General features: G+C 42.5%; 50 protein-coding genes and 2 pseudogenes (1 of these 52 running past the window's edge). 43 read left to right on the forward strand and 9 right to left on the reverse strand.

Features of this window, described 5'->3' with window-relative positions:
- Positions 1-3: 3 nt before the first annotated feature.
- Both O3626_RS06015 and O3626_RS06020 read right to left on the reverse strand, forming a co-directional pair.
- Positions 4-693 (reverse strand): ABC transporter ATP-binding protein, encoded by a 690-nt coding sequence (locus O3626_RS06015; RefSeq protein ID WP_347089832.1) that lies wholly within the window; start codon positions 691-693, stop codon positions 4-6.
- A 1-nt stretch (position 694) separates the two neighbouring features.
- Positions 695-1,798 carry an ABC transporter permease gene (locus O3626_RS06020; protein ID WP_201088180.1) on the reverse strand — a complete coding sequence of 368 codons (1,104 nt, stop codon included), beginning with the start codon at positions 1,796-1,798 and terminating at the stop codon, positions 695-697.
- Between the two features lie 527 nt (positions 1,799-2,325).
- Here O3626_RS06020 and O3626_RS06025 point away from each other — a divergent pair.
- From O3626_RS06025 to O3626_RS06035, 3 genes are all read left to right on the forward strand, one after another.
- Positions 2,326-3,264, forward strand: a complete 939-nt coding sequence (locus tag O3626_RS06025) for an N-acetylmuramoyl-L-alanine amidase family protein (protein ID WP_129824116.1) — start codon at positions 2,326-2,328, stop codon at positions 3,262-3,264.
- 384 nt (positions 3,265-3,648) lie between these two features.
- Complete coding sequence (locus O3626_RS06030) at positions 3,649-4,584, forward strand: N-acetylmuramoyl-L-alanine amidase family protein (protein ID WP_070594989.1); 936 nt, start codon at positions 3,649-3,651, stop codon at positions 4,582-4,584.
- Between the two features lie 141 nt (positions 4,585-4,725).
- Positions 4,726-5,238, forward strand: a complete 513-nt coding sequence (locus O3626_RS06035; protein WP_070594988.1) for a hypothetical protein — start codon at positions 4,726-4,728, stop codon at positions 5,236-5,238.
- A gap of 112 nt (positions 5,239-5,350) precedes the next feature.
- On the opposite strand, the gene birA is transcribed toward O3626_RS06035, so the two are convergent.
- The 3 genes from birA to O3626_RS06050 form a co-directional block, all read right to left on the reverse strand.
- On the reverse strand, positions 5,351-6,286 hold the full coding sequence (birA, locus tag O3626_RS06040; RefSeq protein ID WP_371495852.1) for a bifunctional biotin--[acetyl-CoA-carboxylase] ligase/biotin operon repressor BirA: 936 nt from the start codon (positions 6,284-6,286) through the stop codon (positions 5,351-5,353).
- Between the two features lie 14 nt (positions 6,287-6,300).
- Positions 6,301-7,308 (reverse strand): LacI family DNA-binding transcriptional regulator, encoded by a 1,008-nt coding sequence (locus tag O3626_RS06045; RefSeq protein WP_371495854.1) that lies wholly within the window; start codon positions 7,306-7,308, stop codon positions 6,301-6,303.
- Positions 7,309-7,375: 67 nt separating this feature from the next.
- Positions 7,376-8,209, reverse strand: a complete 834-nt coding sequence (locus O3626_RS06050) for an AraC family ligand binding domain-containing protein (protein WP_371495856.1) — start codon at positions 8,207-8,209, stop codon at positions 7,376-7,378.
- 160 nt (positions 8,210-8,369) lie between these two features.
- Here O3626_RS06050 and O3626_RS06055 point away from each other — a divergent pair, with 160 nt between their 5' ends.
- From O3626_RS06055 to O3626_RS06120, 14 genes and pseudogenes are all read left to right on the forward strand, one after another.
- Complete coding sequence (locus O3626_RS06055) at positions 8,370-10,532, forward strand: alpha-galactosidase (protein ID WP_371495858.1); 2,163 nt, start codon at positions 8,370-8,372, stop codon at positions 10,530-10,532.
- Positions 10,533-10,546: 14 nt separating this feature from the next.
- Positions 10,547-11,806 carry an extracellular solute-binding protein gene (locus O3626_RS06060; RefSeq protein WP_371495860.1) on the forward strand — a complete coding sequence of 420 codons (1,260 nt, stop codon included), beginning with the start codon at positions 10,547-10,549 and terminating at the stop codon, positions 11,804-11,806.
- A gap of 13 nt (positions 11,807-11,819) precedes the next feature.
- Complete coding sequence (locus O3626_RS06065; RefSeq protein ID WP_371495862.1) at positions 11,820-12,686, forward strand: carbohydrate ABC transporter permease; 867 nt, start codon at positions 11,820-11,822, stop codon at positions 12,684-12,686.
- 13 nt (positions 12,687-12,699) lie between these two features.
- Positions 12,700-13,533 (forward strand): carbohydrate ABC transporter permease, encoded by an 834-nt coding sequence (locus O3626_RS06070; RefSeq protein ID WP_371495864.1) that lies wholly within the window; start codon positions 12,700-12,702, stop codon positions 13,531-13,533.
- 291 nt (positions 13,534-13,824) lie between these two features.
- Positions 13,825-15,267 carry a sucrose phosphorylase gene (gene gtfA / locus O3626_RS06075; protein ID WP_371495866.1) on the forward strand — a complete coding sequence of 481 codons (1,443 nt, stop codon included), beginning with the start codon at positions 13,825-13,827 and terminating at the stop codon, positions 15,265-15,267.
- A 125-nt stretch (positions 15,268-15,392) separates the two neighbouring features.
- Positions 15,393-17,825 (forward strand): glycoside hydrolase family 3 N-terminal domain-containing protein, encoded by a 2,433-nt coding sequence (locus tag O3626_RS06080; protein WP_371495868.1) that lies wholly within the window; start codon positions 15,393-15,395, stop codon positions 17,823-17,825.
- A 240-nt stretch (positions 17,826-18,065) separates the two neighbouring features.
- Positions 18,066-19,244 (forward strand): galactokinase, encoded by a 1,179-nt coding sequence (locus tag O3626_RS06085; RefSeq protein ID WP_371495870.1) that lies wholly within the window; start codon positions 18,066-18,068, stop codon positions 19,242-19,244.
- 12 nt (positions 19,245-19,256) lie between these two features.
- Positions 19,257-20,729: a UDP-glucose--hexose-1-phosphate uridylyltransferase gene (gene galT / locus O3626_RS06090; protein ID WP_371495872.1), complete on the forward strand. Its 1,473-nt coding sequence runs from the start codon at positions 19,257-19,259 to the stop codon at positions 20,727-20,729.
- 63 nt (positions 20,730-20,792) lie between these two features.
- Entirely contained in the window at positions 20,793-21,791 is a 999-nt protein-coding gene (galE, locus tag O3626_RS06095; RefSeq protein WP_371495874.1) for a UDP-glucose 4-epimerase GalE, read from the forward strand.
- Between the two features lie 129 nt (positions 21,792-21,920).
- Positions 21,921-22,505 carry a DUF1307 domain-containing protein gene (locus O3626_RS06100; RefSeq protein WP_371495876.1) on the forward strand — a complete coding sequence of 195 codons (585 nt, stop codon included), beginning with the start codon at positions 21,921-21,923 and terminating at the stop codon, positions 22,503-22,505.
- Between the two features lie 154 nt (positions 22,506-22,659).
- Positions 22,660-22,968, forward strand: a complete 309-nt coding sequence (locus O3626_RS06105) for an ABC transporter (protein WP_371495878.1) — start codon at positions 22,660-22,662, stop codon at positions 22,966-22,968.
- 104 nt (positions 22,969-23,072) lie between these two features.
- Complete coding sequence (locus tag O3626_RS06110; protein ID WP_061604355.1) at positions 23,073-23,504, forward strand: hypothetical protein; 432 nt, start codon at positions 23,073-23,075, stop codon at positions 23,502-23,504.
- Between the two features lie 161 nt (positions 23,505-23,665).
- The gene (locus O3626_RS06115; RefSeq protein WP_371495928.1) at positions 23,666-23,875 is read left to right on the forward strand and encodes a hypothetical protein; all 210 of its coding nucleotides are present in this window, start codon (positions 23,666-23,668) and stop codon (positions 23,873-23,875) included.
- A gap of 6 nt (positions 23,876-23,881) precedes the next feature.
- A pseudogene (locus tag O3626_RS06120) lies at positions 23,882-24,265 on the forward strand (transposase); the annotation flags it as partial.
- 120 nt (positions 24,266-24,385) lie between these two features.
- On the opposite strand, the gene gshAB reads toward O3626_RS06120, so the two are convergent.
- Positions 24,386-26,650, reverse strand: coding sequence for a bifunctional glutamate--cysteine ligase GshA/glutathione synthetase GshB (gene gshAB, locus O3626_RS06125; protein WP_371495880.1), 2,265 nt, complete (start codon positions 26,648-26,650; stop codon positions 24,386-24,388).
- Between the two features lie 334 nt (positions 26,651-26,984).
- On the opposite strand from gshAB, the pseudogene O3626_RS06130 reads away from it, so the two are divergent.
- The 5 genes and pseudogenes from O3626_RS06130 to trxA all read left to right on the forward strand — a co-directional run.
- Positions 26,985-27,239 (forward strand): annotated as a pseudogene (locus tag O3626_RS06130) (IS3 family transposase); the annotation flags it as partial.
- A 550-nt stretch (positions 27,240-27,789) separates the two neighbouring features.
- A complete protein-coding gene (locus O3626_RS06135; protein ID WP_061590735.1) occupies positions 27,790-28,827 on the forward strand; it encodes a M42 family metallopeptidase in 1,038 nt (345 codons plus the stop codon).
- Between the two features lie 122 nt (positions 28,828-28,949).
- Positions 28,950-30,935: a peptide ABC transporter substrate-binding protein gene (locus tag O3626_RS06140; protein ID WP_371495882.1), complete on the forward strand. Its 1,986-nt coding sequence runs from the start codon at positions 28,950-28,952 to the stop codon at positions 30,933-30,935.
- 118 nt (positions 30,936-31,053) lie between these two features.
- Positions 31,054-34,083 (forward strand): CocE/NonD family hydrolase, encoded by a 3,030-nt coding sequence (locus O3626_RS06145; protein ID WP_371495884.1) that lies wholly within the window; start codon positions 31,054-31,056, stop codon positions 34,081-34,083.
- Positions 34,084-34,181: 98 nt separating this feature from the next.
- Complete coding sequence (trxA, locus tag O3626_RS06150; protein WP_045759586.1) at positions 34,182-34,496, forward strand: thioredoxin; 315 nt, start codon at positions 34,182-34,184, stop codon at positions 34,494-34,496.
- Positions 34,497-34,899: 403 nt separating this feature from the next.
- Here the strand turns inward: trxA and O3626_RS06155 are convergent, their stop codons facing one another.
- Positions 34,900-36,381 carry an alpha-amylase gene (locus O3626_RS06155; RefSeq protein WP_371495886.1) on the reverse strand — a complete coding sequence of 494 codons (1,482 nt, stop codon included), beginning with the start codon at positions 36,379-36,381 and terminating at the stop codon, positions 34,900-34,902.
- 220 nt (positions 36,382-36,601) lie between these two features.
- On the opposite strand from O3626_RS06155, the gene O3626_RS06160 reads away from it, so the two are divergent.
- The 3 genes from O3626_RS06160 to O3626_RS06170 are packed head-to-tail and all read left to right on the forward strand — an operon-like array spanning position 36,602 to position 40,651.
- Positions 36,602-38,233 (forward strand): M20/M25/M40 family metallo-hydrolase, encoded by a 1,632-nt coding sequence (locus tag O3626_RS06160; protein ID WP_371495888.1) that lies wholly within the window; start codon positions 36,602-36,604, stop codon positions 38,231-38,233.
- Between the two features lie 38 nt (positions 38,234-38,271).
- Complete coding sequence (locus O3626_RS06165; protein ID WP_371495890.1) at positions 38,272-39,015, forward strand: ABC transporter ATP-binding protein; 744 nt, start codon at positions 38,272-38,274, stop codon at positions 39,013-39,015.
- A complete protein-coding gene (locus tag O3626_RS06170; protein ID WP_371495892.1) occupies positions 39,005-40,651 on the forward strand; it encodes a hypothetical protein in 1,647 nt (548 codons plus the stop codon). The genes O3626_RS06165 and O3626_RS06170 overlap by 11 nt, the downstream gene beginning before the upstream one ends.
- 194 nt (positions 40,652-40,845) lie before the next feature.
- Here O3626_RS06170 and O3626_RS06175 read toward each other — a convergent pair whose 3' ends face one another.
- A complete protein-coding gene (locus tag O3626_RS06175; protein ID WP_371495894.1) occupies positions 40,846-41,688 on the reverse strand; it encodes a DegV family protein in 843 nt (280 codons plus the stop codon).
- A 129-nt stretch (positions 41,689-41,817) separates the two neighbouring features.
- Here O3626_RS06175 and O3626_RS06180 point away from each other — a divergent pair, with 129 nt between their 5' ends.
- The 6 genes from O3626_RS06180 to O3626_RS06205 all read left to right on the forward strand — a co-directional run bounded on the left by O3626_RS06180 (position 41,818) and on the right by O3626_RS06205 (position 46,427).
- On the forward strand, positions 41,818-42,387 hold the full coding sequence (locus O3626_RS06180) for a TetR/AcrR family transcriptional regulator (protein ID WP_037599347.1): 570 nt from the start codon (positions 41,818-41,820) through the stop codon (positions 42,385-42,387).
- A gap of 114 nt (positions 42,388-42,501) precedes the next feature.
- On the forward strand, positions 42,502-43,464 hold the full coding sequence (locus O3626_RS06185) for a hypothetical protein (protein ID WP_049472565.1): 963 nt from the start codon (positions 42,502-42,504) through the stop codon (positions 43,462-43,464).
- A 69-nt stretch (positions 43,465-43,533) separates the two neighbouring features.
- Positions 43,534-44,190, forward strand: a complete 657-nt coding sequence (locus O3626_RS06190; RefSeq protein ID WP_080976945.1) for a DUF443 family protein — start codon at positions 43,534-43,536, stop codon at positions 44,188-44,190.
- Between the two features lie 72 nt (positions 44,191-44,262).
- Entirely contained in the window at positions 44,263-44,952 is a 690-nt protein-coding gene (locus O3626_RS06195) for a tandem five-TM protein (RefSeq protein WP_049472564.1), read from the forward strand.
- 8 nt (positions 44,953-44,960) lie between these two features.
- Positions 44,961-45,830, forward strand: coding sequence for a DUF443 family protein (locus tag O3626_RS06200; protein ID WP_049472563.1), 870 nt, complete (start codon positions 44,961-44,963; stop codon positions 45,828-45,830).
- 27 nt (positions 45,831-45,857) lie between these two features.
- Complete coding sequence (locus O3626_RS06205; RefSeq protein WP_049472562.1) at positions 45,858-46,427, forward strand: HD domain-containing protein; 570 nt, start codon at positions 45,858-45,860, stop codon at positions 46,425-46,427.
- Between the two features lie 42 nt (positions 46,428-46,469).
- On the opposite strand, the gene O3626_RS06210 is transcribed toward O3626_RS06205, so the two are convergent.
- On the reverse strand, positions 46,470-47,348 hold the full coding sequence (locus tag O3626_RS06210) for a polysaccharide deacetylase family protein (RefSeq protein WP_049472561.1): 879 nt from the start codon (positions 47,346-47,348) through the stop codon (positions 46,470-46,472).
- Between the two features lie 175 nt (positions 47,349-47,523).
- Here O3626_RS06210 and O3626_RS06215 point away from each other — a divergent pair, with 175 nt between their 5' ends.
- The 12 genes from O3626_RS06215 to O3626_RS06270 form a co-directional block, all read left to right on the forward strand.
- Positions 47,524-48,810, forward strand: a complete 1,287-nt coding sequence (locus O3626_RS06215; protein ID WP_371495897.1) for a homoserine dehydrogenase — start codon at positions 47,524-47,526, stop codon at positions 48,808-48,810.
- Positions 48,811-48,812: 2 nt separating this feature from the next.
- The gene (thrB, locus tag O3626_RS06220) at positions 48,813-49,679 is read left to right on the forward strand and encodes a homoserine kinase (protein ID WP_371495899.1); all 867 of its coding nucleotides are present in this window, start codon (positions 48,813-48,815) and stop codon (positions 49,677-49,679) included.
- A gap of 83 nt (positions 49,680-49,762) precedes the next feature.
- Positions 49,763-50,743 (forward strand): hypothetical protein, encoded by a 981-nt coding sequence (locus O3626_RS06225; RefSeq protein WP_371495901.1) that lies wholly within the window; start codon positions 49,763-49,765, stop codon positions 50,741-50,743.
- Positions 50,744-50,862: 119 nt separating this feature from the next.
- Positions 50,863-51,759 carry a UDP-N-acetylmuramate dehydrogenase gene (gene murB, locus O3626_RS06230; protein ID WP_371495903.1) on the forward strand — a complete coding sequence of 299 codons (897 nt, stop codon included), beginning with the start codon at positions 50,863-50,865 and terminating at the stop codon, positions 51,757-51,759.
- Between the two features lie 208 nt (positions 51,760-51,967).
- On the forward strand, positions 51,968-53,125 hold the full coding sequence (locus O3626_RS06235) for an ABC transporter ATP-binding protein (RefSeq protein ID WP_371495905.1): 1,158 nt from the start codon (positions 51,968-51,970) through the stop codon (positions 53,123-53,125).
- Positions 53,106-53,912, forward strand: coding sequence for an ABC transporter permease (locus O3626_RS06240; protein ID WP_223346177.1), 807 nt, complete (start codon positions 53,106-53,108; stop codon positions 53,910-53,912). The genes O3626_RS06235 and O3626_RS06240 overlap by 20 nt, the downstream gene beginning before the upstream one ends.
- Positions 53,909-54,682 carry an ABC transporter permease gene (locus O3626_RS06245; RefSeq protein WP_003002847.1) on the forward strand — a complete coding sequence of 258 codons (774 nt, stop codon included), beginning with the start codon at positions 53,909-53,911 and terminating at the stop codon, positions 54,680-54,682. Before O3626_RS06240 ends, O3626_RS06245 begins: the two co-directional genes overlap by 4 nt.
- The gene (locus tag O3626_RS06250) at positions 54,679-55,749 is read left to right on the forward strand and encodes a PotD/PotF family extracellular solute-binding protein (RefSeq protein ID WP_371495907.1); all 1,071 of its coding nucleotides are present in this window, start codon (positions 54,679-54,681) and stop codon (positions 55,747-55,749) included. The genes O3626_RS06245 and O3626_RS06250 overlap by 4 nt, the downstream gene beginning before the upstream one ends.
- A gap of 423 nt (positions 55,750-56,172) precedes the next feature.
- Positions 56,173-56,616, forward strand: a complete 444-nt coding sequence (locus O3626_RS06255; RefSeq protein ID WP_371495909.1) for a hypothetical protein — start codon at positions 56,173-56,175, stop codon at positions 56,614-56,616.
- 37 nt (positions 56,617-56,653) lie between these two features.
- Positions 56,654-57,091 carry a hypothetical protein gene (locus O3626_RS06260; protein ID WP_201037534.1) on the forward strand — a complete coding sequence of 146 codons (438 nt, stop codon included), beginning with the start codon at positions 56,654-56,656 and terminating at the stop codon, positions 57,089-57,091.
- Between the two features lie 57 nt (positions 57,092-57,148).
- Positions 57,149-57,610 (forward strand): hypothetical protein, encoded by a 462-nt coding sequence (locus O3626_RS06265; RefSeq protein ID WP_371495911.1) that lies wholly within the window; start codon positions 57,149-57,151, stop codon positions 57,608-57,610.
- A gap of 31 nt (positions 57,611-57,641) precedes the next feature.
- Positions 57,642-57,671 carry the 5' end (the start) of a lipoprotein BUG3 gene (locus O3626_RS06270; RefSeq protein ID WP_371495913.1) on the forward strand. Its footprint extends 408 nt past the window's final position, so 30 of the gene's 438 nt are visible here — the first part of the coding sequence; it begins with the start codon at positions 57,642-57,644; the stop codon falls past the right edge of the window.

Below are 57,671 nucleotides of genomic sequence, written 5' to 3' on the forward strand. Positions count from 1 at the left end.
TATTTAATCAACCTTTTCTACCTTTAGCAATTGGCCATGTTTTAATTCATAAATGGTATCAACATAGGTCAGGATGGAGCGGTCATGGGTTACCATGATGGCGCTCTTGTTTTTGGATTTAACTTCTTTTTGGATCAATTGGGCGATTTCTTGCCCTCGATCTGGGTCTAGGCTAGCTGTTGGTTCATCGGCTAAGATGACCTGCGGATTTCCGATGAAGGCGCGAGCGATGGCTGCCCGTTGTTTTTGCCCACCGGACATCTGATTCGGGTATTGGTGGTAACAAGCTTCGATGCCAAGATCTGCCAACAAGGCTTTGACTTCCTCTTGGCGTTTTTTCTTGTCCTTTTCCCCTTTTAATTTGGCCACCAGTTCTAACTGATCACCGATTTTCATATAGGAGAGGAGCTGGTGGTCTTGGAAGATAAAGCCGAGTAATTCCAGCCGTTTTTGCGTCCATTGGCCTTGGTTGAGACCAGTCAAGTCTTGGCCTGCGATGCGAATCCGCCCCTCATCCGCTGATAAAAGCAAGCCAGCGATGGCCAAAAGCGTGGATTTACCAGATCCTGAAGGGCCCAAGATGGCGACGAATTCGTTGGGTTCGACGCTTAAATTCAGCTGGTTGAGGACATGGTGCATCTGGCTACCATCGGCGTAGGATTTTCTGATATTTTCTAATGCAATAATGGCCATCTTATTCTCCATTTCCACCAATGACTTCGATTGGATCTACTTTTTTGATTTTGACAAGGGACAAGGCACCACACAAAATAGAGGTCAGGATAAAGCTAACCGAGATGGTGAGATTGTCCTTCAGGGTCATAAAGGAAGGGACGCTATTGGGTAAAAATGGCGCCATTATGGTTGCCAAGCCAAGTCCCAGCAGCACTCCGATAAGGGAGATAATGGTGAGCTGGGATAGTTGGACATAGGTAATCTGGCTCATGGACATGCCAATGGCCTTCAAGACGCCGAACTGTTTCAACTTCTGCAAGGTAAGGATATAGAAGAAAACCCCAAGGATAGCAGAAGAAGCGAGTAAGAGCACCCACGTGATCATCCGTAGCGTCAGATTTTGAGCCTTGTAGCCAGGGATTTTATCGATCACCTGCTTCTTATCCGCCACCATCAAGTTGCTGGCTAGATCACTAGAAGGGATGCTTTTCTTGGTCACAAGGGTTTGGGCTTGCCATTGATAGCTTGGATCTGTTTTTTGTCGCATGCCTGTGTAGGTATCCGAGCTGATAAAACCAATCTCGCTATAGCCGTATTTGGCATTTTTCGCGAAGGCCACGACCTTGAGTTTTTGCTTAGAGGTTTTATCGATCACGTGATCGCCGACTTGGATCCCTTCATCCTCTTTGAAAGAACTGTCCAAAATGATCTCGTTTTTCTTTAAGTCGGAGATCTTGAGGTCTGTATCTTCTATGATTGGGTTGAGGATTTCTTCTTCATTGTGATCGGTCGCGAAGTAGGTGATATCCAGAGTATTGGAATCCTCTGTTTTTGAGACGGTCGCCCGCTGGATGGACAAGCCCGAATAGTCCATCCCCTCTATCTTTTGGACCTCATCTAAATCCTTCACCTTAATAGTTGAAAAGGGGATAATCCCTTCTGAATCCGTCGAAAGGATGTAGTGCAGCGACCCATAGTTATCGATTTGGGCTGATACCGACCGGCCCAGTCCATTTGTCAGACCGGACAAGAATACCACCATAAACATAAGGATGGTAATGAGGAGTTCAATCAGGATAAACTTCTTGGGTTGGTATTTAATTTCATTCCATGCGATTTTCATATTCGTTCTCCTTTTAGCACGGAGGTGCTCGAGCAGGGTTGACGGCACCTAAACATACTCTACCATCATACCACAAGTGGGGGGATAATAGGGGGATGGTGTTTGGGGAGTATGAAGGAATCAAAAATTATTGAATGATAAATAATGAAATTATATTTTTCTAAAAAAAGAAACGTTTTCCGGAAAGTTGAGAGTTTGCTATGATGAATATTCAAGACTCAATTTAAGATTTTTAAAATTTTGTTATTTTTCAAATTACTGCTTTTAGGGGATTTCGCAATCGATAAATAAACAATTGATGGATAAGTCACATTGTATTTGACATTAAATGGACATTGGCAATATTTTGGAAGAAAATAAGTAGAGTAGTAAGTGCCTCTTTTATTATAAGCAAATTGTGCAAATTTTTTTGTTTACCCTTGAATACATTGATAATAGCCTCCTTATATTCACACATTATTTGATTTAGAGTAATAAACATGGTACAATGAAAGCGTATACAAAGATCGTGCAAGGAGGGAAAGAAAATGAAAAAAAATAAGCTATTGCTTGCTAGTGCGATTGTGATATCGCTTTTAACTCCAATGTCTCAAGTAAAGGCTGATTGGAAACGGGATAATGTTGGTTGGTGGTATTCACTGAACAATGGTTCTTATTATAAAAACACAGGAGCTTATATTGACGGGAAGTGGTATAGATTTGATGACAGAGGTTATATGATGACCGGCTGGCAGCCGATAGCGGAGCGTAATGCTACTAGTCTGAAAAAAATAAACTGGTCTTATTTTGATCCAGTAAATGGTGATCAAAAAATTGGCTGGCAAAATATAGATGGAAAGTGGTATTACCTTACTAGAAGTGGAGCACTTATTGGTGAGCAATTGATAGATGGGAAAAATTATTATTTTGACCCAGTTAATGGTGATATGCAAACAGGATGGGTATCTGAACAATTCCATTATGGGACAGAAAATATGTATTTCGACCCTGTAAGCGGAGAAAAAGTTAAAGGTTGGAGAAATATAGATGGGAAATGGTATTACTTTATATTTGGTGCCTTAAAAGGTTCGCAGAATTTAGATGGAGAAAAATATTATTTTGATCCGGTTAACTGCGATATGCAAACGGGTTGGGTAAGCATACAAGAGGCCTCTGGTACAAAAAGATATTATTACGACCCAGAAAGTGGGAAACAGCTATCAGGTTGGCAAGAGATAGATGGGAAAAAGTATTACTTTGGCCTGTATGGGGCATACAGTGGTCATATAAGTGGTTTAGATGGAAAAGATTATTATTTTGATTCAGATACTTGTGAATTGAAAATAGGATGGTTTGAGTCAGGTAAATATAAATATTATGCAGATCCAAATGATGGTGGTGCACTTGCAAGAAGTAAGACTTTAATTATAGACGGTATTTCATACACATTCGATAATGGAGGTACTCTTATAAACAATATACCTTAATTGATCAGCACCTTAAAAGTTAGATTTTTTTCTAACTTTCAAGGTGTTTTTAACTATGATGATAAAGAATTTTATTATATAACCAGAGTGAGTTATTAGGTAGCTAATAAGCTTCATTTATAATCATTGATAAAGTCAGTTGCTAAAATTTTAATAATAGAGCAGGTTATTTCTTTAATTACTTTTTGGTCTACTTTTAGATAATATCTTATATGATTTTATCTAAAAGTGGACACTGATAGCCTTTTAAAGGACAAATAAAAAGAGAGTGACTTTATATTTGAATTCGTTGACAGTGACCTCTTTATATCCACACATTATTTGATTTAGAGAAATAAACATGCTACAATGAAAGCGTATACAAAATATAAGGAGGAAATGCAAATGAAAAAAGCAACTAAGTGTTTGCTAGGTGGTGCATTGCTAATATTACTTTTAACCCCAGTATCACAAGTTAAGGCTGATTGGCATCAAGATAATGTTGGTTGGTGGTATTCACTGAACAATGGTTCTTATTATAAAAACACAGAAGCTAATATTGACGGTAAAAGCTATAAGTTTGATGATAGAGGATATATGATAACTGGCTGGCAATATAATGTGTATAATGGTGGAGATTACTCTGGGTGGTATTATTATGATCCTGTAACCGGTGAGGAAAAAAGAGGCTGGCAATTGATAGATGGGAAATGGTATTACCTTACTCCATTTGGAGCACGTTCTGGTCATGAAAATATAAATGGAAAACTTTATTATTTCGACCCAGTTAATTGTGATATGAAAACTGGTTGGATATCTAATCCAGGATATTCTGGTACGGAATGGAATTATTACGACCCTGTAAGCGGAGAAAAAGCTACCGGTTGGAGAAATATAGATGGGAAATGGTATTACTTTGAAAATAGTGCGTTAAAAGGTTTCCAAAAGATAGGTGATAAAAGATATTATTTCGATCCAGTTAATTCCGATATGAAAACGGGCTGGATATCTAAACAAGGATACCCTGGTCTAGAATGGTATTATTACAACCCAGAAAGTGGAGAAGGATTGTCAGGTTGGCAAACTATAGATGGGAAAACGTATTGCTTTGACGAATTTGGTAAGGCATTTGTAGGTCAGAGGACATTAATAGATGGAAAAAAATATTATTTTGACCCAGTTAATCGTGATTTAAAAACAGGCTGGCTTGATTTAAACGGAACAAGATATTATGCTGATCCTAACGACGGTGGTGCATTTGCAATGAATAAAACTTTAATTATAGACGGTGTTTCTTATACATTCAGTAGTGGTGGTTCTGTTATCAATAATGAGCCTTAATTGATTAACGCCTCAAAAGTTGGATTATTTCTAGCTTTTGAGGTGTTTTTAATTACGATAATAACAGACCACCCTCGCGGTGGTTTGTTCTATACTAGACATACATCGAAGAGGAGCTAGAAAAGAAGTGAGGAAAGGAGGATGTCTGTGCTAAAAAAAGGATTGATCTTTCTATTATTAGGAATTACTGTGTTAGTAGCTTGGCTTCTCTTTGTTCCGAATGAACAACCAGCTCTAAATTTTTCATCTAAAAATAAAATTGAATTGCTGGCAAGAATACTTGATCATCGTAATGCCAATACCATTAGAAAAGCTGGCTATGGGATTCCTTCAGACGCAGAGATCAGACGTGTGGGTGGCATAGACCAACTGGAAATGGATGGGGATTTGAAATGGATGGTACGAGTTCCTAGTCCAGATGACAATAAAATCTTGATTACCTCTTCAACGATCATTGAGGGTGAAAAAATAGATGTAGCCTTTTCATTAGATAAAGAGTGGGGATTACTACATGTTAGTTATTTCCATATTGAGAAAGATGGGACCACAAACCGAGTTGAGGTCAGTGATTCTCAGCAAACAGAGCTCCTAGAAAAAGTGCAAACAGCATTAAATCACTTTGTAAAAAAAATGGAGCAAGAGCTAAAGCCGTAACTAGTTATGGATATCTTAAAAAGAATGAAGTTCCGTAGTCTTTGGGTAGAAGGAGCTTTCAAAATAGATCAAAAAAAACCACCTTCGGGTGGCTTTTTTTCTATACTCGTTTTCACCATTTCGTCAAGGAGATTTCGCCGCTATTGAGCCAGATTTCTTCTTGATTGTCTAATTGGACCAAGAGTTGGCCGGTATCAGAGATATCTTTGGCGAGGCCCTGATAGGTCTGTTGGTTCTGCTCAAAAGTAACGGTTCGGCCTAAGACCAGGGAGCGCTCTTTATAGAGGAAGACCAGTTCATCGACATCCGTTTGGAGAAATTCTTTCCAGATCTCGCTGATCAGGTCATTGCGGGTGATGGGACAAGGCCCTTCAAATAAGGAACCTGCCTTACTTTCTAGCGCTTCTGGAAAAGTAGGGATGGCTAAATTGAGACCGACTCCGATAATGACATCCGTGACGAGACCAGTCTCGATGGACGTGATAGCTTCGGTAAGGATTCCCCCAATTTTTTTATGGCGGTAGTAAATATCGTTGACCCACTTGATATCGATATCGATCAGGGTCAGGTTTTTAATAGCCTTGTAGATGGCTCCAGCGACCATGAGGGTATATGGGGGGAGCTCCGCAGGTGGGAGTTGGGGCTTGAGATGAAGAGACATATAGATGCCGCCTTGATCGGGAGAGTAGTAGTCGCGACCAAAGCGGCCCTTTCCAGCAGATTGGGATTTGGCCAGGTAGAGTGCCCTGCCCTCTTTATGGGCTTCCATGCCTAATTTTGCGTCCAATTGGGTAGAATGACATTCTTCATTCAAAGTAACGGTCAACTGGGTATTGCTTGCGATGACCTCAGGAAGCAGAATATCGCCTGAAACCAGTCTATAGCCCTTCTTTTTTAGGGATTCGATGACGACCCCATCTTTTTCCAGGCGCTGAATAGCCTTCCAGATGGAGGTGCGGGAAACGCCTAATTCTTTTGCCAACTGTTCCCCGTTGACATAATCATCTGCCTGAGAAAGGGTTTGAAAGAGGATTTCGTGTGTTTTCATAAGACTAAGACCTCCTAGCGACTGCTGTCTCGAATCGTCAGTTTGGTGGCTAATTTGACCATGCAGGGAACACTTGGTTGACTCCCTTGAAAGGCTTGCCGCAACATCTGAATGGCTTGCTTGCCCATTTCTTCTGTGTAGACGGTCACTGTAGAGAGGGCAGGAAAGACATACTTAGCAATCGAGGTATCATTGAAGGAAATGAGACTGACGCGATCAGGCACAGCGATTTGGTGCTCCTGAAGGGACCGAAGGGCCCCAACAGCTATGGCATCACTGGCCATGAAAAAGGCAGTTGGTAAGTCGTCGCCCAGTGCTTGAATCAGCTGCTCCATCATCTGATAGCCTGACTCAGTTGAGAACTGACCGACAGCGACAAAGCGCTCCTCATAAAGCCCTTTTTCCGTGAGAAACTGTTGAAAGACTCGTTGACGAGGATCCATCTGAAGCGGTGTCGCATCTGCGGTCTCTTCTTGCCCAACCAAGAGTCCGATCTCCTTGTGGCCATGCTCAAGAAAATGCTCGAGAGCGGTGATAACAGAATCTTCTAAATCTGTCGTCACGCAAGAATGCCCCAGATAGAGGGTATTGCTATCGACAAAGATCAGGGGTTTGCCGTAGCTTTCTAGATCTTGAATGGTCTTGGGACTGAATTTTCCAAGAGCAATAATGCCGTCTGCCTCCTGAATCAAAGACCAATCGTCCTTGTTGAAGATACGAAAGATTTCATAGCCTAATTCCTGGGCTTGTTTCTCCAAGCCCATCCGAATGGCATAGTAGTAGAGGTCCTCTAATTCTTCTTCGCGCGTGTACCATTCAAAGATGACGATTTTATGAGAATCTTCGACTGGTTGAGGCGCTGTTTTGCGGCTTTTCTTTTGGTAATGCAGGTCCTCAGCGATGCGAAGAATCCGACTGCGCGTGTCTTCACCAACCGATAAGGTCGCATCCTGGTTGAGGACGCGAGAGACCGTTGCCTGAGAAACGCCTGCTTTTTCTGCAATGTCTTTAATCGTTGCCATGGTTCATCCTTTATTGCTTACTAGTTCCAGTATACTCTAAATACTAGTAAAAAGAAATAAATTTTTACTAAATTTTATGTTTGCTACGATATTGGCTAGGAGTCAGGTGGCTATAGGCCTTAAAGGCCTTTGAAAAATAGAGGGGGTCTGAAAAGCCAACCGAGTAAGCCACGATCTTGATGCTTTCGTCTGTGTTGGTCAGTAACTGCTGGGCACGCTGCATGCGGACCGAGTGCAAGAATTCCTTGGGAGAGATCTGGTGAAACTCCTTAAAAACAGTTGTCAGGTAAGACCGATGGACATTGAGGTCATCAGCGATCTCTTGAATACTCAAGTGTTCTTTATTGTAATGCGTCTCAATCACATGCTTGCAGGTCAGATAGAGCTGATAGGTGGGAGATGGATGGCTCCGATGGATATCGGGAGCCACTTCACTGATAAGAAATAGCAGTTCATAGATCTGCGAGAGAAGGTGGAGTTGGTAGTGCGAAGTCATCTTTGAAGCCTCTGCCTTGTGGACGAGTTGTTCCATAAACTGGCCGATCCGTTCGGTTTCCACCTCTGTTTTCTTTAGAAAGCCTTTTTCATGCAAGGTAGAAAAACGCATGAAATCACTCACCTTGGTGCCACTGATGCCAATCCAGTAGTAGGACCAAGGTTCTTCGGCATCGGCCTTGTAGTAGGTCACTTTATTTTTGGGGAGAAGAAAGAGATCCCCGGCCTCTAGGTGGATTTCTTTTTTATTGAAGTGGAAGACTCCCTTTCCCTTGGTAATAAAATGCAGAACAAAATTGTCCCGAACGCTGGGGCCAAATTCATAGTTCTTCGGGCAATCTTCGTAGCCATAAAAATCAAGGGCTAGGTCAATGGTATCAGTTTGGTATTCAGAAAAGACTAACATAGGTAAACCTCCTACCTAACATTTTACCATATATGTCCAACAAAATTCTATTTTAGTAAACGTTTACATTATGTAAAATAAAGACATGTTAAAAAAGAAAGTTATTGGAACTGAATTTAAAAATACATAGTGATATTTTTCGGGTCCAATGGAGGAAGATATGGCAATTCGTATTGAACAGAATTTGTTCTATGTAGAAAGTAAGGGACTGAGCCTCATCCTTGAAAATCGAGATGGCTACCTGATGCTTAAGCATCTGGGACGTCCGATCCCGTCTTATCATTTTTTCAATACGGTGCATGAGAAGGATCATGCTTTCTCTGGAAATCCAACACCTGACAATCGAACCTTCAGCTTGGATACCCAGCGTCAGATCCTAGGACAGCACGGGCTTGGAGATTTCCGAAAGCCGTCTATTCAAATCCAGCACGGCGCCACAGAGGTGACGGATTTCCTCTATGTCGGAGCCAATATCTACTCTGGCAGTGTCGAGGCAACTGGTCTTCCCAATCCACATACAGTAGATAGTACTGAAACCTTGGCCTTGGTCTTTGAAGATGATCAAGCGGCCCTGCGTTTGACCCTCTATTACACAGCCTACGAGGATCGGGCAACCATCACCAGCTTTTCAAAAATTGAAAACTGTAGTGATGAAACCGTCGTGATCCACAAGGCTCTTAGTGTGTTGGCCGATGTCCCAGCAGGTGACTATGATGTCATCACCCTTCAAGGGGCCTATGCGAGAGAAAAAACAGTCCGCCGTCAACAAGTGGAACAAGGAATCTTCTCCATCAGCTCCAACCGTGGTGCTTCTGGACACGCCCAGACTCCTGCTCTTATCCTAGCAGATCATGAAGTGACAGAAGATGCCGGTTCTGCCCTTGCCTTCCAACTGCTCTACAGTGGGAATTTTGAAGGATTTGTTCAAAAGAATCAACTCAATGAAGTTCGGGTTGGATTGGGAATCAATCCAGAAAACTTCTCTTGGGAGTTAGCGCCAAATCAGAGCTTTGATACGCCGGTAGCCATGATCAGCTACTCACATGAGGGATTGACTGGCCTCAGTCAAGAAAGTCAAGCATTTGTCCAAGACCATATCATTCCTAGCCCCTTTGCCCATAAAGAACGTCCAATTCTTATCAACAACTGGGAAGCGACCTACTTTGATTTCAAGAAAGAAAAATTATTGGAGCTGGCAGATGAGGCTCAAAAAGTGGGAATCGAGCTCTTTGTTCTTGATGATGGCTGGTTTGGCAATCGCTATGATGATAATCGGGCCCTCGGTGACTGGACTGTCAATGAAGAAAAATTAGGAGGAAGCCTTGCAGAACTGATCCAGGGTATCCACGGCAAAGGACTTCAATTTGGCCTTTGGGTGGAGCCAGAAATGATTTCTGTTGATAGCGACCTCTATTGGGCTCATCCGGACTGGGCTATTCAAGTCCCAGGCTATGAACACACCTATTCACGGAATCAACTGGTGCTCGATTTCGCTAATAAAGAAGTAGTGGCTTATATCAAGCAGGTCTTGGATGACTTACTTGGAAACCATGAGATCGACTATATCAAATGGGATATGAACCGCAATATCACCAAACTTGGAAATGGGAAAACCTACCTTGAAACCAAGATGCAATCCCATGCGTATATCTTGGGTCTCTATGAAGTGGTTTCTTACTTAACAGAGAAGTACGAGAACATCCTCTTTGAATCTTGCTCTGGTGGTGGTGGCCGCAATGACCTCGGTATGATGCGTTACTTCCCTCAGGTATGGGCAAGCGACAATACGGATGCCATTGCCAGACTTCCAATCCAGTACGGTTCTAGCTACCTCTATCCTACCATTTCTATGGGGGCTCACGTATCAGCGGTGCCAAATCACCAGATGGGACGGATGACACCACTTGAAACGCGTGGTCATGTAGCCATGATGGGAAATCTGGGCTATGAATTGGATCTAACCAGTCTTCTGCAAGAAGAGTTGGATCGGATCGCAGCTCAAGTCGCTCATTACAAAACGATTCGACCACTTGTTCAGTTCGGAAAACACTACCGCTTGATTAATCCAAGCCAAGGTAGCAATCAAGCAGCCGTCCAGTTCACTTATCAAGACCGCACGGTTGTAACTTATGTACGGGTCTTATCAACGGTTGAGGAGATCGAGCCGACTCTGAAGCTCAAAGGTTTGGAAGAAGATGCGCTCTATAGCTTAGAAGGGACCAACCAAGTCTATTCAGGAGCTGAGCTCATGTATGCCGGCTTAACCGTCGTTCTTCCTCAGGGAGATTTCCTCACTAAACAATATGTTTTTGTCAAAAAATAAAAGGAGACAGCCAAATGAAATGGTATAAAAAAATCGGACTTCTTGCGACAACAGGCTTAGCCTTGTTTGGGCTCGGTGCTTGCTCCAACGATGGAAAATCGGCGGATGGCACAGTGACCATCGAGTATTTCAACCAGAAAAAAGAAATGACTAAAACTTTGGAAGAAATCGCGCGTGATTTTGAAAAGGAAAACCCAAAGGTCAAGGTCAAAGTTGTCAATGTACCGAACGGTGGTGAAGTATTGAAGACACGTGTCCTCGCAGGAGATGTGCCAGATGTGGTTAATATTTACCCACAGTCCATCGAACTGCAAGAATGGGCAAAAGCAGGTGTCTTCGAAGATTTGTCCAATAAAGACTATCTGAAACGCGTGAAAAATGGCTACGCTGAAAAATATGCTGTAAACGGAAAAGTTTACAACGTTCCTTTTACAGCTAATGCTTATGGAATTTACTACAACAAAGATAAATTCGAAGAACTGGGCTTGAAGGTTCCTGAAACCTGGGATGAATTTGAACAGTTAGTCAAAGACATCGTTGCTAAAGGACAAACACCATTTGGAATTGCAGGTGCAGATGCTTGGACGCTCAATGGTTACAATCAATTAGCCTTTGCGACAGCAGCAGGTGGAGGAAAAGAAGCCAATCAATACCTTCGTTATTCTCAACCAAATGCTATTAAATTGACTGATCCGATTATGAAAGATGACATCAAGGTCATGGATATTCTTCGCATTAAAGGTTCGAAGCAAAAGAACTGGGAAGGTGCTGGCTATACAGATGTTATCGGAGCCTTCGCACGTGGGGATGTCCTCATGACACCAAATGGGTCTTGGGCCATCACAGCGATTAATGAACAAAAACCGAACTTTAAGATTGGGACCTTCATGATTCCAGGAAAAGAAAAAGGACAAAGCTTAACCGTTGGTGCAGGTGACTTGGCATGGTCTATCTCAGCTACTACCAAACATCCAAAAGAAGCCAATGCCTTTGTGGAATACATGACCCGTCCAGAAGTCATGCAAAAATACTACGATGTGGACGGATCTCCAACAGCGATCGAAGGGGTCAAACAAGCAGGAGAGGATTCACCGCTTGCTGGGATGACCAAATATGCCTTTACGGATCGTCACTTGGTCTGGTTGCAACAATACTGGACCAGTGAAGCAGACTTCCATACCTTGACCATGAACTATGTCTTGACAGGTGATAAACAAGGAATGGTCAATGATTTGAATGCCTTCTTTAACCCGATGAAAGCGGATGTGGATTAGGAGTAGAGAGACTATGAAAAAAGTATTACAAAAATATTGGGCATGGGCTTTTGTGGTCATTCCCCTCTTGTTACAAGCAATTTTCTTCTATGTGCCGATGTTCCAAGGAGCCTTTTACAGTTTTACCAACTGGACAGGTTTGACGTATAACTACAAGTTTGTCGGCTTGAACAACTTTAAACTCCTCTTCATGGATCCAAAATTCATGAATGCGATTGGATTTACCGCGATCATCACCATTTCCATGGTGATTGGTGAGATTGCACTTGGGATCTTCATTGCGCGTGTCTTGAACTCTAAAATCAAAGGTCAAACCTTCTTCCGTGCATGGTTCTTCTTCCCAGCTGTTTTGTCTGGTTTGACAGTAGCTTTGATCTTCAAGCAAGTCTTCAACTACGGTCTTCCAGCGATTGGGAATGCCCTTCATATTGAGTTCCTCCAAACCAGTCTTTTAGGGACTAAGTGGGGAGCAATCTTTGCGGCTGTCTTTGTCCTTCTCTGGCAAGGAGTAGCTATGCCCATCATTATCTTCCTAGCTGGTCTGCAATCTATTCCAACCGAGATTACAGAAGCAGCAAGAATCGATGGAGCGACTAGCAAGCAAGTCTTCTGGAATGTTGAATTGCCTTACTTGCTACCAAGTGTCTCTATGGTCTTTATCCTAGCCCTAAAAGGTGGGCTTACCGCCTTTGACCAAGTCTTTGCCATGACTGGTGGTGGTCCAAACAATGCCACAACCTCACTTGAGCTCTTGGTTTATAATTATGCCTTTAAAAACAACCAATTCGGTTATGCCAATGCCATTGCCGTAATCTTGTTCTTCTTGATTGTAGTGATTTCAATCATCCAATTGAGAGTATCTAAGAAATTTGAAATTTAAGAGGAGAAGCACGATGAAACAAGATGAAAGAAAAGCCTTGATTGGCAAATATATTCTATTGATTCTAGGATCGGTTCTGATTTTAGTGCCGCTCCTTGCCACCCTCTTTAGTTCCTTCAAACCAACCAAGGATATCGTAGACAATTTCTTTGGATTTCCAACCAACTTCACATGGGACAACTTTAGCCGTCTCTTGGCTGATGGGATCGGAGGCTATTATTGGAACTCTGTCGTCATCACTGTCTTGTCTTTACTTGCAGTAATGATCTTTATCCCCATGGCAGCCTACTCCATCGCTCGTAATATGAGTAAGAGAAAAGCCTTTACCATCATGTACACCCTCTTGATTCTTGGGATCTTTGTACTTTTCCAAGTCATCATGATTCCGATTACGGTTATGATGAGTAAACTCGGTTTGGCTAACACCTTTGGTTTGATCTTGCTCTACTTGACCTATGCGATTCCACAGACCCTCTTTCTCTATGTAGGGTATATCAAAATCTCTATCCCAGAAAGTTTGGATGAAGCAGCAGAGATCGATGGGGCTAATAAATTCACAACCTATTTCCGTATCATCTTCCCAATGATGAAGCCTATGCATGCGACAACCATGATCATCAATGCCCTTTGGTTCTGGAATGACTTCATGTTGCCACTCCTTGTCTTGAACCGGGATTCCAAAATGTGGACCCTGCCATTGTTCCAATACAACTACGCAGGCCAATATTTCAACGACTACGGACCAAGCTTTGCCTCTTACGTGGTCGGTATTATCAGTATCACCATTGTCTATCTCTTCTTCCAACGCCATATCATCGCAGGAATGAGCAACGGCGCAGTGAAATAATAAGATACAAAGCCCGTCAAAAGGTCACAGTGCACCCTAGGGCATCCACATCCGTAGACTAATGAAGTAGTAACGGCTGTGGAAATATAGGGAATCTGAATAAAAAGCCTTGGCTTCTTGGAAGATTCATCTTTTTCACACAGAGCTTAGGGCGTGTTCAATTCCGTATACAAAGGGACGATTCAGCTTGCTGATTTCAATCGTATCCTAGAAAGCAATTCTTAAAATACATAAACTTATAAAAGCCAGGTCTCTTCAGACTTGGCTTTCAAAAAAGGAAAGGAAACCATTATGCCAATTCAAAATAAGACCATGTTAATTACTTACTCAGATAGCTTGGGAAATAACCTCAAGGATCTCTATGAAAATCTGGAGAAATATTTTGGAGATGCAGTAGGTGGGGTTCACCTCTTGCCATTTTTCCCATCAACCGGTGACCGTGGCTTTGCGCCTGTGGATTATGATCAAGTAGATCCAGCCTTTGGAGATTGGGAAGATGTCAAACGCCTGGGGGACAAGTACTATCTCATGTTTGATTTTATGATCAATCACATTTCCCGTCAGTCTAAATACTACAAAGATTATCAAGAGAAGCACGACCAAAGTGCTTACAAGGATCTCTTTCTCAACTGGGACAAGTTCTGGCCAGAGAATCGTCCAACTCAAGCGGATGTGGACTTGATTTATAAGCGCAAAGATCGAGCTCCCAAGCAAGAAATTACCTTTGCGGATGGGACAACTGAGCATCTCTGGAATACCTTCGGGGAAGAGCAGATTGACCTGGACGTGACCAAGGAAGTGACCATGGACTTTATCCGCAAGACCATCGAACATTTGGCGAGCAATGGTTGTGACCTCATTCGTTTAGATGCTTTTGCCTATGCAGTCAAGAAATTGGACACCAATGATTTCTTCGTGGAGCCAGACATTTGGGACTTGTTGGATAAGGTGCGCGATATGGCAGCCAGCTACGGTGCTGAGCTCTTGCCAGAGATTCATGAACACTATTCCATCCAATTTAAGATTGCCGATCACGACTATTATGTCTATGACTTTGCCCTTCCAATGGTGACCCTCTATACCCTCTATAGCTCAAAAGTGGAGCGCCTTGCTAAGTGGTTGAAGATGAGTCCGATGAAGCAGTTCACGACACTCGACACCCATGACGGGATTGGGGTGGTTGATGTCAAGGATATCTTGACAGATGAAGAAATTGACTATGCATCAAATGAGCTCTACAAGGTAGGAGCAAATGTGAAACGCAAATATTCAACAGCAGAGTACAACAACTTGGACATCTACCAAATCAATTCGACCTACTATTCAGCGCTTGGAGATGACGATAGTAAGTACTTCCTAGCCCGCTTGATTCAAGCCTTTGCGCCAGGCATTCCACAAGTTTATTATGTTGGATTCCTAGCTGGGAAGAATGATTTGGAACTCTTAGAAAACACTAAGGAAGGCCGCAATATCAATCGTCATTACTACAGCAATGAAGAAATTGCTCAAGAAGTAGAGCGTCCAGTTGTGAAATCCCTTCTCAAGCTCTTTAGTTTCCGGAACAACTCGCAAGCTTTTGACCTAGAAGGAAGCATTGAAGTGGAAACACCAGATGAACATACCATTGTCATCACGCGCCAAAACAAAGACCAGACCGCCACAGCAGTAGCCCGAATCAATCTTGCTGACGGGACTTACCAAGTGACAGAAAATGGTCAAGAAATGGTGTTTTAAAAAAATATGAACGAACTAAAGGATAAGTAAAAAATGCTTATCCTTTTTCTGTTTTAGATATTGCAACCGTTTACAAAACTATAAAACAATGGTACAATATCTATTGAAAGAAAGGAGGTCGCTTTATGAAAAAAATCATGTATCCATCTGCGGCCCTATTAACGGCTTTTGCTCTATTATCCGTTCAAACAGCAAAAGCAGACACAGCTCAAGTGTCGGATCAAGCCAATGAACCGGCAGCAACAGTAGAAGAGGTGGTGGCTTCTCCAACGCCAGAAAACACCACAGAAAATCAGGGGGAAGTGGCCGAAACACCGACTTCAACAGACCGTGCCGCTGTCCCTGCTGCTTCTCCAACGGTAACATCAACAGAGACGGCATCTCCTGAAGTGGAAAAACTGATTGAAAACATGCCACTCAAACAAAAAGTGACCCAAATGATCATGCCGGACTTCCGTAAGTGGCAGGAGGTTAATCAGGAGTCGCCACAGGATCTCACCAAGGTCAATGCTGAAGTAGCAGATGCGATTGATAAATATGATTTTGGAGGCGTCATTCTTTTTGCTGAAAACGTCAAAGAGACCAAGCAGACCCTGGCTCTGACGCAAGATATGCAAAAGGCAGCGATTGAAAACAAAGCCAATAACGGGAAGATTCCGCTATTATTAGCCATCGACCAAGAAGGGGGGATCGTCTACCGCTTGGGGACAGGTACAGCCCTTCCTGGCAATATGGCCATTGGGGCTACCAATGATCCCAAACTAGCGAAAGAAGCCGGTCAAATCATCGGACGTGAACTTTCTGCGCTAGGCTTGAATGTGGACTTCGCTCCGGTTCTAGATACCAATAACAATCCTCAAAATCCTGTGATTGGGCTTCGTTCCTTCTCATCTGACCCAAATCGGGTTGCCTATCTTGGTATTCCGATGATGAAAGGCATTCAGGACTACAATGTGGCTGTAGCAGCCAAGCATTTCCCAGGTCACGGAGATACAGCGGTCGATTCCCATACGGGTCTCCCATTGGTGGATAAATCTCTTGCTGAGCTTGAAAAATTAGAACTCCTTCCATTCAAAAAAGCTATGGATGAAGGGGTCGACCTCTTGATGACAGCTCATATCCAGTACCCGCAGATTGAAAAAGATCAGGTCGTGTCAAAAGAAACGGGTGAGAAAATCTATGTTCCAGCGACTCTCTCTGATGATATTTTAACGGGCTTGGTACGGAAGAAATACGGCTATAAGGGCGTGATTGTCTCTGATGCCATGGGAATGGATGCTATCGCTAAGAACTTCGGTGAGGTGGAAGCCGTGAAGATGGCTATCAAAGCCGGAGTTGACCTGGTTTTGATGCCAACGACCCTTCGCAGCAAAGCCGATTTGACCAAGATTGATACCATCGTCAATGCAGTGGTAGATGCGGTCCAAACCGGTGACATCTCAGAAGAACGCTTAAATGAGTCGGTTCGTCGGATCCTGACCCTCAAAGAAAAACGTGGGGTCCTGAATTTTGATCCAAGTGCTCGGACAGCTGAAAAAGCAGAGGAAGCAGTCGGATCTAGCCTCAACCGTGACTTGGAACGCAAGATTGCAGCAGCAGCGGTGACGGTTGTAAAAAATGAAGACAATACCTTGCCATTTAAGGTGCAAACAGGGGACCATGTCTTACTACTCGGAGCTTTTGAAAATGAAGTCCCAGGACTAAATTTGGGCATGCGTCGCTTAATCGCGGATGGAGTGCTTCCAAAAGATACCTCCTTTGTGGCCAAGAACTTCACTAAGGAATCCACCCTTGATAGTCTAAAAGAAGACCTTGAAAAAGCCACCCATATCGTAGTGATTTCAGAGATCGGTTATGAAGGGCAACTGGATAAAGATTTCTGGCGGACCAAGATTCCAACAGAAATCGTCAATTATGCCAATACCAACCATAAGAAGGCAGCTGTCCTTTCTATCTCTAAACCTTATGATGTAGCCAACTATCCCGCAGCCAAAGCCATTTTAGCAGTCTATGGAAATAAGGGAATGGATCCAACGGAATCCCTCAAACCAGACAATGCATTTGGTCCTAATATTCCTGCAGGAGTGGAAGTCATCTTCAATGGCAAGGAACATCTAGGTACCTTACCGGTTGATATTCCAAAAATTGTAGACGGAAAAATGTCGGAAACAGAGTATGCCTACCGCATTGGTCATGGTCTTTTCTATCCAGCACCTGCTCCATTGCCAACACCAGAAGTCCAAGATCCAACTTCACCAGGCCAAGATCCAACTTCACCAGTCCAAGAACCAACCCATCAGACACAACCAGTAGAGGTTGGTAACACAGGAACTCAGGTCCTTGTTAGCAAGCAAGAAAAAGCTAGCACTCTTGATGCTCCACAAGTTATTCCGATCGCTGTGAAACAAGCCACTGATCAGGCTCCTGCAAGTGTTTCAGCAAGTCCTGCATCATCGGTATTGCCAAAAACCGGTCAAACAGGGAACCTCCTCTCCCTCATGGGCATCAGCCTCTTAACTTTCCTTGGATCTTTTGTCTATCCAAGAAAGAAACACTAAAGGATTCAGAATCTCAATTGGGTGATTTCCCAATTGAGATTTTTTGGTAAAAGTTTACTAAAATTAACTCGAGATGGCAATGATGGAATAGAAGTTGTAATCGGAGGAAAACCCTTTGTTATCGCCTTTCTGGGCATAAAATAAAAAATTAATAAAATTTTACTAAAAACACTTGAAGTTTTACTTGCGATCAGATATAATACAAGTATAAAAACGTTTACAAAACTAAAGGAGTTTCTCATGACGACAACAATCACATCTCAAGATTTACAAGCAAAATTCCAGGCTGTCTTTGGGGAAAAGGCTGACCACACTTTCTTTTCACCAGGACGGATTAATCTGATCGGTGAACACACTGACTATAATGGTGGGCATGTCTTCCCAGCAGCCATTACACTTGGTACCTACGGAGCTGCAAGAAAGCGTGAGGATAAGGTCTTGCGTTTCTTCTCAGGAAACTTTGAAGACAAGGGGATCATTGAAGTCCCACTGGATAATCTCCACTTTGAAAAAGAGCACAACTGGACCAACTATCCAAAAGGTGTGCTCCACTTCTTGCAAGAAGCGGGTCATGTCATTGATAGCGGAATGGACGTCTTTGTCTACGGCAATATTCCAAATGGATCCGGTCTTTCTTCTTCAGCTTCTCTTGAGCTTTTGATTGGCGTCATCGCTGAGAAACTATATGATCTTCACTTAGATCGTCTAGATCTGGTCAAGATCGGGAAACAAACCGAAAATCACTTCATCGGAGTTAACTCTGGGATCATGGACCAATTTGCCATCGGTATGGGAGCTGATCAACGGGCTATTTACCTCGATACCAACACCCTAGAGTATGATTTGGTACCGCTGGACCTCAAAGACAATGTCGTAGTCATCATGAATACCAACAAACGCCGGGAATTAGCGGATTCAAAATACAATGAACGTCGTTCAGAATGCGAAACTGCCGTTTCTGATCTCCAAGAAAAATTGGATATCCAAACCTTAGGAGAATTGGATCTCTGGTCTTTTGATGCCTACAGCTACTTGATCAAGGATGAAAATCGCATCAAACGGGCTCGTCATGCTGTACTTGAAAACCAACGGACTCTCCAAGCTCGTAAGGCACTTGAAGCAGGTGATTTGGAAGGTTTTGGTCGTCTCATGAATGCTTCCCACGTATCCTTGGAGCATGACTACGAAGTGACAGGTCTAGAATTGGATACCTTGGTGCATACAGCCTGGGAACAAGAAGGTGTCTTGGGCGCTCGTATGACAGGAGCAGGCTTTGGTGGTTGCGCCATCGCCCTTGTAAACAAAGATAAAGTTGATGCCTTTAAAGAAGCTGTCGGCAAACGCTATGAAGAAGTCGTTGGCTATGCGCCAAGCTTCTATATTGCAGAAGTTGCGGCAGGGACACGGGTACTCGATTAAAAAGGAGATAGGATGACAGAACAGGTATTAGATGCATTTGTCACGGCCGTCATTGCGGCGAGTGACTACGAAGAGATGGATCGGATTTATCTAAAAAATCGCGTCATGAGTCGAGTTGGAGAAGAAGGGCTAGATGCCCCAGCCAAAAAAGAAGACTTGATTGCACTCAAAGATCAGTTGGTGGAGATTGCGGTTGCAAATAGCAAGATCCAAGACAGCATGGCCGCAAAAGACAGCCTGGGTGCGGAGTTGATGGATTGGATCACCCCTAGCCCTAGTCAAGTCAACCATCGTTTCTGGGAGACTTACCGTCAGTCTAAGGAAGACGCGATTGCGGATTTCTATGCCCTATCTAAGCGCAATGATTACATCAAAGTCAAAGCCATTGCGCAAAATATTGCCTTTGAGGCAGAAACTCCCTACGGTTCTCTTGAAATCACCATCAATCTGTCAAAACCTGAAAAAGATCCTAAAGACATTGCAGCGGCCAAACTTGTCAAAGCCAGTCATTATCCAGCCTGCCAATTGTGCTTTGAAAATGAAGGCTATCAAGGTCGCCTAGACCATCCAGCCCGGGCCAATCATCGGATTATCCGTTTTGACATGGACGGTCATGACTGGGGCTTTCAGTATTCCCCTTATGCCTACTTCAATGAACACTGCATTTTCCTCGATAGCCAGCATGTTCCTATGGCCATTAGCCGCAAGACCTTTGAGCGACTCTTGACCATTGTCGAGACTTTCCCAGGCTATTTTGCAGGGTCCAATGCAGACCTGCCCATTGTAGGGGGATCCATCCTGACTCATGACCATTACCAAGGCGGACGCCATACCTTCCCTATGGAGCTAGCTCCTGTTGAGGAAAGCTTTAGCGTTGAGGGATTTGAGGCTGTATCGGTAGGAATTGTCAATTGGCCCATGTCGGTTCTCCGCTTGCAATCGGACAACAAGGCGCAATTGATTGACCTGGCAGACCATATCCTCACAGCCTGGCGAGGCTACTCGGATCCAGCCGTTCAAGTCTTAGCAGCATCCGACGGTCAGCCCCACCATACCATTACCCCCATTGCACGGATTCGTGATGGGCATTATGAATTGGACTTGGTGCTCCGTGACAACCAAACCTCACCAGAGCATCCAGATGGCATTTATCACCCACATGCGGATGTGCAACACATCAAAAAAGAAAATATCGGCCTGATCGAAGTCATGGGCTTGGCCATTTTGCCACCTCGCCTCAAGGAAGAGCTCAAGCAGGTTCAAGACTATTTGATTGGACGTGAGAATACTGTGGCGACCTACCACCAGCCTTGGGCAGATGATTTGAAAGCCACTCACCCAGCCATCACAGACGAAGCAGAGGCAGAAGCCCTTGTCCGTGAATCAGTTGGCCAGATCTTTGCGCGTGTGCTCGAAGATGCTGGTGTCTACAAGAGAACAGCAGAAGGACAAGCTGCCTTTAGACGCTTTGTTGCGACACTTTAAGTGTGGAGAAGTGGCAGAAATTTGGTACAATAAGAGAGAAGACAAGAAGCGAAAGGAAAACAAATGGCAATACTCGTACTCGGAGGAGCTGGCTATATCGGTTCCCACATGGTCGACCGTTTGGTCAATGAAGGACAGGAAAAAGTCGTCGTGGTCGATAGCCTGGTCACAGGCCACCGTGCAGCGGTGCATCCAGATGCCGTCTTTTACCAAGGAGACCTGGCGGATCAAGACTTTATGCGCACTGTTTTTAAGGAACATGCAGATATCGATGCGGTCATCCACTTTGCTGCCTACTCACTGGTCGCTGAATCCATGGCCGATCCATTGAAATATTTTGATAACAATACAGCAGGCATGGTCAAGCTCTTGGAAGTCATGCATGAATGTGGAGTGCACTACATCGTCTTTTCTTCAACTGCTGCCACCTACGGCATTCCAGAAGAAATTCCGATTCTTGAAACCACTCCACAAAAACCAATCAATCCTTATGGCGAAAGCAAGCTCATGATGGAAACCATTATGCGCTGGGCCGATCAAGCCTACGGGATCAAGTACGTGCCCCTTCGTTACTTTAATGTTGCGGGTGCTAAGCCAGATGGATCGATCGGAGAAGACCATGGACCAGAGACCCATCTCTTGCCGATCGTTTTACAAGTGGCTCAAGGCAAACGTGAAAAAATCTCTATTTTTGGAGATGACTACAAGACACCAGATGGGACCAATGTTCGGGACTATGTCCATCCATTTGACTTGGCAGATGCCCATCTGCTTGCGGTGGAGTATCTCAGAAAAGGGAATGAATCGACTGCCTTTAATCTGGGCTCATCGACCGGATTCTCCAATCTTCAGATTGTCGAAGCAGCCCGCAAGGTGACAGGACATCCGATCCCACTTGAGATTGCTGATCGCAGACCAGGAGATCCAGATACCCTGATCGCATCCTCTGAGAAGGCGCGTGCAATTCTCGGCTGGCAACCAAAATTTGATAATATCGAAACCATCATCCAAACAGCCTGGGCATGGCATTCCAGCCACCCAGATGGCTACAATGATCGATAAGGAGGGGACTGCAAACATCATTTTTGAGGCTTTTCTAATAACATCTAAAACGACAGTCGATCTTGCTAAATGACTCATTTCAGACGTCAGTCATTTCCTTAACCATCATAAAATAGTGAGGGATTCAAAATGAATAAAACTGTAAAAACATTAGCCATCTTATTGTCAGTGGGTTTTCTCTTAGTTGGTTGTGCGCCAAAAGAGAAATCAAAATCTACGGATCAATCGTCCACTAAAGCGACCAGTAAAGCGACAAGCAAATCATCCGCTAAAGAAAAGACAAAAGAGTCATCGACCAATGAAAGCAAAAAAGAGGATGCACTAGCAGGTGCTCAAAAAACGGTTCTTGAAACGAGTGATGAAGCAGGTAAGACCACTGTAACCTTGTATTACAAGGGAGATACCTTGTTAGTACAAGAAAAAGTTGATGATTACGACGTCTCAAAAGTTCCTGGTGAGAATCCTCTTGAAACCATGAAAGAAGCCGTTGCTAAGAGCCAAGAAAAATTCAAAGATCTGATGGGCCATGGATTTGAACTGACATCAGAATACAAAGACGGAATCTTTTATATTCGAAATACCATTGATTACACAAAAATCGATTTTAATAAATTAAAAGAAATCGTCCCAGGCTTTAATCCGCTAGATGACAAAACAGTTAGTTATTCAGTAACGAAAGACAGTCTTATCAAGGGCGGAATGGTAGAAAAATAAACAAAATAGAGAGCAGCTCAGTTTGCTGCTCTTTTTGTTTTCGTATGAATTCGTGGGCATATTTTGGTAGAATAGAAATTAAGGAAAAGTAAGATTAAAGAAATTTAACTTTACTGTTGTATGCAAAAATAGCAGTAATTAATGAGGTTTTTTAATGATAAACATTAGTAAGAAAGAAACTTTTTTAGAATCGATCGATCATTTGTTGTCTATCATTGACAAATATAATATTAAAACTATTGCTCAACAGGTAAATCAGTTACAGATTTTAAAAGAATATGCAAATACTAATAAGGGAATGAGTTTAAGAGATAAATTGACAATATATCAAGCACTTTTCCCACCGCATGGGGGATTAACTGACATTTACTATTGGAATAATGATGTTGAAATAAGAAAAGTAACGAATGAGACTATTATCGAATTAAAAGAGGTTATTGCTAATTATTTATTAGAACAGTAACCTTGGCTGATATTAACGAATTATGTGAAGCCATTAAAATTAGAACTCGATTGATGAATTAGAAAAAGGTAGATTTTTACTTAGTTTGTAATAGGAATAATAAAATGCTAATAAAATTAAAAAACAAAATTGAATCCGAAGTTGCAAAAATTGGAAATTTAAAATTAGATGAATTTGGAATTTATTTTTCAAAACAACCTCCCTACTATCCGGAGGGAATTTCTGTAATAGAGGATGGAAATGGAAGATATAATCTAGTCTTTACTGAACGAGGGGAAATAACATCTGAGATTTCCAAATTAGATGATAACGAGGTAGCTTATCAAATTTTAAAGGTAATCATTAAAAATATTTCATCACATAACATTGATGAAAAAGATGTAGATTTAATTGATAAATTGATCAAAAATAATGAATTTGAAAAAGTTGGTCAATTAGTTGAGAAAGCCCAAGTGAATAGAAATAGATATGAAATGGATTTATTTGAAAAGATCAGTCCATTATATACTTCATGGTACAAAAGAGAGTATGAATAATTCATAACATTCGTTGCTATTTTAGTTCAAAATTTAATAATTCCAAGCTAAAATAAAGATTTTATTTTTTATGGTGTTTGGAGACCTGGTGGAAGAACATATCTGGGAGATATGCAAGAAGGCGTAATGAAAGATATTAATACAAAGTGAGGAGAATGTTCATGGAATATAATAAACTAGGCTGGGAAGAAGTTAGTAAGTTTGAGGAAATAAAAGGTTATGGACAACATATTTGGCGACATCATGAGAAATATTTTTTTGTTACAGATGAAGGGGGAATAGCTGAACAGAGGGTAGTCTATGAATTCCCATTAGAACTATTTCAATCACCCTACCAAGTTTTTCTGAGTTACTTGAAAAGTCTAACTTAATTTGACAATTTAGGCAATAAAGAAATCCTAGACAAGCTTTTGAGCTATTCAGAAGACTTGAAATACCACTATAATCTCTATCAGCTCTTGCTTTTTCACCTTCAGAATAAGGAACCAGAGAAATTTTTTGGACTCATTGAAGACAATATAAAGAAGGTTCATTCTCTTTTTCAGACTGTCTTTAAAACATTTCTAAAGAACAAAGGGAAAATCATCAATGCCCTTCAGTTATCCTATTCCAACGCAAAATTGGAAGCGACTAATAATCTCATCAAACTTATCAAACGCAATGCCTTTGGTTTTCGGAACTTTGAAAACTTCAAGAAGCGAATTTTCATCGCTCTGAATATCAAAAAAGAAAGGACGAAATTTGTCCTTTCTCGAGCTTAGCTTTTCTTCAACCCACTAAAGTTGACAAAGAGCCGTAGATTTTAGGTATTTACCTTGTCTACTTAAGAGGTATCATATCATCGAGATAAAGGTGATTTGTTTGTTCCTAAGAATTAGGTTTTAGGTTTGACTTGTGGCAACTTCTGGAAAAAGCTTGTCTAGAATTTTTGGAGTGATAGCTTGTCCAGGACCTTCAGCACAATAGGTGTGAATATACATAGCGGGATTGAAGTTGAGCTCGATACAAGTGAAATGAGGTTTTTCCTTGCTAGCAGGCTGAGTTTTATCTGGAATGATGAGGTCAACCCCGCAAGCCCAGGCCCCCATGCTAGTTGCCATAGCTGCTGCCAATTCTTGGTAAGAGGAATCTATTGTCTCAGTGACATCAATAGAGTCACCACCCGTAGAAATGTTGGAGTTACGGCGGAGATTGACCTTTTTCCCTTCTGGGAGAATATCATCAGGTGCATAACCTTGCTGAGTCAACATCAATTGTTCGATGTCTCCTAGCTTAATGATTTCCAGAGGTGAGCGGTGGTCACGGCCTCGCAATGGATTGGCATTTTTCTGAGCGACTAATTCACGAATGGTGTGTTTGCCATCACCGACAACATTAGCAGCGACACGAAGGAGGACAGACTCACAACGCCCGTCCAGAATGAAGAAACGGTATTCGGTTCCTGGGATAAATTCTTCAACAAGAACAGCTGTATCTTCTGCAAAGGCAATCTCGAGAGCTTTCTTATAGTTATCAAGGCTGGCAGGCTCTTGGAAAATGGAAATGCCCAGACCGAAGTTGGTTGATTTTGGTTTAACCACAATTTGCTTGCCCTTGATAAGAGGATAGTAGGCTAGACCTTGTTCTATACTGGTAAATTCGTCGCCGGCAGGGACAGGGAAGCCAGCATCAGCCAGGATTTTTTTGGTCACGGTTTTATTAGCCATGGCAAGAGGAACTACATAGTTGTCTTTTGAGGTCATGTTACCATTTTTGACGTACTCAACATGATCTTTATGCCAGAGTTTAAGGAATTGATCCTGCTCATCTAGGATTTCAAAATGAAGCCCTTTTTGAATGGCATCAAAGAGCAGCATCTGGGTAGAAAGTTCCATCTCCTCATAACCCTTAAGGGCATAGTGGGCAGTCCAGTCGTAATCATGATAGGCAAGCGCCTTGTCAAGGGCAAAGTCAGAAAGGGACTTGTCTTTGATATGAGGAAGAAGTTGAGCAGCTAGTGTCTGACTGGAATCTGCAAAGGCATCTTTAACTTGTTTGACCAGCCCTTGATGATAGTCACCAAGCCCAAAATGTTGCACCAGTTGGTCTAGAGCTCTCGTAATGTTCTGAGTTTCAGCTTCAGAAGGTAGAGGTTCTAAAGGATGAGAGAGGGCAATTTTTTCATTCAGCGCGTGACCTTGAGCCAGAGCCTGATCAACATTTTCAGGGGCATCCAGCCAGAGGAAGGCTAGAAGGAGTAGGTGTACGGTATCCATGGTAGTTTGGCTAATACCGATACGCTCAAAGGGGTTGAGGTCGAAGTTACGGAATTCTAGGTAGGTGATTCCCTTGTCAAGGAAGGAGCGATTAACCTTTTGTCCACGGAAACGAACAGCCGAGTAAAATTCCTTTTCCGCAATCAAATCACCTTGTTCGATATAGTTTTCGATGGCAGAGACATAGTCTTCTAGGCTTGCAAAAGATACTTGTATTTCTTCCTTATTGACATAGCCGTGGTCACTGTTACGGAAGGAACGCACAGGTTCTGGAACTTCTTGGTCGAAGAATCCTTGCTCAGCAATAGGTGCAGCCCCAAAAAGATAGGTAATCACCCAACGGTAGCGCAAGTAGTTTTGAGCCAGCTTAAGATAGAGGGCGTTTTTGAAAGCAATTATATCAATCTGGTCACTTTCTTGGAATAGGGCTTCAACCAAATCTTTCCCTAGTTCCATATTATAGTGGATACCTGAGATAGCTTGTAGTTTAGTTCCGTATTTTTCGGCCAGGTAGTTACGATAATGGCGTTCAAATTCATTTTCCAGTTGGGCAACTTGGATTTCTTGGGCGTTGATACGAGGAGGCATGGACAAGGGCCAGAGAAGTTCATCTTTACTGATGGAACGTCCAGCTACATCGGTAATGGCTCCAAGAAATCGACGAGCCTCAGTGGTAGATTTAGCAACTGGTGTGATGAGTTCCATCTGAAACTCACAAAAATCTGTTTGAATATAAGGGTGGAAACTTCGAGCTCCTAGGCAGGAAGGGTGAGGCGTATGTGCTAATTTTCCCTGTCTATCGACACGAAGACTTTCGCGTTCAATTCCAAAGTTAGCTTGAAGGATAGGGCTAGTAGGCTCCAGCTTTTGAAGCAGTTGATTTATAGTCATAGAGTCACCTTTTCATCTAATGTTAGTGATAGTCTATTATAAATAGGAGAAGAAAACAACTTTCCGCTACGGTTAAGGGGAATTTCCGAATGTTTCAGATAAGAATTCTTAAAACCAGTTGTTTTTTAGCTATATTATATGGAAAAATTGTAAAATACCCACTGATTTTTATGTAAAATGTTATTTCTCTTGGAATTTAAATCAAATTAGCCTATACTAATGACGTATATATGAGAACGAAAGAATCCCTAGGGTCGGCACTGCACCCATAAAATGAGACACAAGAAAACACTCCTGTTGAAATCTGGTAAACTAGAAACAGGAGTGTTTTGTTATGGTCAAAAAAGCATATTCGGTAGAAACTAAGTTAGCCTGTATCGAAATGAAGAAGGCAGGCAAATCAAATAAAGTTATCATGGATACCCTCAGTATCAAAAATGCTAGTCAGGCCAAGAACTGGTTGCGATGGTATCAGAATGATGAATTGTACCGTTTCCACCAACCCGTGGGGAAACAATATACTTATGGTAATGGGATGAAACAGTTATCTGAAGTGGAACAGTTACGTTTGCAGGTAGAATTACTAAAAAAGTATCAGAGCTTGATAAGAGAATCGACAAAGTAAGTCTTATCAAGCTAGTAGAAGAGTATAAGAAAACGTGCCCTGTATCGATTATTTTAGAATGTTTCGGCGTCAAACGCTCCACCTTTATCGCTGGAAACAGGAGTGTAAGAATTCTCAGAAAAGAGGCGAAATAGCAGATAATGGCTGTATCGAATGGTTTCACTCTGTTCTCAAGTCTGAAACCTTCTATCTCCATAAGTGGAGAAACATAACTGAAGATAGTCTAACAGATATTGTCAAAAATTACATCATATTTTATCCTGATAATTATGTATCACCATTGAAATAGCCTGCGTGGAACTTGTTTAGACACCGTTAGTTGTGGACAAGTTTCTTTTTTTATTTTAGGTGCACTAGATGAATCTCTCCCAAAATGTGTTGAAAATATAAATAGAACTCTGGCTTTCTCTTAATGCAAGTACGGGAAGAGTTGAAAAACTCCACTCTGTAACCTCTCCTCTAGCTATTCCAACTATTTCATGCTAGAATAAAGAAAAACATATTTGGAGGCATTATGAATCAGACAGTGACTTATTTACAGGAATTGACAGCCATTCCTTCACCGACCGGTTTTACACGTGAGATCGCAGACTATTTGGTCAAAACCATTGAAGGCTTTGGGTACGAAGTAACTCGGACTGCTAAGGGTGGCGTGAATGTGACCATTCCTGGTGTGATCACAGACAAGCAACGCTACGTCACAGCCCATGTGGATACCTTGGGGGCTATTGTCCGCGCTGTGAAAGCAGATGGCCGCCTCAAGCTGGACCGTATCGGTGGTTTCCCTTGGAATATGATTGAAGGGGAAAATTGTACGGTCCATGTGGCTAATACCGGAAAGACCCATTCGGGTACGATTTTGGTCCATCAGACTTCTTGCCACGTCTACAAGGAGGCGGGGACTGTCGAGCGGACCCAGGACAATATGGAAGTCCGTCTGGATGAAAAAGTGACCAATGAGAAAGAAACCCGTGCCCTTGGTATTGAAGTGGGTGATTTTGTCAGCTTTGATCCCCGGACCATTGTGACAGATACTGGCTTTATTAAATCTCGTCACTTAGATGACAAGGTGAGTGCGGCGATTCTCTTGAATCTTCTGCGCGTGTACAAGGAAGAGCAGATCCAATTGCCAGTAACGACCACCTTTGCCTTTTCAGTCTTTGAAGAAGTGGGGCATGGGGCTAATTCCAGTATTCCGGCTGAAGTGGTCGAATACTTGGCAGTGGACATGGGGGCTATGGGAGATGACCAAGCGACGGATGAATACACGGTATCCATCTGTGTCAAAGACGCTTCTGGACCGTATCACTACGAATTCCGTCAGCATTTAGTAGCCTTGGCAAAAGCTCAAGAAATCCCTTATAAGTTGGATATCTATCCTTTCTATGGATCAGATGCCTCTGCAGCCATGAGCGCAGGAGCAGAAGTCAAACATGCCCTCCTCGGAGCAGGTATCGAATCTAGCCACTCATATGAGCGGACTCACTTGGATTCTGTAGTCGCAACAGAGCGCATGGTCGATGCCTACCTCAAGAGCGACTTAGTAGATTAAAAATTGGAACTACTCTCCGGAGTAGTTTTTTATAAACTAAAATTTTCTGAAAATTCCTTTTCTTCTGAAAATCTTTGTGGTATAATCTTAAAATAAACTTAAAATTTCTTAAGGAGTTTTACATGAAAAAAAGAAATGTCATTGCACTTGCGGGAGTTGCCCTCCTTTCAGCAGGTATCCTAGCAGCTTGTTCGGGTGGTTCTAAATCATCTAGCTCAAGCAACGGTCAAAAATTCTCATATGTTTATGAGACTGAGCCAGAAAACCTAAACTATATCACATCTGGTAAAGCAGCAACCCACGATATCACTGGAAACTTGATTGATGGTTTGTTTGAAAATGATAAATACGGGAACTTGATTCCATCTCTTGCAAAAGATTGGACAGTTTCGCAAGATGGCTTGACTTATACTTATAAACTTCGTGACGAAGCTAAATGGTATGATTCAGAAGGCGAAGAGTATGCGGATGTAACAGCTAAAGATTTCGTCACAGGGATTAAATATGCGGCTGATAACAAATCAGAAATGCTCTACATCATCCAAGATTCTATCAAAGGCTTGAATGACTACGTCAGTGGTAAAAATAAAGATTTCTCAGCTGTAGGAGTAAAAGCAGTTGATGATCATACCCTTCAAATCACTTTGAACCAACCAGAATCTTACTGGAACTCTAAATTGACTCTTGGGATCACTTTCCCTGTCAACGAAAAATTCGTGAAATCAAAAGGGGATAAATTCGCTCAAGCAAGTGATACTAGCTCCCTTCTTTACAATGGTCCTTACATCTTGAAGAGCTTTACTTCAAAATCTTCTATCGAAATGACCAAGAATGAAAACTACTGGGATAAAGACAAGGTCTACATCTCAGATGTGAAATTGGAATTCTACGATGGACAAGACCAAAGTAAATTGGCTAAATCATTCGGTGAAAATGCTCTTAGCTTGGCCAAACTCTTCCCAACTGGATCTGGTTACTCAGAGCAAGCCAAAGAATTCAAAGACGAAATCACCTACACTCCTCAAGATGCTGCTTCTTATGTTATTGGTACCAACATCGACCGTCAATCTTACAAACACACAGCTAAGAAGACCGATGAAGAAAAACAATCTACTAAGAAAGCTCTCTTGAACAAGGACTTCCGTCAAGCGATCAGCTTTGCCTTCAACCGTGAAGCGTATGCTGCTCAATTGAACGGAAAAGACGGAGCAAGCAAGATCATCCGTAACCTCTACATTCCACCAACATTTGTCCAAGCTAATGGCAAGACCTTTGGTGAAATGGTGAAAACTCAATTGGATACCTACGGAGATGAGTGGAAATCTACTAAACTAGACGATGGTCAAAATGGTCTCTTCGATGCTAAGAAAGCGAAGGAAGAGTTTGCAAAAGCGAAGACTGCCTTGGAAGCAGAAGGTGTGAAATTCCCAATTCACATCGATATGCCTGTAGACCAAACCACACCATCAAGAGTTCAACGGGTACAATCCTTCAAACAATCAGTTGAAGAAGCACTTGGTAAAGAAAATATCGTCATCGATATCCAAATGCTTTCGAAGGAAGACCTTCAAAATGTGACCCTCTTTGCACCAAATGCGGCTGGCGAAGATTGGGATCTCTCTGATAATGTTGGATGGAGCCCTGACTACCAAGACCCATCAACTTACATGGATATCTTGAAAGCTTCATCTGGTGAAAATACTAAGACTTTCCTTGGATTTGACCCAAGTGAAAACAATGAAGCAGCTAAAAAAGTTGGTCTGTACGACTTTGAAAAGATGATTAAAGATGCTGGTGCAGAAACACAAGACGTCAACAAACGCTATGAAAAATATGCGGCAGCGCAAGCTTGGTTGACAGATAGTGCCCTTGTTATGCCAACTTCTTCATCAACTGGACGTCCATTCTTGACACGTATCGAACCATTCTCAGCTCCATTTGCATGGACTGGTGGTAAAGGAAAAGACCACGTGATCTACAAAGGGATGAAACTCCAAGATAAAGCTGTGACAACTGCTGACTACAACAAAGCCCTTGAAAAATGGCAAAAAGAACAAGCAGAGTCAAACAAAAAAGCACAAGAAGATCTTAAGAAACACGTCAAATAAGGATCGATAACCGAGGCTGATGCCTCGGTTTTTTTTGGATCAGATGAACATCTGTTTGATATAAAAACGCTTACATAGTATAATAGGAGTGTTGATTACAAAAAGTGAGGAGATTGACATGAAAAAGAAAACAATGGTTTCCATTGTCGCATCGAGCTTATTGATCGCGCCGATGGTCTTGCATCAAGTAGCAGCAGCAGATGAGCAGACAGAAGAGCTAGCCCCATCGACAGAAGTGGTCCATGCTCCAGCTACTGAAGCAAGACCAAAAACAAGTGACGCAAGTGCTGTCACTAGTGAAGAAGGAGCGAGCTTGAGTGAGGCATCGCTGGATCGGACAGTAGTTGCCAATCAAGTAGCCCCTGCTACAGAAGAACACTCAAGACAAAGTGAGCCAACTGTTCCAGTAGCAAGTCCAGCAGTAACAAACAGGGAAGCTGCACCTCAATCCACTCCTACTTCAGAAGCACCGGCAACAAGTCAGGATTTGGCAAAAGTCACAGGTTCGACCCTTGTAGCGGATCAGGCCTCTAAAGAGTTGACAGTTCAAGATGCTGTTAATGGCTTGCTGCAATGGGCAGCAACGGATCCTAACCAATTGGGCCAAAGCCAAGCAGATCGGGAACGCTTTGCCAAAAGTTTAGGTTTGATTGAAACATCAGAAGATCTGACTCGTAAGGTCAATCAGCCAGAATTGGCCAAGATGTACGAAACAGCTAAGAAACTCTATGATGCTTATCGAGCTGAAAAGAAAGCTCCTCTCTTTTTAAATGGTCGTGCTCAGCCGATTTTCCCTTATACGACGGGAGAAAAAGAAGACCAAGACTACAAATATGAGGACAGCCAAATTGTCCGCTTCCCAGTCTATGTCGAAACGGACTATGACACCGATGCAGATGGCAAGCCTGACTTAGTCAAAGCCATTGTTCAATTACCAAAAGCAGTCGCTCAAGGGGATTTTAAGGCAGCCACTATTCTCGAAGCGCGCCCTTACGTAGCGGGGACGCTAGACGAAAACTACGTGACCCTCGAAAGTTTGGGGCTTCCAACAGACGGTAGCTATGATATGAAGAAACTGCACAGCCAACCTGCAAAGAGAAAGCCAGTAAGCAGTGAAACAACAGTAGAAGCAGCGAAAAAGGCCAAGGCATCGGATTGGTATTACTACAGTCCCTACGAGTATATTTATGACTACGAAGATCTGAACTGGTACGACTATTTCTTGGTCAGAGGCTATGCCTTTATCTCTAGCGCCGGACTTGGTACCAAGGGATCAGAAGGATTTAACACAACGGGATCTGATCTCGAAATCAATGCCTTCAAGAATATCATCGAATGGGTCAATGGCAAGCGCAAGGCCTACACCGATAAGACTAGCAATATCGAAATCAAGGCAGACTGGGCAAGTGGCAATGTCGCAATGACCGGTCTATCCTGGGCTGGCACCACAACCTTTGGTGTGGCGGCGACTGGCGTAGAAGGCCTAAAGACCATCGTTCCAGCAGCAGGGATTGCTTCTTGGTATGATTATTTCAATAGCCAAGGGACCCAATTTGGCAATGCACCTTATAGTGACCTTTCATGGCTCTCCCTCTACGTTAGCACGCGGATGCTGGATCAAGACGATTGGGCAGGGATTTGGCAAAACTATTCCAACTACGTCAACCAATTGAACAAGGACCAGTACGCTCATGATCGCAACTACAGTGATGTCTGGAAGGAGCGGGATTATACCCTTCATCCAGAAAATCTCAAGACCAGCGCCCTGATCGTCCATGGCTTGAACGATGACAATGTCAAGACCAAACATTTTGAACTCATGTACGATGCGCTCAAGAAAGCGGGCCAAGATGTCAAGCTCTATCTCCACCAAGGAGACCACGTCTATCCAGCTGCTATGTCCCGTGGGTACGGCATCACTGCCAATGGTCAAGATTTTTATGATTTGCTCAATACCTGGTTGACCCACTACCTATATGGCGTGGACAATCACGTCGAAAGCTTGCCAGCGGTTCTAGCTCAAAACAATTATGATCCAAGTAAGTGGACCAGCTATGATAACTGGAAGAGCAGTCAACGTCTCTTCTTGAATGCTCAGTCGAAACGCTTGGAAGAAACCATTTCAAGTGACTATGCGGCTGCGGGTGTTGAGATAGCTAATCGTAATGAAACAGTCAGCAAAGCCTCTTCTAAGGCTAATCTGACCTTTGTTTCTGATGTCACTGAGGACACTACGATCAAGGGCCACATTCCCGTTCATTTCAAGGCAGCTCTTGCCAAAGGTCAAGGAAAGAATTTCCAACTCAATGCCCTCTTGGTAGACGTGGCAGATGAGGACTTTGACGTGGTAGGAAATGGTAGCGTCAAGCAAGATAAAACAGCAGACGCTTTCTGGATGGGAAGCAATTTAAGCAACTTATCTGTAGCTGAATACGAAACCATCAAGACCAAGTACAAGGTGATCGCTAAAGGATGGATCAACCTTGCCAATCCTGAGTCTGGCTACGATTCAGCAAGCTCTCGCGAAAGTATCGAGCCTAAAGTTGGGGAATACCATGATTACACCGTTTATCTCCAACCAAATCTCTATACGGTTAAGAAAGGTCACAAGTTAGCCCTAGTCTTTAACACCTATGACCCATCTGACCTAACGGTGGAGCATCCATATGAAGTGACCTTCAAGACAGATTCTATCCAGGCTGCGATTCCAATTGTCGAAAAGACCCGCGCCCAAAAGGCAAGCTATCTACCAAGTGCAAGCGATACAGACTATGCAAACCTGCCAGAAGTTGAAGGAGCTTCTCTAGTTGCTCCAGAAGTTCACTACAAGGAAGAATATACGCTTCCAACCTCGGAACATTTTGTCCAACCAAGCCAAGATTTTCCTGAGAAGGTCGTTGAGACGAAGACTGCATCAGCTGCCCAAGAGCACCCTCACCTTGCTCTAGCTGTATCCTATGGCCCTCAATTTGTTTCACCAGGATTGGCAGAAGATCCTCAAGCTCCAACTCCTGCAGTAGAAGGAGGGCATACGGACCATACGCTTCCACAAACAGGTAGCAAAGAACATGCTCTGGGTCTCTTAGGTCTGTTTACCCTGACAGCTTCTAGCCTCGTCTTTTGGCGCAAGAAGAAAGAAGATGCCTAAGGAGTCCCCGTAGCAAATATTTCTAAAATGGCATTATTTAGTGTAAAATAAAAGTAGAAATGCAAAATCAGTAGATGCCTACTGAAAAAGGAGGAAATATGGCACACGTAATCACAGATGCAACTTTTGAACAAGAGACTAGCCAAGGTCTTGTCTTGATTGACTTTTGGGCAACTTGGTGTGGTCCATGCCGCATGCAAGCTCCAATCTTGGATCAGTTGGCAGAAGAAGTACATGAAGATGATTTGAAAATCTGTAAGATCGATGTAGATGAAAATCCAAATACAGCACGTCAATTCGGTATCATGTCGATCCCAACTCTTCTCTTTAAAAAAGATGGACAAGTTGTCAAACAAGTGGCAGGTGTTCATACGAAAGCGCAATTGAAAGAAATCATTGCAGAATTGAGCTAAAAAGAAAGGGAGTGGGAAAGAACTCGGCAAATAAAAAAAGTTGAAAAGGTTCCCCAAACCTTTTCAATCTTCCCACCCCCCCGCATAGCTTCAACAGTCTGGGAGACTGTTGAAGGTTGTGGATAAAGGAAACTTTGTTTCCCTCATTTGGTTATCTTCGGAGCTTAATAAGCGAACGAAGATACCAATCAACCACTGCGTCATACAGTTATTTCTATCAAACATCGAAGGCTGGATAATTTTTTCCAGCTTTTTTTGATGCTCTTTATTTCTTTCAAATAGACGCGATACCCGTTGACAGCGCTTTCTTATCATGCTAAAATGAAGCTGTGTTTCCTATAAAATTTTTACAGAAAATTCTCCTAGGAACATGTGGATCCTAGGAGAAAATCACATTTATTGGTTATTGGCCCTCTGTATCTTGGGCTACCCAGACGCTGACAGAGCGTTCTGCCACTGGGAATTCAGCAGTACCGTCTTCTTGAACTTGGACAGTTTCGCTACAATTTTCTAAGACATCATAGTAGGTGAGTCCTGCGTATGATGAACCGATCTCCATGACTTTTGTAGCAGCTTGGTTATTCGAAATCAAGCAGGCGATTGGTGCTGATTCTTCTGTACCTGAGCGTGTCCAACCGATGCAATTAGGATCATCGAAGTAGTCCGTTTGCTCCCCGTAAGCCAGATCTTTACGAACCCATAAGAGACGATCGAGAACCTCTTGGAAACTTTCTTGCGCAAATTTGCCTTGGATACCGTAGTAGTCTCCATAGAAGACACAAGGCAAACCAGCTTCACGAAGTAAGATCAAGGCATAGGCTGCAGGCTTAAACCATTCTTCAATGGTAGATTCCAAGGCTTGCCCTCTCTGGGTATCATGGTTGTCCACAAAGGTTACAGCCTGTTCAGGATGATGTTGAACTAGTGTTCCATCAAAAATGTTTCTCAGGTCGAAATTTTCACCCTCTTGGCTAGCTCTGAAGAAATTTTGGTGGAGGGCCACATCGATCAAGTCGTATAAGTAGTCAATGCTTTCCAAGTATTCATCGTTGATCTCTTTATCCCCATTCCAAAACTCGCCAAAAACGTAGAAATCTTCATCGTACTTTTGGGTGATATTGTGGATGAAATTCTTCATAAAGAAGGAGTCGATATGCTTGACGGCATCCAGACGGAAACCTTCTACACCAGTCGTTTCGATAAACCATTCAGCCCACTGATCGAGATTTTCTACAACCTCAGGGTGTTTGAAATCGATATCGGCGTACATGAGGTAATCGTAGTTTCCATTCTCCTTGTCCACAAGATCCCCATGAGCCCAACCTTTGTTGTCTCCTTGGATTTGGTAGATCCCATTCTTATTACGAGAAGCATCGTAGTCAGTACCGGTGAAGTGGTACCAATGCCAGTGGAAGTCATTATAGGCTCCATTTCGGCCATCAAAGGTGAATTTAGTCCATCCTTGAATGGTGAAGGGCTCAGTGAGGATCTTGTTTCGATCCATCGGATCGACCTCAACGACCTCGAATTCCTCTAGACCATCTGCTGCAGCTTTGTGGTTAAGAACGACATCGGCCATTGGTTGAATACCCGCAGCTTTGAGGGCTTGAATGGCTTGCAGATAATCTTCTTTGAAGCCATATTTGGTGCGAACCGTCCCTTTTTGGTCAAACTCGCCCAAATCAAAGAGGTCATAGACGCCGTAGCCAACATCATTGTTGGAAGTAGCTTTAAAGGCAGGTGGCATCCAGACTTTACGAATACCCAAGTCTGCTAAGTGTTGCGCATCTTCAGCAAGACGCGTCCAGTGGTTCCCATCAGCGGGTAAATACCACTCAAAATATTGCATTAAGGTTTGATTTTCCATCGTTATTTCTTCTTTCATGTGAATGTCCTTATTTTACCAAAAATAGTTGGATGCGACAAACGTTTGCGCTGGAAGCAAGCCCTTTCTAGAAAAGAAATCGCATACAGGAAAGAAGTGAAGTCGGGAGATAATGGCATAGAGTCATGGTTGCCTGTTGGCCACAGAGACATAGAAGTCTGATAGTAGGGATATCCATTATTTCATTTATTTATAGTAGCAAAGAAGGGTGGTTTTAAAAGTGAAACGAACCAATAGAGAGAGTATCGAAACTATTTTTACCCAAGCCTTGGCAATCCCAAGCTTTACCAACACGGAGACCGAGCAAGGAATCGAGGCCTACCTGGATCAACGGATTGCCCAGATTCCCTATTTCAAGGAACATCAGGACCAGTTTGGGCGCTATCAGGTGCCACAGGATCACTTGCATCGGTCGGTCAATTGGGCCTTGGTCGATAAAGGTAAGAAAAAAACTCTTATCCTGTTTCACCACCATGATACAGTCGATCTTGAAGACTATGGACATTTGTCGGAAATCGCGCTCGATTCTGATAAAGTAGCAGCAGCCTTGAAAACACTGGATATGCGACCAGATATGCAGGCTGATTTAGCTTCTGGTCAATGGAAATTTGGCAGAGGTTCTTGCGATATGAAAGCAGCTCTAGCCCTGCAACTAGGGGTTCTGGAAGCCTATGCGGCGGATCCCTCAGGAGGTCAGGTCAATCTGCTCTATCTCTCTGTTGGAGACGAGGAATCCTATTCACGTGGGATGCGGGGAGCTTTGGGGCTTCTGACAGATTTGCAGGAAAAGTTTGATCTGGATTATGTATTAGCAGTAGATTCGGAGCCCTTTGAATCGGATCTAGAAAAAGAAAAAGTCCTTCACATTGGCACAGTGGGTAAACTCATGCCAGTCGTTGTGGCGCAAGGCGTCTTGTCCCATATGAAGGAACCCCTTAAAGGGATCAATGCCTTGTCACTCTTAGTGGCCATCGCAAGCCAGCTAGATCTTCATCCCGATCTGGCAGATCAGGCATTGGGAGAAACGTCTCCCCTTCCTTCTTGGTCCTATCTCAGAGATTTGAAGGAGCAGTACGATGTATCGACCGTGCTCTATGCGGCTGGTTATTTCAGTGTGCTGCATTTGAAGAAAACACCCCAAGAGCTCTTACAAAGGATTTATGAGCTTAGTCAGGAGGCCTTGGATGCCTTTTACAAGAAGTATGAGCACTTGCAGGATCAGGCTGGGCAAGACCATATGATTGCAAGGCCAAAAGTCATCACCTATCAAGAACTAGAGGAACGATGCCAAGCTTTAGACGGCTACCAAGCCTTTAGGGAAGCTTCTAATAAAAAAGCGGAACACGATTTTCGTAATGGGGCCAGCTACCAGAGCCTTGCAATCCAGCAAATCCAGCGACTCCTAGAGTTTCTCCGAGATAAGGATCCCATGGTGGTCATCGGTTTTGCGCCCCCATATTATCCTTCTATGAATTGTCGCTTTTTGGACAATACAGAACTCAAAATCGAGTCCTTGATCGAGGATTACCGCCAGTATCTGGACCAAAGAGGCTATAGCTTGAAGGTCGAAGAATATTTTATGGGGATTAACGACACCAGCTACTGTGCCTTGGAAAAGGATGTGGCCTCTTATCAAGTCGTCCTAGATAGCCTCGCCACACCAGCTCAAATTTATGATCTGGATCTGGATAAAATTGCTCAAATTCAGGTTCCAGCGATCAATCTCGGGCCCTGGGGCAAAGAATTGCATAAGCGAGGAGAGCGGGTCTATCAAGAAGATTTCTTGGGGACCATTCCAAACTATTTACTAGAATTGCTCTACCATTTCAATGATCGCTTATCAACAGAATAAGAAAAACGATCCCAATGAGGATCGTAAAGGGAGTTAGCATGATTACATTTCACGGAGTTACCAAAGATTACGATGGGCACATTGCCCTAAACCACTTGGATCTGACCATCGAAGATGGACAAATTGTCGGCTTGATTGGCCACAACGGAGCCGGTAAGTCCACAACCATCAAGAGTTTGGTCAGTGTGATTACCCCAACCACTGGGACCATCGAGGTAGATGGTCAGGACCTCTATAGCCATCGACTGGCAATCAAAAAGAAGATCGGTTATGTGGCAGATTCGCCAGATCTTTTCTTGCGTCTCACAGCCAATGAATTCTGGGAGTTGGTTGCGACTTCTTATGATATGAGTCAAAAAGACTGTGACCATCGCTTAGAGGAGCTTCTAAGGATCTTTGATTTTCAGAGCCACCGCTATGAAGTGATTGAATCCTTTTCACATGGGATGCGCCAGAAGGTCTTCGTCATTGCAGCCCTCTTGTCAGATCCAGATATCTGGGTCTTGGACGAACCGATGACTGGTTTGGACCCGCAGGCTTCTTACGATTTAAAACAAATGATGCGCCAGCATGCGGATCGTGGCAAGACGGTTATTTTCTCTACCCACGTCTTAGAAGTGGCCGAACAACTCTGTGATAAAATCGCTATTCTGAAAAAAGGCAATCTCATTTTCTATGGGACGATCGAGGAATTGAAGGGACAACATCCCGAACAAAGCCTGGAAAGTATCTATCTCAGTCTAGCGGGGCGGAAGGAAGAAGGTGGCGATCATGCGTCTTAAGATCATCCAACAGCTGGTCAATGTCAATATCATCTATGCCAGTCAGCCCGCTCAGATCGCAAAATTACGTGCCAAACAGGCAAAAAAACCGGACGTCAAACTTAATGTTGCCCGTAAATCGGTGCTCAACTACCTCTTTTTAGGATTGGTCTATTTCGTCATATTTGGCTTGCTCTTTAGCATTTATGATTTTGTAAACCAACCAGCCTTCTTTGTCAATATGGTCGCCCTCTTTTCCTTGATGACCATTTCCCAAGGCTTTATGAGCTTTTACAATGTCTTTTATGAAAGCAAGGACCTGCAGTTTTACCGGCCCTATGCCTTCTCAGATGCGGAAGTCATTGCTGGAAAGAGTATCTCGGTCATCCTGACCCTTCTCATGGCTATCCTTCCCTTGGTCAGCTATTTTCTGATCCTGCCTGTCCAAGCAGGCGGCTTCAATCCGTTAGGGATCCTGCTAGGCCTCTTTTGTGCCTTAATTCTCTTAGGCGTTCTCTTTTTAGCGACGATCATCCTATCCCATCTGATCACTAAGACCCTCTTTTTCAAAAAACACACGACCCTGGTCTCCAACATCATGGTCGGAATTGGTTCTCTTCTGAGTCTAGGAGCTTATCTCTATCTAAATCTAGTCCAAACTCACCGGGTAGAGATGTCGGGTGGAGCGGATATTCCCATTCTTTTTCCGCCTTTTGTTGCCTTTCATCAGTTTATCCTCCATCCTTTTGATGGGGGAGCGATCCTTGGCGTCTTGGGCTGGATCGCGGTGCTTTTAGTTCTGATCGGCCTGGTTCGTAAACTTGTGATCCCGCAGTTTTATGATGCAGCCCTTGCGGTTTCGACCAACCAAACCGTCAAAGAGCGCGTGAGAGCGATCCATGTTGGTCAGAAAGACTCTTTTAGACGATTTGTCATTCAGTATCATCGCAGACTCTTGCTTGATGGAACCCTTATGGTGCAAGTTCTCTTGATGATGAGTATTCTGCCTTACATTTTCTTACTTAGTGGAGCAGCAGGAGCATCGAAAAATATCGGCGGCCTCAGTCCTTACTTGACACCCCAGTATCTGGTGCCACTGGCCCTTGTTGCCTTCTTGATCGGTGTTTTCAATAGTTTTGGAGGCTTGACCAGTATCGGTATTTCGCTGGAGCGTGAAAACTTTGAGTACTTGAGATCGCTCCCTATTGATTTCAAACGCTATCTCTTTATGAAGTTTTGGTTGCTCTATTTGGTGCAATCCATTCTTCCTGTCATTCTTCTGGTTGGTGTTTGTCTCTATTTTGGCGTGCATCCCATGGCCATCCTTGCCATGTTGTTGATCTGGGTCGTAACCACCATTCCGATCTGCATTCGAGACTATGTCAAAGATTTTCAAAATTTTAGTACCAATTGGACCAATATCACAGAGTTGATGACCCGTCATCGTGGGAATGCAGTTCTTCAGTCTATCCTCTTGATTGTCTTTATCTTTGTGATGTTTCTCTTGATCATTGTTAGCTTCATTTGGACCTATCATTCCGTCAGCACCCTGCTGGCTGTGATCCTTTATAGTGTCATCCTACTAATCGGAGCTGGGATCAGCTCTACCATCTACCGCAAAAAAATTCGCAGTCTCTACCAAGAGATCGGAGAATAAAAAGAGAGAGTGGGACAGAAATCGGTCATTCGTTAGAATTCGATTTCGTCGTCCCACCTCCGCACAGTTGAGTAGGGCTGTAAAAGCTGATGAAATCAGCGTAATAGAGCTCACTCAACCACTGCGTCTTGCTCGACAATCCAAAAACAATTGAAAGGCTAGGACTTTTGTCCTAGCCTCTTTTTAGTGGTAACTTAAATCTCATAGCCCATGAGGAGCCCGCCTTCTTCAGCGTAGAAACTACAAAGTCCAGAAGTAGGAAGGACTTCAATGTTTGCACGGGCAAATTTTTCTCGAATCAATTCAGAGAATTGCTCGATAAATTTTTCATTGTTGCGGTGGGCGATGGTAATATGCCCGCCATTATAGCCTGCCTTGATTAATTCATCAAAAGCAGCCTTGATCGCTTTCTTTTGGCCCCGTGCTTTTTGAAGCAACTCGAGGGTACCTGTCTTACTAGCTTCCCCAACCATACGGATATTGAGGAGCCCGACAACCGTTCCGATCAATTTGCTGAGACGCCCATTTTTGACCAGATTATCAACCTTGGCCAAAACAAAGAGCAACTTAGTTTTAGACTGATAAGTAGTGATCACATCAACCACTTGATCAAAATCGAGACCTTCAGCGACCAACTGGTTGAGCTTGCGAACGATTAGGTCCACCTCGCCCCCAGCTGACAAGCTATTAATGACGTGGATATTGGTATTCGGATGCTCTTCTAGATAAATCTTCTTGGCCACCTCAGCACTATTGTAGCTACCTGAAAGGGTTCCAGTGATGGTCACAACGACGATATTTTCAGCTCCTTCAAAGGACTTCATATAATCATCGGGACTCGGACAGGCAGACTTAGAAGCAGTCGTAGTCGCATACATCTCTTCCATCATCTGATCGATATTGAGTTGGACATCATCTGTGTAGATAGTTTCTCCCACTTGGATGGTCAGTGGGACACTGACAAACTCCGTATCTGGTGCCAGGTTGTCCAAAGAGCGGTAGTCACAGCCTGAATCCGCAATAATTTTCCATTTCATCAGTTCATACCTCATAATTGTATAAAAATGTACATTGACAAGTAGTTTGTCTTCTTTTACAATTATATCATGAAGTACCATGCTATCCAAGCAGATAACATCAGGTGAGACAGATAGAAAGTAAATGTTATGGCAGAAAGAAAAATATCCGAGAAATCCTTGGAAAATCTCAAACGATTTAACCAAGAAAACAATGCGATTACACGAGAATCCATCGAAATCTCTCTCCTGCAACTATTGGAGAAAAAAGATCTGAAAAAGATCACCATCTCTGAGCTGGTTCAGCGTGCTGGGGTCTCTCGCGCGGCCTTTTACCGCAATTATGGATCAAAAGAAGAGATTCTTGAGTCTATCTTTCAATCTAGTATCGCAAAAATTACCAAGTCTTTAGATGGCTACAACCTCAAGACAGATCTCTACCAAGTCTGGGTCTATCTTTTTAAGGAAGTTAAGAAAGAAGCTAAGATTATCAGCCTGGCCATTGATTACAATTTTGAACGGCTCTTGACCAAGGCAGTCTATGACTTTTTAGAAAAACGAAATGGCAGCTCATCAAATGGCGCTGGCAGCTACCTCAATTCCTTCTGGAGCTCAGCCATTGTCTCTGTCATCTCCAAATGGATCAAGGATGGCATGAAGATCCCCGCAGAGAAGATTGCAACCCTAGGTCTGCCCCTCTTCCCACAAAAGAAGAAGTAAACACCACCGAGAGGTGGTTTTTTTCTTGCAACTATTTCCAACTAGTGAGGAAGTTGCCCCAGTCGCAAAATTTCGGTATCATGGTAGGAGTTAACTACGAGCGTGGAGGTTGAAATGAAACGAGTGATAAAGAAAATAGTAGGAGTGCTAGTCCTTTTAGTAAGTATAGGATCATTCTATATGTGGAAGCAAGTTCAAAAGCATGGAAAAACGAGACAGCAAGAAATCAAGCAGAAATATATAGATGCGAAAACTGAGAAACCTATAATTCATCTTTTTGATGATAATAAATTTGTATTTATTGTACAAAAAGATGGTATAGGTGGGATAGCATTCGGTCAAGATTATATTTCGGTTTTGGATGTCCATCAAAAAGAGATCAATCAAAGTATGATTGATAGAGAGAAAAATGGTTCACCTAAAATTGCAAAAGATGAGTATTTTAATATTATTTCTTATGATTTGAATGCTACTGGCTTTCCAAGTAAAAAGACGGAAGTATATCAATTATTAGGGAAAAAAGAGTATCGAGGCGCGTACGATATCAGTCAGTATTATGCAGATAACAAGGATTACATACCGGTAACTTTGTATAAAGTTGGAAATAATGATAGTAGAAAAATCATAGTTGATATTTCGAATCAAAAAATTGAAGATCTTGAAAATTTTGAGGATTATGGGAAATCAACTTTTTCTGTCGCTGAGCAGGAATTGTCAAAGGGGAATGTATATAATAACATTCGACAAGCTATGCAAGAGAAGTACCATTTGAAATTCACAGCTGGTTATATTGATACCTTACTTTCAAAAGAAGATCGTGAAAAGATAGATATTTCCAATACAAATTTTGCACAAGACTATCCAGAAATGGCTAAGGATATAAAGAATTTAGCTCGTTTATATATGAGACCTAAACAGTACTCAACCAAAGAGTGGTTTGATACAGTTCTTCATTGGTTTGCACCAAAGGGGCAGGATGTGTTAGAGGTCTATGCGACGGATCCAAAGACTGGTGAGAAAACACAAATAAAATCCTACGATGAACTGCAGGTTTGGTCTGCTAATCATCCAGAGTAGAAAGGGTAAGAAATATTATGAAAAGAAAAAGTTACGTTGAAAATATTAAAAATAAAAATGAGTAAACAAATGGAACTAAAATTTAAAAATTCAAATATGACCTGTTTTCAGATTGTCCAGATAGATCAAGAATCGAAAAAGTATATCATGGATACGAGTACAATGAGTCCTAAGAGTTACTACTGGGGAATTAAAACAGATACGATTACAGTGGATATGGTGGAGATCGAAAAGAATAACAATCATTTCGAAATTAAGCCTACAACACCTGTCAGTACTACAATGGCAGCCATCATTGTCCAACCAATTGTCAAAGTTGGTTATGATGTTCTAAAGCGGCTTTTTATTCAAAACAATCTTAGTGAGCAAGTGTTATTAAAGTTATTGCTCTTTGCAATTTCAATGCTGATTTCTTATTTTGCCATTCTGATTTCATTAAAGGTGGCCCATAAAAAAGCAGATAAATGGATTCCTAAAAACAGCCGTAAATACACAGTTACCTTTAAAACTATTAAGAAAAGTAACGGAGGAGTATATCCTTTAGTCGGGGTAATTTTCATTTGTTTACTTTTCTTCCTTGGTGAAAATAATGGAACTGAAGGTGCTTTTTTGGTAATCAATGGAATCGTATCCTTATTCTTTTTCATGTTTACTCTTGGAAGTTTCCCAATTGCTCTTCCCTATAAGCAAGGTCAAATTGTTCTTGAAAACATAGAAGAACAATAGAAGTTTTGTGATATCGTAGGAGTTACATAATTGGCAAATACCATCAATTCAGAAAGTGATCGAATAAAATAAATGGAAGTTAATTTTAAAGCCTTGGATGTCTATTATTTTGGCATCCTTGAAATGAATGGAAAAAGGTATGTTTTAGATTCAAATTCGTTGACATCTAAACGTTACTATTGGGGATTTGCTCCTAAGGAGTTCAAGTTGGATATCATAGAGTTAGAGGCTTCAAATAGGAACTTTGACAAAAAGATTAAAATGGCTCCAGAAGGTAGACGTTCGATAGCGATAAGTATTAGTGTTGCACTTAGTTCGGCTCTATATAGAATAGGGGCTGGAATTTTTAGATATTATAGCATTAGTCAGAATCTCTATTTAAAAATCTTGTTATTTCTAATTTCAATTCTGGTAGCTTTTGTCATTTATAGGGGAATCCTTTGGAAATCTCGAAATGAAATTGCCAGACGACTCACACCCAATCGTCCAAAGTATAAGATTGTCTTTCGAAATGTAAAGAAGCAGCGACAATTTCATGCTTATCTTTTTCTAATTCCGATCTTTATGATGTTTGGATTCTATATGAATACTCATGATGGAACTGAAGCTTGTTTTCTTTATATCAATGGCATGTTGGCTTATCTTTGTATTTGGATAGAGTCAGGTAGTATTCCTATGGAATATGCATATCGTAAAGAATACATTGAATTTGATAGACTGGAAGCAATGGATGAGGATCAATCTGTTTACAAAGAAAATTAGAAGGAACTTTGCATGCTAAAAAAGCAAAAATTGAACACTTATCAAAAATGAATCTTCGTTACCGGATCTTACAAATGGACGGAGAGTCTTATTTAGTCGATGCCGATCGTCCATTTCTCATCAGCTATTTCTTTCCATGGATTTTAAGCTTCATCCCTCATCTAGCCTATCCTTTAACCAGGGAAGAAGTGCAGTCTCTAGCTCCTTCGGATCTTTCTAAAGCTCTCAATAAAAAAGATACTCAGAAGAAAGGTCTTGCTTCAGCTTTTGGTGGGGGTGCCACTGCCATGCTTTTGTCTAAAGCCTTTCCTATTGAAAAGTATCTCTATTTTTCTTCGCATGTGCTAAATCTGGGAATCTTGCTTCTAGTATATAGCCTTGTAATAGGGATTCGTATATGGATAAGCATTCGGAAACCGATGACCAACATTGTGAATCGCAACCACCCGATAAAGATATACCTCGTCGCAAATGATAGAAAGCATCGATTATCATCAATGATGGCTCCAACTTTTTTTGCTGGGTTGGTTGTATTTTCATCTAGTGCAATATTTAGTAATATTGCCCCAAACTTTATCCTTCATATAGTTTTGTTGTTATTTTTATCGATCTTCATGTTTTCAGGTAATGTGCTATTTTTTTCACCAGTGGTGGATTACAAAGTGAAAATAAAACCTCAGAATATTGCGGATCAATATGCAAAAAGTATTGCTGTATTTGAACTCTTTATGAAGAAGGGTGTGAATCTCTATCAAGATGTCACGACTCCAGCTGAGCTATCAAGAGATGGACAAGTCCATACAACACAGACTAAAGAAGAATTTGATCGATATTACGATTTGGAAAAGGCAAGTAAAGCCTATCATGAGATTGATTAAAGTAAGAAACGACAAAGGACAAGAACGATGATCGAAGAACGAATTTTTGCTGCTAAGCAGTATGTGAAAACCTTATTTGCTGATCGAGCGGATGGCCATGATGTGGAGCATACCCTCCGCGTCTATACCAATGCTATGAGAATCGCACAAGCAGAAGGGCCATGTGATCTGGAGATAGTGGGCTTGTCTGCTCTTCTTCACGATGCTGATGATGATAAATTGTTTCAAACAGAAAATAATGCGAATGCTCGTAAGTTTCTAGAAGAGATCGGTACTCCTAAAAACCAAATCGACCAGATTTGTCGGGTAATCAATGCTGTTTCTTTCAGCAAAAATCGCGGTAAACAACCAGAAACGTTAGAAGGCAAGATTGTCCAGGATGCAGACCGCCTGGATGCGATAGGAGCTGTAGGAATTGCGCGAACTTTTTCCTATGGTGGCCACAAAGGGAGACCCCTTACTGATACCGTCCAACATTTCCATGACAAGTTGTTCCTCTTAAAAGATGAAATGAACACGGAGACTACCAAACAAATGGCAGAAAGTCGCCATCAATTTTTAATCACCTTTCTAAATGAACTAGAGAAGGAACTCTAACAAGAACCCCTGTCTGAAATCATTTCAGACAGGGGTCTTTCTTTATTCTTGGATCATGGCTAGGAGATCCGTTCCTGTAGTGGTTGGAAGGATCCGAACTCGTTTGAGGGAATAGAGGCCATCAGCGGAGCTGGCGAGTCCATTTTTAGTGGTGAGGCCTAGTTTGTAGTCAGCTTTCTTGGCTTGGTCGATCGTGACCTGGCTGTAGCGACCAGATGGGTAGACGATAACGCTGGTATTTTGATCCAGCACCTTATCTAGCAGGCGTTTAGAAGCGACGAGCTCATTCTTTTGGGTCTCAAGGCTGGAATTGGCTAGGTCTGGATGATTGACCGTATGGCTTTCAAAGGTCAAACCAGCATGTTTCATCTCTTTGATTTGGTCAAAAGTCAGGACATTTTCTTTTTCCTTTTGGGTAAAGTCTGTGATGATATTGTTGGTGGCCGTCATCTTGTATTTCTTAAGAAGTGGATAGACGATGGTATAGAAATCCTCGACGCCATCATCAAAGGTCAGCCAGACATATTTCTTTCCTTTGGGCACTTCGTTCTTAGCGAGGATGCGATAGGCTTCCTCTGGTGTCAATGTGTAGTAACCCGCTTTTTTCAGGGCCTTTAGTTGGCTCTCAAAGGTTTCTGGATCGACAATTAGATTGGCATTGGCAGCTTCGGACTCAGCCATATTGTGCACGGAGTGGTACATGAGGATGGGCAGTTTGACCGGCTTTTTCACTCGGGTCCACTCGATAGAGGAGCTATCCTCCTCGAGAGAACGTGTCACAGCAGTGCCACTTGTATTTCCGTCACTGGGTTGAGTGATGCGCTTGATCAGAAGAAAGCTACAAATAAAGATACAGACCAGTAGGAAGGCATTGATTCCAAGTAGGGTTTTGATTTTTTTAGGTACTCTTCGTTTACTCATAGTGTCACCGCTTTCATTGTTTTCTTTATTGTACCACAAATTCTATGTTTTTTTCCAGAACTTGCTACAGGCTGATCCTGTCATGAAAATTCAGACTTTTTAAGGCAATTGGCTGTCAAACGCTCAAGATTTTGTTATAATGGAGCTACTATAGAAAATTCAAGGAGTCAATAGGATGTCTGTTAAGATTGCCTTACTAGGCTTTGGTACTGTTGCTAGTGGCGTACCATTTTTATTAAAAGAAAACCATGAAAAAATTACCCAGGCAGCTCAAGATGAAATCGAGATTGCCAAGGTCTTGGTTCGCGATGATGCGGAAAAGCAAAGCTTGCAAGCGGCTGGCCATGACTACAACTTTGTGACCAATGTCGATGAGATCATTGAAGACAAAGAGATTGCCATCGTGGTTGAATTGATGGGCCGGATTGAGCCAGCGAAGACCTTTATCACCCGTGCTCTTGAAGCAGGTAAGCATGTGGTCTCTGCTAACAAAGACCTTCTAGCTGTTCATGGAAGTGAATTGTTAGAGGTTGCTCAAAAACACCAAGTAGCTCTTTATTATGAAGCAGCTGTAGCGGGTGGGATCCCAATCCTTCGGACCTTGGTGAATTCTTTGGCTTCTGACAAGGTGACCAAAGTACTCGGTGTAGTCAATGGAACCTCCAACTTCATGATGACCAAAATGGTGGAAGAAGGCTGGACTTATGAAGATGCTTTAGCAGAAGCGCAACGCCTTGGTTACGCTGAAAGTGACCCAACCAATGACGTCGAAGGGATTGATGCAGCCTACAAGATGGTGATCTTGAGTCAATTTGCCTTTGGGATGAACATCCAATTTGACCAAGTAGGTCACAAAGGGATCAGCCAGATCACTCCACAAGATGTCTCTGTCGCTCAAAGCCTTGGTTATGTGATCAAACTGGTCGGCTCGATCGTTGAAACGCAATCAGGGATTGCAGCAGAGGTGACACCAACCTTCCTTCCAAAACAACACCCACTTGCTGGTGTGAATGACGTCATGAATGCGGTCTATGTGGAATCCATCGGGATTGGTGAGTCTATGTACTATGGACCAGGTGCTGGTCAAAAACCAACTGCGACAAGTGTCGTTGCCGACCTCGTTCGCATTGTCCGTCGTCTAAAAGAAGGAACGATCGGTAAAGCCTTCAATGAATACAGTCGTCCTCTTCAATTGGCTAAGCCTGAAGATGTGAAGAACAATTATTACTTCTCAATCAAGGCACCAGATGCGACTGGTCAAATCTTGCGTCTCGCGGAGATCTTTAATGCAGAAGGAGCTTCCTTCAAGCAAATCCTCCAAGAAAACTCTGATGGTCACTATGCAAGTGTGGTCATCATCACCCACCAAGTCAATCAAACCCAATTCAAGAACTTGGTTGAAAAACTGGATTCAGAGCCGAATTTCGAACTCTTGAATACCTTTAAGGTCTTGGGAGAATAAGCATGAAGATTATTGTTCCAGCAACCAGTGCCAATGTAGGGCCCGGATTTGATTCTGTTGGGATTGCCGTGACTCGTTATTTGACCATTGAAGTGCTTGAACCAGCAGATGCTTGGTTGATTGAGCATGATCTAGGAGCAGGGATTCCGACAGACGAGAAAAACCTCTTACTCTCAACAGCCCTGTCGATTGCCCCAGCTATTCAACCACATCATATCAAGATGACCAGTGAAGTGCCTTTGGCGCGTGGTCTTGGTTCTTCTAGTTCTGTCATTGTAGCAGGGATTGAATTGGCCAATCAACTAGCCAATCTCCAGCTATCAGATGCTGAGAAATTACGCATCGCGACCGAGATCGAAGGTCATCCGGATAATGTAGCTCCGGCTATCTTTGGAAATATGGTCATCGCTAGCTACATCGGTGAAGATGTCCAATATGTCACGGCTGACTTCCCAAGCTGTGACCTGGTGGCCTTTGTACCGAGCTACCAATTGAAGACCAGCGATAGCCGCAATGTCCTACCGAAAGAATGGTCTTATAAGGAAGCTGTTGCAGCTAGTAGCGTAGCCAATGTCGCTATCGCAGCTCTCCTCAAGGGAGATTTGCTGACGGCTGGTCGCTCCATCGAGTCAGATCATTTCCACGAACGCTACCGTCAATCTCTTGTCAAAGAGTTCCCTCAGGTCAAAGAAGTAGCGCATGCGCATGGGGCTTACGCTACCTATCTGTCAGGAGCAGGCCCAACGATCATGAACCTCTTAGCGCCAGAGCATACAGCAGCCTTTGTCGCAGCTCTCGAAGAACTCGGGCTAGATGGTCAGATTTTCCAACTTAAAATCGACACATTTGGCGTTCGTGTTGAGAATTAAACCCGAATGTAACACAAATGAAAGAAGGATGTATACGAATGTATATGTCCTTTTTGCTTCTCCTATGGTAGAATGGGAACAGTATGGGGAAAAGCTCAAGCTTTCCTGAAAATCTAGGGGGAAACATGAAACCAGAATATTTATATAGTATTGCTACCGATCTTGGTCTGCAATTTGATGGCGAAGCTCGTGTGATGTACGGGGAGCGTGAAGGCTTCTTGTTAGTCATTGAAGGAACGGAAACCAAAAATGTTTTTAACATTTCATTTAGTGCTAAGCAAGGATCAGAGGGAGACTTAATCGAAGACGGTGAGATTCTTTGGAATGAATTAAAAGAACAATCAAAAGCCATTAATGCCATCTCTTTTGATGGTTACTTGACTTCGATCGTCGTCAAAGGCGGAATGACCAAAGGGAAGGCTGTCGAAACCTTATGGACAGCTATCCAAGATATTGTTGATTTCTTACTCAACCACCAATTCGTGCAAGTGAATGCGGAGACGGGTGAGGAAGAACCGATCGGCCTCTATCAAATCGGTGATGCGATCTTTTTAATCGATGATGCAACCTTTAGAGCCTACGAAGCAGAAGTGCAAGACACGGTGGAGGCTTATGAAGCGCGGGAAGAAAACTTCCTCTTAGGGATTGTAGGGGCCGTGATCGGTGTGATCATCGGTGGAGCAGTTGCCCTCTTAGTAGCGCGTCTCGGCTATGTGTCTGTTTTGGCAGGTGCGGCCCTCGGTTTTTGTACCATCAAGGGTTATGAGATTCTTGGTAAAAAATTGACTAAAAAAGGTGTGGTAGTTTCAGCAATTTTGATGGTCTTGACCGTCTTTTTGGTCAACCAATTAGATTATACTTTGGCGCTTATGAGTGAACTGGATTTGCCATTTGGTATGACCTGGTCGCTTCTCAATGAAGCGACATTCCAAGGGGACGTCCCAGAAAACTTTTACTTGAATCTAGGCTTGCTAGCTGTCTTTACTCTTGGTGGTGCTTGGATTTCAGTCAAATCAGCTCTGGATGGACAAAAGAATCGTACCATCGCACGTAAAATTGCATAATAAAAGGTAAAAGGAAGGCCTGAATACTATGGGCCTTCTTTTGTTTTTTAGGGTCGAAAAATAGTCAAAAATTTGGTATAATAGTTTGTATTTTATATAGAGAGAGAACAGACAGAAAGATGATTGAAGAAATGAATCAAATTCTTGAAGGGATTGATATCCGTTTTCAAGAACCATTAAAACATTATACCTATACAAAGGTTGGGGGAAATGCTGAATTTCTGGCCTTTCCTCGCAACCAATACGAATTAAAACGCATTGTACGCTTTGCGAACCAGGAGAATATTCCATGGATGGTCCTGGGGAATTCTTCTAATATTATTGTCCGAGATGGGGGCATTCCTGGTTTTGTTATTATGTTTGATCGCTTGCGAGATATCAGTGTGGATGGTTATGTGGTCGAAGCAGAAGCAGGGGCTAAACTCATCGACACGACTCATGTAGCCTTGTATCATAGTTTGAAAGGTTTTGAGTTTGCTAGTGGCATTCCAGGCAGTGTTGGTGGTGCTGTCTTTATGAATGCGGGAGCCTATGGAGGAGAGATTGCGCATGTCCTTGTATCCTGTAAGGTCTTGACCAAAGAGGGGGAAATCGAAACTCTGTCAGCGAGTGAACTAGCTTTCGGTTACCGTCATTCTAAGATTCAAGAGACAGGTGCTGTCGTCATCTCTGCCAAATTTGCTTTGTCTCCAGGTAATCACGAGCAAATCAAACAGGAGATGGAGCGTTTGACCCATCTTCGTCAGCTCAAGCAACCTCTTGAATACCCTTCCTGTGGATCGGTCTTTAAGCGTCCAGTAGGCCATTTCGCTGGTCAGTTGATTAGTGAAGCAGGACTAAAAGGCTATCGAATCGGTGGTGTGGAAGTTTCTGAAAAGCATGCTGGCTTTATGGTCAATGTGGACAATGGAACAGCTAAGGACTACGAAGACCTGATCGCCCATGTCATTGAGGCAGTAGAAGCTCACTCAGGCGTCCGTTTAGAACCAGAAGTTCGCATTATCGGCCAAGCCTAAGAATGTTAGTATTGAAGAACAGTTGATAGTGTAAACATCGATAGCATCAGTCGGAAAGGGGGTGAGTGCCTATCGATACCGTAAATAGGTGGGGCAGTCTAGTAAGTCCCCGAGAGGTATTGGTGGTCTGACAGGTCTTCCTGTCAGCCGCTGCGTTTTCGTTTGAAAAGCAGTTTGGTAATCGTAGTAAAGAAGGAATTTATGTGAATTGAAAAAACCAATTATTGAGTTTAAAAATGTTACAAAGGTCTTTGAAGATAGCGGAACCGTTGTCCTAAAGGATATCAATTTTGAATTGGAAGAAGGGAAGTTCTATACCCTGCTCGGTGCATCTGGATCAGGAAAATCAACTATCCTGAATATCATTGCCGGTCTTTTAGATGCTAGCTCTGGAGATGTCTACCTTGATGGGGAACGGATCAATGATGTCCCTACCAACAAGCGGGATGTCCACACCGTCTTTCAGTCCTATGCCCTGTTTCCTCATATGACGGTCTTTGAAAATGTGGCTTTCCCCCTTCGTTTGAAAAAGCTGGACAAGGCTGAGATCGAACGTCGGGTTTCAGAAGTATTGAAAATGGTCCAGTTAGCAGGATTTGAAAAACGCTCGATCCAAAAATTATCGGGTGGTCAACGCCAGCGGGTAGCTATTGCACGGGCTATTATCAATGAACCACGAGTGGTCCTTTTAGATGAGCCCTTGTCAGCTCTTGATTTGAAACTTCGAACAGACATGCAGTATGAGTTGCGGGAATTGCAACAACGTTTGGGCATTACCTTTGTCTTTGTTACCCACGACCAAGAAGAAGCTCTTGCCATGAGTGACTGGATCTTTGTCATGAATGAAGGAGAGATCGTCCAATCTGGTACACCAGTTGATATCTATGATGAACCGATCAACCACTTTGTAGCGACTTTTATCGGGGAGTCCAACATCCTAGATGGTCGCATGATCGAGGACTACTTGGTTGAGTTCAATGGCAAACGCTTTGAAGCGGTCGACGGGGGGATGCGTCCAAATGAACCAGTTGAAGTCGTCATTCGTCCAGAAGACTTGCGCATCACTCTTCCTGAAGAAGGCAAGCTCCAAGTCAAGGTGGACACCCAGCTCTTCCGTGGAGTGCATTACGAGATCATTGCCTATGATGATTTGGAAAATGAGTGGATGATTCACTCGACTCGTAAGGCCATCGTGGGAGAAGTCATCGGGTTAGACTTTGAACCAGAAGACATCCACGTCATGCGTCTCAATGAAACCGAAGAAGAATTCGATGCACGGATCGAAGAGTACGTTGAAGTGGAAGAGCAAGAAGCTGGTTTGATTAATGCCATTGAGGAGGAAAGAGATGAAGAAAACAACCTCTAATCTATTTATCCTCCCCTATTTCTTGTGGATTTTTCTCTTTGTCTTGGCTCCTGTAGTCATGATTATCTTTCAATCCTTTTTTAACGTTGAAGGGCAGTTTTCACTTGAAAACTACAAAGAGTTCTTTACTTCGCAAAATCTGACCTATTTAAAGATGAGCTTTAATTCGGTTCTTTATGCCGGAATCGTCACCTTGGTGACGCTCTTGATCTCCTACCCGACTGCTTACTTTTTGACGCTGCTCAAACACCGGCAGTTGTGGTTGATGTTGATCGTTTTGCCAACCTGGGTCAATCTCTTGCTCAAGGCCTATGCCTTTATCGGAATCTTTGGTCAAGACGGCTCTATTAATAGCTTTTTAAGCTTTCTCGGAGTCGCGCCCCAGCAGATCCTCTTTACCGATTTCTCCTTTATCTTTGTAGCCAGCTACATCGAGTTGCCTTTCATGATCTTGCCGATCTTTAATGTCTTAGATGACTTAGATCCAAACTTGATCAATGCTAGCTATGATTTGGGAGCCAATCGTTGGGATACCTTCCGTCGTGTGGTCTTCCCCTTGTCCATGAATGGAGTCCGTTCAGGTGTGCAGTCTGTCTTTATTCCTAGTCTGAGTCTCTTCATGTTGACACGGATGATCGGTGGAAACCGCGTCATTACCTTAGGGACTGCGATTGAACAGCACTTCCTGACAACACAAAACTGGGGAATGGGTTCTACCATCGGAGTTGTTCTGATCCTTGCCATGCTCTTGACCATGTGGGCAACGAGAGAAAGGAGAGAACGATGAAAAAAGTATCTCATTTCTATCTAGGTTTCGTCTTTCTGATCCTCTATCTTCCTATCTTCTATTTGATCTTTTATGCTTTCAATAAAGGGGGAGATATGAATGCCTTCACGGGCTTTACGCTTGAGCATTTCAACGAGTTGTTCGCAGATAGTCGCCTGATGCTGATCTTATCAGAGACTTTCCTGTTGGCCTTCTTGTCAGCCTTGATTGCGACGGTGATCGGAACCTTTGGAGCCATTTATATTTATCAATCTAAGAAGAAGTTAGAAGGACCATTGCTTTCCATCAACAACATTCTCATGGTAGCGCCAGATGTTATGATCGGGGCCAGCTTCTTGATTCTCTTTACGACGGTGAAGTACCAGTTAGGTTTCCTATCTGTTCTGGCTAGTCATGTGGCTTTCTCGATTCCCATTGTAGTCTTGATGGTCTTGCCGCGCCTCAAGGAAATGAACCGGGATATGGTTAATGCTGCCTATGACTTAGGAGCTACCCAAGTGCAAATGCTCAAAGAGATCATGTTGCCGTATCTGACACCAGCCATTATTGCGGGCTACTTTATGGCCTTTACCTATTCTCTTGATGACTTTGCCGTGACCTTCTTTGTAACCGGAAATGGTTTTACAACCTTGTCTGTAGAGATCTACTCACGTGCTCGTCAGGGAATTTCCCTCAGCATCAATGCCTTGTCAGCCCTTGTCTTTCTCTTTAGTGTGCTCTTGGTCATCGGTTATTACTTTATCACCCGTGAAAAGGAGGAAGCAGCATGAAAAAACTCTATTCATTCCTAACAGGGATTGTCATGGTGATCTTGATCCTCTGGGGAATTAGCCACCAGATCGAAGCCAGCATGAATACCAAGAATAGTGACAAGTTGGTCATCTACAACTGGGGAGATTATGTTGATCCTGAATTGCTCCAGGAATTCACCAAAGAGACGGGAATTCAGGTGCAATATGATACCTTTGATTCCAACGAAGCCATGTACACCAAGATCAAGCAGGGGGGCACGACCTACGATATTGCCATTCCGAGTGAATACATGATTGCCAAGATGATGGATGAGCATTTGGTTGAAAAATTGGATCAATCCAAGATCAAAGGGATGGAAAACATTGATCCAAAACTGTTGAACCAATCGTTTGATCCGGGCAACCAATATTCCGTTCCTTATTTCTGGGGTACCTTGGGGATCGTCTACAATACCAAGATGGTCAAAGAAGTTCCAGAACATTGGTCTGATCTCTGGCGTGAAGAGTACAAAAATGACATCATGATGTACGATGGTGCGCGTGAGGTGATGGGAATTGGTCTCAATACCTTAGGCTATAGTCTCAATGAAAAGGATCCCAAAAAATTGCAAGAGGCAGTAGATAAACTCTACACCTTGACGCCAAACATCAAAGCTTTGGTGGCCGATGAGATGAAAGGCTATATGATCCAAAACAATGCAGCTATTGGGGTGACTTTCTCAGGAGAAGCCAGCCAAATGCTGGATGCCAATAAGGATCTTCGCTATGTCGTTCCAACTGAAGCCAGCAACCTTTGGTTTGATAACATTGTCATTCCAAAAACCGTGAAAAATAAAGAAGCAGCATATGCCTTTATTAACTTCATGCTTCGTCCTAAAAACGCTTTGAAAAATGCTCTTTATGTCGGCTACTCAACGCCAAATAAAAAAGCTAAAGCTATGTTGCCAAAAGAAATCCAAAATGACCAAGCCTTCTATCCAAGCGATGAAACACTGGACCATTTGGAAGTTTATCAACAATTAGGCAAGAAATTGCTTGGAGTCTATAACGATCTTTACCTTCAGGTCAAGATGTACCGAAAATAACACAAAAGGAACCTCCGGGTTCCTTTTTGATTGCAGGTAAACTCCTCTTAGAAACTTTCCTTAAGTGAGTACGGACGTCAGCGAACTTCGAAGAAGTTCCATGACTTAGTTTTGGACCTAAGGTTCCAAAACTCCCGAGTGCTAGAAACAATGGTGTTTCTAGCACTTTTCTCACAGCGGAAAGTTTCATTATATATTTAGATACTTTACAAAAATGCAACATTTGAATTTTTAGCATCATTTAGGTTGTTATTTGTAAAAAAGGATTATCTATATTCTAGCAGAACACCGCAGGTTCTTTTATGATTGCTGCATAAAGTCTCTAACTAGTGAGTTAGATTGAGATTCAAATGAAAGATGCTATAATAGTAAAGAAAGTAACTGGCCCATTCAGTCATGAAAGGAAGGATTGGAGAAGATTAAATGAAGAGACGTGTGGAACTATTTTTGATCATTTTGTTACCGATACTAGGACTGGTTTTTCTTGGAGGAAAAATCATGACCCTGACCAAAAGACCCGAACAGAAGGTATCAGCCTCATCCTCAAAGAAAGTTGTACAAAAATCAAAAGAAGAAATAAAAAAAGAACAAGTAGCATACCTCAAAGAACACGAGCAGGAAATTGTTGATTATGTGAAGGCTCAAAATTCAAAAATTGAGTCAGTTCAGATTGATTGGACTGATGTGAGATGGAGTGATGGAGGATTCTTGTTTCCTGATTATTCTATTGAAGTTTATGGAACAGTAAATCATATTGAAAATTCTGGATGGAGCGCCTCTATGCCGATAAATGATGACGATTCAATTGATTTGAAAAAAATTTCCATATTTAACCATATAACCATCGGTGAAGAAATATTGGAGTAGTAGTTTTTTGAACTATGTTGAAATTTAAGGATAAATTATGAAGAAACATACTAAAATTATTTTGCTAACAGTAACATCAATAGTTGCTTTATTTAGTATCGAAGGATGCACTATAAAATCAAAAGAGCAAACAAAACAAGCCTCAATTGCAACTTCTTCGACAAGCAGAGAGGACAAAGAAGCCATTAAACAAAAACAGCTCGCCTATCTGAAAGAACACGAGCAAGAAATGACAGCCTATGTGAAAGCACAAAATGCCAATATTCATCAGGTGTCTTATGACTGGGACAGTATTAAAACAGTTGTAGGAGGTAATGGAACACCTCAGGGAGGTGACGAAATACTATTAGTTTATGGTTATGCCAATGGAAGTGATCTAACAAATTTTAGTCTGAATTTTACGTTAGACGAAAATAGGATGCCAAAAATAGATTCAATTGGTTCAGACAATTTGTATCGAGTAGAAAAGAATTGATTCGTCCGTTAGACAATTAGAGATGCAATAGAGGAATCACCTTTAAACGAAAAAATTATGAAAAAACAAATAAATAATCTGGCGATCGCACTTGCTTTCGTTTCAACACTTGGATGTCTAGTAGGATGTGTGAAGCAAGAACGCGAAAAGAGCAGACAAGCGCAAACTGTCACCTCTTCAACCACAAAAGAGGACAAAGAAGCCATTAAACAAAAGCAGCTTGCCTATTTGAGAGAACATGAAAAAGAAATCGTCGATTTTGTGAAAGCCCAAAATCCGAAAATCGAATCCGTTCAGATTGATTGGAATAGTATGCAAATTGAAGAGTCTGGAAACGGAACGCCTCAGGGTGGTGGATACAATTTATCTATTTCTGGTCAGATTAATCAATTAGAAAACAAAAAATTCTCCGTTGATTTTTACCTAGAAGATCAAAATAGCATACCAACTATCAAAAAAATGGGGATGCTAAATGATATCTATATCGAGGAAAACGGTGGCTGGAAAATTTTTTCCTAAGTAAATAGAAGGATTAGTGTTAGGAGGAAACATGAAAAGTAAAATGAAATGTACACTTAAG

The organism is Streptococcus sp. 20925_1_77 (genome assembly GCF_041432125.1).
Lineage (GTDB): Bacteria > Bacillota > Bacilli > Lactobacillales > Streptococcaceae > Streptococcus.

Excerpts from the sequence above, each read along its gene's own strand:
- O3626_RS06085 (WP_371495870.1), top strand. The coding sequence starts at position 18,066 with ATGACGACAACAATCACATCTCAAGATTTACAAGCAAAATTCCAGGCT.
- O3626_RS06250 (WP_371495907.1), top strand. The coding sequence starts at position 54,679 with ATGAAAAAACTCTATTCATTCCTAACAGGGATTGTCATGGTGATCTTG.
- O3626_RS06265 (WP_371495911.1), top strand. The coding sequence starts at position 57,149 with ATGAAAAAACAAATAAATAATCTGGCGATCGCACTTGCTTTCGTTTCA.
- O3626_RS06205 (WP_049472562.1), top strand. The coding sequence starts at position 45,858 with ATGATCGAAGAACGAATTTTTGCTGCTAAGCAGTATGTGAAAACCTTA.
- O3626_RS06255 (WP_371495909.1), top strand. The coding sequence starts at position 56,173 with ATGAAGAGACGTGTGGAACTATTTTTGATCATTTTGTTACCGATACTA.
- O3626_RS06195 (WP_049472564.1), top strand. The coding sequence starts at position 44,263 with ATGGAAGTTAATTTTAAAGCCTTGGATGTCTATTATTTTGGCATCCTT.
- O3626_RS06080 (WP_371495868.1), top strand. The coding sequence starts at position 15,393 with ATGAAAAAAATCATGTATCCATCTGCGGCCCTATTAACGGCTTTTGCT.
- O3626_RS06225 (WP_371495901.1), top strand. The coding sequence starts at position 49,763 with ATGGGGAAAAGCTCAAGCTTTCCTGAAAATCTAGGGGGAAACATGAAA.
- O3626_RS06260 (WP_201037534.1), top strand. The coding sequence starts at position 56,654 with ATGAAGAAACATACTAAAATTATTTTGCTAACAGTAACATCAATAGTT.
- O3626_RS06135 (WP_061590735.1), top strand. The coding sequence starts at position 27,790 with ATGAATCAGACAGTGACTTATTTACAGGAATTGACAGCCATTCCTTCA.
- galE (WP_371495874.1), top strand. The coding sequence starts at position 20,793 with ATGGCAATACTCGTACTCGGAGGAGCTGGCTATATCGGTTCCCACATG.
- O3626_RS06245 (WP_003002847.1), top strand. The coding sequence starts at position 53,909 with ATGAAAAAAGTATCTCATTTCTATCTAGGTTTCGTCTTTCTGATCCTC.
- O3626_RS06060 (WP_371495860.1), top strand. The coding sequence starts at position 10,547 with ATGAAATGGTATAAAAAAATCGGACTTCTTGCGACAACAGGCTTAGCC.
- O3626_RS06100 (WP_371495876.1), top strand. The coding sequence starts at position 21,921 with ATGAATAAAACTGTAAAAACATTAGCCATCTTATTGTCAGTGGGTTTT.
- O3626_RS06190 (WP_080976945.1), top strand. The coding sequence starts at position 43,534 with ATGGAACTAAAATTTAAAAATTCAAATATGACCTGTTTTCAGATTGTC.
- O3626_RS06065 (WP_371495862.1), top strand. The coding sequence starts at position 11,820 with ATGAAAAAAGTATTACAAAAATATTGGGCATGGGCTTTTGTGGTCATT.
- O3626_RS06070 (WP_371495864.1), top strand. The coding sequence starts at position 12,700 with ATGAAACAAGATGAAAGAAAAGCCTTGATTGGCAAATATATTCTATTG.
- galT (WP_371495872.1), top strand. The coding sequence starts at position 19,257 with ATGACAGAACAGGTATTAGATGCATTTGTCACGGCCGTCATTGCGGCG.
- O3626_RS06180 (WP_037599347.1), top strand. The coding sequence starts at position 41,818 with ATGGCAGAAAGAAAAATATCCGAGAAATCCTTGGAAAATCTCAAACGA.
- O3626_RS06105 (WP_371495878.1), top strand. The coding sequence starts at position 22,660 with ATGATAAACATTAGTAAGAAAGAAACTTTTTTAGAATCGATCGATCAT.
- O3626_RS06050 (WP_371495856.1), bottom strand. The coding sequence starts at position 8,209 with ATGTTAGTCTTTTCTGAATACCAAACTGATACCATTGACCTAGCCCTT.
- trxA (WP_045759586.1), top strand. The coding sequence starts at position 34,182 with ATGGCACACGTAATCACAGATGCAACTTTTGAACAAGAGACTAGCCAA.
- O3626_RS06115 (WP_371495928.1), top strand. The coding sequence starts at position 23,666 with ATGGAATATAATAAACTAGGCTGGGAAGAAGTTAGTAAGTTTGAGGAA.
- O3626_RS06025 (WP_129824116.1), top strand. The coding sequence starts at position 2,326 with ATGAAAAAAAATAAGCTATTGCTTGCTAGTGCGATTGTGATATCGCTT.
- O3626_RS06165 (WP_371495890.1), top strand. The coding sequence starts at position 38,272 with ATGATTACATTTCACGGAGTTACCAAAGATTACGATGGGCACATTGCC.
- birA (WP_371495852.1), bottom strand. The coding sequence starts at position 6,286 with ATGAAAACACACGAAATCCTCTTTCAAACCCTTTCTCAGGCAGATGAT.
- O3626_RS06045 (WP_371495854.1), bottom strand. The coding sequence starts at position 7,308 with ATGGCAACGATTAAAGACATTGCAGAAAAAGCAGGCGTTTCTCAGGCA.
- O3626_RS06175 (WP_371495894.1), bottom strand. The coding sequence starts at position 41,688 with ATGAAATGGAAAATTATTGCGGATTCAGGCTGTGACTACCGCTCTTTG.
- thrB (WP_371495899.1), top strand. The coding sequence starts at position 48,813 with ATGAAGATTATTGTTCCAGCAACCAGTGCCAATGTAGGGCCCGGATTT.
- O3626_RS06020 (WP_201088180.1), bottom strand. The coding sequence starts at position 1,798 with ATGAAAATCGCATGGAATGAAATTAAATACCAACCCAAGAAGTTTATC.
- O3626_RS06055 (WP_371495858.1), top strand. The coding sequence starts at position 8,370 with ATGGCAATTCGTATTGAACAGAATTTGTTCTATGTAGAAAGTAAGGGA.
- gtfA (WP_371495866.1), top strand. The coding sequence starts at position 13,825 with ATGCCAATTCAAAATAAGACCATGTTAATTACTTACTCAGATAGCTTG.
- murB (WP_371495903.1), top strand. The coding sequence starts at position 50,863 with ATGATTGAAGAAATGAATCAAATTCTTGAAGGGATTGATATCCGTTTT.
- O3626_RS06155 (WP_371495886.1), bottom strand. The coding sequence starts at position 36,381 with ATGAAAGAAGAAATAACGATGGAAAATCAAACCTTAATGCAATATTTT.
- O3626_RS06170 (WP_371495892.1), top strand. The coding sequence starts at position 39,005 with ATGCGTCTTAAGATCATCCAACAGCTGGTCAATGTCAATATCATCTAT.
- O3626_RS06030 (WP_070594989.1), top strand. The coding sequence starts at position 3,649 with ATGAAAAAAGCAACTAAGTGTTTGCTAGGTGGTGCATTGCTAATATTA.
- gshAB (WP_371495880.1), bottom strand. The coding sequence starts at position 26,650 with ATGACTATAAATCAACTGCTTCAAAAGCTGGAGCCTACTAGCCCTATC.
- O3626_RS06110 (WP_061604355.1), top strand. The coding sequence starts at position 23,073 with ATGCTAATAAAATTAAAAAACAAAATTGAATCCGAAGTTGCAAAAATT.
- O3626_RS06210 (WP_049472561.1), bottom strand. The coding sequence starts at position 47,348 with ATGAGTAAACGAAGAGTACCTAAAAAAATCAAAACCCTACTTGGAATC.
- O3626_RS06185 (WP_049472565.1), top strand. The coding sequence starts at position 42,502 with ATGAAACGAGTGATAAAGAAAATAGTAGGAGTGCTAGTCCTTTTAGTA.
- O3626_RS06140 (WP_371495882.1), top strand. The coding sequence starts at position 28,950 with ATGAAAAAAAGAAATGTCATTGCACTTGCGGGAGTTGCCCTCCTTTCA.
- O3626_RS06035 (WP_070594988.1), top strand. The coding sequence starts at position 4,726 with ATGTCTGTGCTAAAAAAAGGATTGATCTTTCTATTATTAGGAATTACT.
- O3626_RS06240 (WP_223346177.1), top strand. The coding sequence starts at position 53,106 with ATGAAGAAAACAACCTCTAATCTATTTATCCTCCCCTATTTCTTGTGG.
- O3626_RS06215 (WP_371495897.1), top strand. The coding sequence starts at position 47,524 with ATGTCTGTTAAGATTGCCTTACTAGGCTTTGGTACTGTTGCTAGTGGC.
- O3626_RS06015 (WP_347089832.1), bottom strand. The coding sequence starts at position 693 with ATGGCCATTATTGCATTAGAAAATATCAGAAAATCCTACGCCGATGGT.
- O3626_RS06145 (WP_371495884.1), top strand. The coding sequence starts at position 31,054 with ATGAAAAAGAAAACAATGGTTTCCATTGTCGCATCGAGCTTATTGATC.